This is a genomic window from Acetobacterium sp. K1/6 (assembly GCF_034438075.1).
In the GTDB taxonomy this organism is placed as follows: Bacteria; Bacillota; Clostridia; order Eubacteriales; family Eubacteriaceae; genus Acetobacterium; species Acetobacterium carbinolicum.
The window spans coordinates 1-57,671 of the sequence record NZ_JAXQGA010000017.1; the positions used below are offsets into that span (position 1 = coordinate 1).

The 57,671-nt window shown below is 41.4% G+C and carries 57 protein-coding genes (1 of these 57 running past the window's edge); 21 read left to right on the plus strand and 36 right to left on the minus strand.

Annotated elements, in window-relative coordinates; translation table 11 throughout:
* Nucleotides 1-43: 43 nt before the first annotated feature.
* The 8 genes from U2P91_RS13620 to U2P91_RS13655 all read right to left on the minus strand — a co-directional run bounded on the left by U2P91_RS13620 (nt 44) and on the right by U2P91_RS13655 (nt 6,573).
* Complete coding sequence (locus tag U2P91_RS13620) at nt 44-259, minus strand: hypothetical protein (protein ID WP_204355406.1); 216 nt, start codon at nt 257-259, stop codon at nt 44-46.
* Nucleotides 243-458 (minus strand): helix-turn-helix transcriptional regulator, encoded by a 216-nt coding sequence (locus U2P91_RS13625; RefSeq protein ID WP_111888696.1) that lies wholly within the window; start codon nt 456-458, stop codon nt 243-245. Before U2P91_RS13625 ends, U2P91_RS13620 begins: the two co-directional genes overlap by 17 nt.
* Nucleotides 459-758: 300 nt before the next feature.
* Nucleotides 759-953 carry a helix-turn-helix transcriptional regulator gene (locus U2P91_RS13630; RefSeq protein WP_014357582.1) on the minus strand — a complete coding sequence of 65 codons (195 nt, stop codon included), beginning with the start codon at nt 951-953 and terminating at the stop codon, nt 759-761.
* A gap of 4 nt (nt 954-957) precedes the next feature.
* Nucleotides 958-1,278 carry a hypothetical protein gene (locus U2P91_RS13635; protein WP_111888695.1) on the minus strand — a complete coding sequence of 107 codons (321 nt, stop codon included), beginning with the start codon at nt 1,276-1,278 and terminating at the stop codon, nt 958-960.
* A 174-nt stretch (nt 1,279-1,452) separates the two neighbouring features.
* Complete coding sequence (locus U2P91_RS13640; RefSeq protein ID WP_111888694.1) at nt 1,453-2,436, minus strand: DUF3089 domain-containing protein; 984 nt, start codon at nt 2,434-2,436, stop codon at nt 1,453-1,455.
* A 213-nt stretch (nt 2,437-2,649) separates the two neighbouring features.
* Nucleotides 2,650-4,455, minus strand: a complete 1,806-nt coding sequence (locus U2P91_RS13645; RefSeq protein WP_111888693.1) for a sensor histidine kinase — start codon at nt 4,453-4,455, stop codon at nt 2,650-2,652.
* Nucleotides 4,455-5,144, minus strand: coding sequence for a response regulator transcription factor (locus U2P91_RS13650; RefSeq protein ID WP_111888692.1), 690 nt, complete (start codon nt 5,142-5,144; stop codon nt 4,455-4,457). The genes U2P91_RS13645 and U2P91_RS13650 overlap by 1 nt, the downstream gene beginning before the upstream one ends.
* Nucleotides 5,145-5,262: 118 nt before the next feature.
* Nucleotides 5,263-6,573: a hypothetical protein gene (locus U2P91_RS13655; protein WP_111888691.1), complete on the minus strand. Its 1,311-nt coding sequence runs from the start codon at nt 6,571-6,573 to the stop codon at nt 5,263-5,265.
* A 153-nt stretch (nt 6,574-6,726) separates the two neighbouring features.
* On the opposite strand from U2P91_RS13655, the gene U2P91_RS13660 reads away from it, so the two are divergent.
* On the plus strand, nt 6,727-7,446 hold the full coding sequence (locus U2P91_RS13660; protein WP_111888690.1) for a MerR family transcriptional regulator: 720 nt from the start codon (nt 6,727-6,729) through the stop codon (nt 7,444-7,446).
* A gap of 94 nt (nt 7,447-7,540) precedes the next feature.
* On the opposite strand, the gene U2P91_RS13665 is transcribed toward U2P91_RS13660, so the two are convergent.
* The 12 genes from U2P91_RS13665 to U2P91_RS13720 form a co-directional block, all read right to left on the minus strand.
* On the minus strand, nt 7,541-8,407 hold the full coding sequence (locus U2P91_RS13665) for an AraC family transcriptional regulator (RefSeq protein WP_242988509.1): 867 nt from the start codon (nt 8,405-8,407) through the stop codon (nt 7,541-7,543).
* 280 nt (nt 8,408-8,687) lie between these two features.
* A complete protein-coding gene (locus U2P91_RS13670; protein WP_162624517.1) occupies nt 8,688-8,933 on the minus strand; it encodes a hypothetical protein in 246 nt (81 codons plus the stop codon).
* Nucleotides 8,893-9,324, minus strand: coding sequence for a hypothetical protein (locus U2P91_RS13675; RefSeq protein WP_111888688.1), 432 nt, complete (start codon nt 9,322-9,324; stop codon nt 8,893-8,895). The genes U2P91_RS13670 and U2P91_RS13675 overlap by 41 nt, the downstream gene beginning before the upstream one ends.
* Entirely contained in the window at nt 9,308-9,523 is a 216-nt protein-coding gene (locus U2P91_RS13680; protein ID WP_111888687.1) for a helix-turn-helix transcriptional regulator, read from the minus strand. Before U2P91_RS13680 ends, U2P91_RS13675 begins: the two co-directional genes overlap by 17 nt.
* A gap of 423 nt (nt 9,524-9,946) precedes the next feature.
* Nucleotides 9,947-10,690: an ABC transporter ATP-binding protein gene (locus U2P91_RS13685; protein WP_111888686.1), complete on the minus strand. Its 744-nt coding sequence runs from the start codon at nt 10,688-10,690 to the stop codon at nt 9,947-9,949.
* Between the two features lie 11 nt (nt 10,691-10,701).
* Nucleotides 10,702-13,032 carry an ABC transporter permease gene (locus U2P91_RS13690; RefSeq protein WP_111888685.1) on the minus strand — a complete coding sequence of 777 codons (2,331 nt, stop codon included), beginning with the start codon at nt 13,030-13,032 and terminating at the stop codon, nt 10,702-10,704.
* On the minus strand, nt 12,995-14,347 hold the full coding sequence (locus tag U2P91_RS13695; protein ID WP_111888684.1) for an MFS transporter: 1,353 nt from the start codon (nt 14,345-14,347) through the stop codon (nt 12,995-12,997). Before U2P91_RS13695 ends, U2P91_RS13690 begins: the two co-directional genes overlap by 38 nt.
* An 83-nt stretch (nt 14,348-14,430) precedes the next feature.
* The gene (locus tag U2P91_RS13700) at nt 14,431-15,054 is read right to left on the minus strand and encodes a TetR/AcrR family transcriptional regulator (protein WP_111888683.1); all 624 of its coding nucleotides are present in this window, start codon (nt 15,052-15,054) and stop codon (nt 14,431-14,433) included.
* Between the two features lie 203 nt (nt 15,055-15,257).
* Entirely contained in the window at nt 15,258-15,740 is a 483-nt protein-coding gene (locus tag U2P91_RS13705; protein WP_322519806.1) for a flavodoxin, read from the minus strand.
* Between the two features lie 141 nt (nt 15,741-15,881).
* On the minus strand, nt 15,882-16,430 hold the full coding sequence (locus tag U2P91_RS13710; protein WP_322519807.1) for a DUF6144 family protein: 549 nt from the start codon (nt 16,428-16,430) through the stop codon (nt 15,882-15,884).
* Between the two features lie 193 nt (nt 16,431-16,623).
* Nucleotides 16,624-17,457 carry an AraC family transcriptional regulator gene (locus U2P91_RS13715; protein WP_322519808.1) on the minus strand — a complete coding sequence of 278 codons (834 nt, stop codon included), beginning with the start codon at nt 17,455-17,457 and terminating at the stop codon, nt 16,624-16,626.
* A 90-nt stretch (nt 17,458-17,547) separates the two neighbouring features.
* A complete protein-coding gene (locus U2P91_RS13720; RefSeq protein ID WP_322519809.1) occupies nt 17,548-18,000 on the minus strand; it encodes a DUF3795 domain-containing protein in 453 nt (150 codons plus the stop codon).
* Nucleotides 18,001-18,231: 231 nt separating this feature from the next.
* Between U2P91_RS13720 and U2P91_RS13725 the strand changes: the two genes are divergently transcribed.
* Together U2P91_RS13725 and U2P91_RS13730 are read left to right on the plus strand one after the other, a co-directional pair.
* Nucleotides 18,232-18,813, plus strand: coding sequence for a TetR/AcrR family transcriptional regulator (locus tag U2P91_RS13725; protein ID WP_322519810.1), 582 nt, complete (start codon nt 18,232-18,234; stop codon nt 18,811-18,813).
* Nucleotides 18,814-18,836: 23 nt separating this feature from the next.
* Nucleotides 18,837-19,595, plus strand: coding sequence for an alpha/beta hydrolase (locus tag U2P91_RS13730; RefSeq protein WP_322519811.1), 759 nt, complete (start codon nt 18,837-18,839; stop codon nt 19,593-19,595).
* Nucleotides 19,596-19,663: 68 nt separating this feature from the next.
* Here the strand turns inward: U2P91_RS13730 and U2P91_RS13735 are convergent, their stop codons facing one another.
* The 5 genes from U2P91_RS13735 to U2P91_RS13755 all read right to left on the minus strand — a co-directional run bounded on the left by U2P91_RS13735 (nt 19,664) and on the right by U2P91_RS13755 (nt 26,235).
* Nucleotides 19,664-21,037, minus strand: coding sequence for an aldehyde dehydrogenase (locus tag U2P91_RS13735; RefSeq protein ID WP_322519812.1), 1,374 nt, complete (start codon nt 21,035-21,037; stop codon nt 19,664-19,666).
* Between the two features lie 8 nt (nt 21,038-21,045).
* A complete protein-coding gene (locus U2P91_RS13740) occupies nt 21,046-22,782 on the minus strand; it encodes a GGDEF domain-containing protein (protein WP_322519813.1) in 1,737 nt (578 codons plus the stop codon).
* 166 nt (nt 22,783-22,948) lie between these two features.
* Nucleotides 22,949-24,889: an ATP-binding protein gene (locus U2P91_RS13745; protein WP_322519814.1), complete on the minus strand. Its 1,941-nt coding sequence runs from the start codon at nt 24,887-24,889 to the stop codon at nt 22,949-22,951.
* 34 nt (nt 24,890-24,923) lie between these two features.
* A complete protein-coding gene (locus tag U2P91_RS13750; protein WP_111888673.1) occupies nt 24,924-25,283 on the minus strand; it encodes a response regulator in 360 nt (119 codons plus the stop codon).
* A 43-nt stretch (nt 25,284-25,326) separates the two neighbouring features.
* Nucleotides 25,327-26,235, minus strand: a complete 909-nt coding sequence (locus U2P91_RS13755) for a hypothetical protein (RefSeq protein ID WP_111888672.1) — start codon at nt 26,233-26,235, stop codon at nt 25,327-25,329.
* Between the two features lie 434 nt (nt 26,236-26,669).
* On the opposite strand from U2P91_RS13755, the gene U2P91_RS13760 reads away from it, so the two are divergent.
* The 5 genes from U2P91_RS13760 to U2P91_RS13780 all read left to right on the plus strand — a co-directional run bounded on the left by U2P91_RS13760 (nt 26,670) and on the right by U2P91_RS13780 (nt 31,366).
* Nucleotides 26,670-27,773: an ABC transporter substrate-binding protein gene (locus U2P91_RS13760; RefSeq protein WP_371414172.1), complete on the plus strand. Its 1,104-nt coding sequence runs from the start codon at nt 26,670-26,672 to the stop codon at nt 27,771-27,773.
* Between the two features lie 125 nt (nt 27,774-27,898).
* The gene (locus U2P91_RS13765; protein WP_111888671.1) at nt 27,899-28,726 is read left to right on the plus strand and encodes an alkaline phosphatase family protein; all 828 of its coding nucleotides are present in this window, start codon (nt 27,899-27,901) and stop codon (nt 28,724-28,726) included.
* Nucleotides 28,707-29,564, plus strand: a complete 858-nt coding sequence (locus U2P91_RS13770; RefSeq protein ID WP_242988507.1) for an ABC transporter permease — start codon at nt 28,707-28,709, stop codon at nt 29,562-29,564. Before U2P91_RS13765 ends, U2P91_RS13770 begins: the two co-directional genes overlap by 20 nt.
* Nucleotides 29,561-30,352, plus strand: a complete 792-nt coding sequence (locus tag U2P91_RS13775) for an ABC transporter permease (RefSeq protein WP_322519815.1) — start codon at nt 29,561-29,563, stop codon at nt 30,350-30,352. The genes U2P91_RS13770 and U2P91_RS13775 overlap by 4 nt, the downstream gene beginning before the upstream one ends.
* Nucleotides 30,353-31,366 (plus strand): ABC transporter ATP-binding protein, encoded by a 1,014-nt coding sequence (locus U2P91_RS13780; protein WP_111888669.1) that lies wholly within the window; start codon nt 30,353-30,355, stop codon nt 31,364-31,366.
* 190 nt (nt 31,367-31,556) lie between these two features.
* On the opposite strand, the gene U2P91_RS13785 is transcribed toward U2P91_RS13780, so the two are convergent.
* Nucleotides 31,557-32,165: a TetR/AcrR family transcriptional regulator gene (locus U2P91_RS13785; RefSeq protein ID WP_111888668.1), complete on the minus strand. Its 609-nt coding sequence runs from the start codon at nt 32,163-32,165 to the stop codon at nt 31,557-31,559.
* A 181-nt stretch (nt 32,166-32,346) separates the two neighbouring features.
* Here U2P91_RS13785 and U2P91_RS13790 point away from each other — a divergent pair, with 181 nt between their 5' ends.
* Complete coding sequence (locus tag U2P91_RS13790) at nt 32,347-33,612, plus strand: MFS transporter (protein ID WP_111888667.1); 1,266 nt, start codon at nt 32,347-32,349, stop codon at nt 33,610-33,612.
* A gap of 109 nt (nt 33,613-33,721) precedes the next feature.
* On the opposite strand, the gene U2P91_RS13795 is transcribed toward U2P91_RS13790, so the two are convergent.
* A complete protein-coding gene (locus U2P91_RS13795) occupies nt 33,722-34,252 on the minus strand; it encodes a hypothetical protein (RefSeq protein WP_111888666.1) in 531 nt (176 codons plus the stop codon).
* 105 nt (nt 34,253-34,357) lie between these two features.
* Entirely contained in the window at nt 34,358-36,031 is a 1,674-nt protein-coding gene (locus tag U2P91_RS13800; RefSeq protein WP_111888665.1) for a MutS-related protein, read from the minus strand.
* A gap of 304 nt (nt 36,032-36,335) precedes the next feature.
* On the opposite strand from U2P91_RS13800, the gene U2P91_RS13805 reads away from it, so the two are divergent.
* Nucleotides 36,336-37,565 carry a multidrug effflux MFS transporter gene (locus U2P91_RS13805; protein ID WP_111888664.1) on the plus strand — a complete coding sequence of 410 codons (1,230 nt, stop codon included), beginning with the start codon at nt 36,336-36,338 and terminating at the stop codon, nt 37,563-37,565.
* A gap of 71 nt (nt 37,566-37,636) precedes the next feature.
* Here U2P91_RS13805 and U2P91_RS13810 read toward each other — a convergent pair whose 3' ends face one another.
* From U2P91_RS13810 to U2P91_RS13825, 4 genes are all read right to left on the minus strand, one after another.
* A complete protein-coding gene (locus tag U2P91_RS13810; protein ID WP_111888663.1) occupies nt 37,637-40,579 on the minus strand; it encodes a bifunctional diguanylate cyclase/phosphodiesterase in 2,943 nt (980 codons plus the stop codon).
* Between the two features lie 31 nt (nt 40,580-40,610).
* On the minus strand, nt 40,611-42,071 hold the full coding sequence (locus tag U2P91_RS13815) for an extracellular solute-binding protein (RefSeq protein ID WP_111888662.1): 1,461 nt from the start codon (nt 42,069-42,071) through the stop codon (nt 40,611-40,613).
* A 355-nt stretch (nt 42,072-42,426) separates the two neighbouring features.
* Nucleotides 42,427-42,876 carry a chemotaxis protein CheX gene (locus U2P91_RS13820; protein ID WP_111888661.1) on the minus strand — a complete coding sequence of 150 codons (450 nt, stop codon included), beginning with the start codon at nt 42,874-42,876 and terminating at the stop codon, nt 42,427-42,429.
* Nucleotides 42,876-43,295, minus strand: coding sequence for a bacteriohemerythrin (locus U2P91_RS13825; protein WP_111888660.1), 420 nt, complete (start codon nt 43,293-43,295; stop codon nt 42,876-42,878). The genes U2P91_RS13820 and U2P91_RS13825 overlap by 1 nt, the downstream gene beginning before the upstream one ends.
* A gap of 170 nt (nt 43,296-43,465) precedes the next feature.
* Here U2P91_RS13825 and U2P91_RS13830 point away from each other — a divergent pair, with 170 nt between their 5' ends.
* From U2P91_RS13830 to U2P91_RS13840, 3 genes are read left to right on the plus strand one after another with little or no spacing between them, the layout of a single operon-like run.
* Nucleotides 43,466-44,185, plus strand: coding sequence for an ABC transporter ATP-binding protein (locus tag U2P91_RS13830; RefSeq protein ID WP_111888659.1), 720 nt, complete (start codon nt 43,466-43,468; stop codon nt 44,183-44,185).
* Entirely contained in the window at nt 44,185-44,925 is a 741-nt protein-coding gene (locus U2P91_RS13835; RefSeq protein WP_111888658.1) for an ABC transporter permease, read from the plus strand. The genes U2P91_RS13830 and U2P91_RS13835 overlap by 1 nt, the downstream gene beginning before the upstream one ends.
* 13 nt (nt 44,926-44,938) lie before the next feature.
* Nucleotides 44,939-45,787 carry a MerR family transcriptional regulator gene (locus tag U2P91_RS13840; RefSeq protein ID WP_111888657.1) on the plus strand — a complete coding sequence of 283 codons (849 nt, stop codon included), beginning with the start codon at nt 44,939-44,941 and terminating at the stop codon, nt 45,785-45,787.
* 95 nt (nt 45,788-45,882) lie between these two features.
* On the opposite strand, the gene U2P91_RS13845 is transcribed toward U2P91_RS13840, so the two are convergent.
* Nucleotides 45,883-46,824, minus strand: a complete 942-nt coding sequence (locus tag U2P91_RS13845; RefSeq protein WP_242988506.1) for an alpha/beta hydrolase — start codon at nt 46,822-46,824, stop codon at nt 45,883-45,885.
* A gap of 364 nt (nt 46,825-47,188) precedes the next feature.
* On the opposite strand from U2P91_RS13845, the gene U2P91_RS13850 reads away from it, so the two are divergent.
* From U2P91_RS13850 to U2P91_RS13885, 8 genes are all read left to right on the plus strand, one after another.
* A complete protein-coding gene (locus U2P91_RS13850) occupies nt 47,189-47,863 on the plus strand; it encodes a response regulator transcription factor (protein ID WP_111888655.1) in 675 nt (224 codons plus the stop codon).
* A complete protein-coding gene (locus tag U2P91_RS13855) occupies nt 47,851-49,029 on the plus strand; it encodes a HAMP domain-containing sensor histidine kinase (protein ID WP_111888654.1) in 1,179 nt (392 codons plus the stop codon). Before U2P91_RS13850 ends, U2P91_RS13855 begins: the two co-directional genes overlap by 13 nt.
* An 85-nt stretch (nt 49,030-49,114) precedes the next feature.
* The gene (locus U2P91_RS13860; protein ID WP_111888653.1) at nt 49,115-49,990 is read left to right on the plus strand and encodes an ABC transporter ATP-binding protein; all 876 of its coding nucleotides are present in this window, start codon (nt 49,115-49,117) and stop codon (nt 49,988-49,990) included.
* Nucleotides 49,987-51,063, plus strand: a complete 1,077-nt coding sequence (locus U2P91_RS13865) for an ABC transporter permease (protein ID WP_111888652.1) — start codon at nt 49,987-49,989, stop codon at nt 51,061-51,063. The genes U2P91_RS13860 and U2P91_RS13865 overlap by 4 nt, the downstream gene beginning before the upstream one ends.
* 142 nt (nt 51,064-51,205) lie before the next feature.
* Nucleotides 51,206-51,901 carry a VanR-ABDEGLN family response regulator transcription factor gene (vanR, locus tag U2P91_RS13870; protein WP_111888651.1) on the plus strand — a complete coding sequence of 232 codons (696 nt, stop codon included), beginning with the start codon at nt 51,206-51,208 and terminating at the stop codon, nt 51,899-51,901.
* Nucleotides 51,902-51,935: 34 nt separating this feature from the next.
* Complete coding sequence (locus tag U2P91_RS13875; RefSeq protein WP_111888650.1) at nt 51,936-52,997, plus strand: sensor histidine kinase; 1,062 nt, start codon at nt 51,936-51,938, stop codon at nt 52,995-52,997.
* Nucleotides 52,998-53,133: 136 nt separating this feature from the next.
* Nucleotides 53,134-54,021 (plus strand): ABC transporter ATP-binding protein, encoded by an 888-nt coding sequence (locus U2P91_RS13880; protein ID WP_111888649.1) that lies wholly within the window; start codon nt 53,134-53,136, stop codon nt 54,019-54,021.
* Nucleotides 54,022-55,266, plus strand: coding sequence for an ABC transporter permease (locus U2P91_RS13885; RefSeq protein WP_371414171.1), 1,245 nt, complete (start codon nt 54,022-54,024; stop codon nt 55,264-55,266).
* A 236-nt stretch (nt 55,267-55,502) separates the two neighbouring features.
* Here the strand turns inward: U2P91_RS13885 and U2P91_RS13890 are convergent, their stop codons facing one another.
* From U2P91_RS13890 to U2P91_RS13900, 3 genes are all read right to left on the minus strand, one after another.
* A complete protein-coding gene (locus U2P91_RS13890; RefSeq protein WP_111888648.1) occupies nt 55,503-56,390 on the minus strand; it encodes a fructose bisphosphate aldolase in 888 nt (295 codons plus the stop codon).
* Nucleotides 56,391-56,510: 120 nt separating this feature from the next.
* Nucleotides 56,511-57,275: a class I SAM-dependent methyltransferase gene (locus U2P91_RS13895; RefSeq protein WP_111888647.1), complete on the minus strand. Its 765-nt coding sequence runs from the start codon at nt 57,273-57,275 to the stop codon at nt 56,511-56,513.
* Nucleotides 57,276-57,437: 162 nt separating this feature from the next.
* Nucleotides 57,438-57,671 carry the 3' end of a manganese efflux pump MntP family protein gene (locus U2P91_RS13900; RefSeq protein ID WP_111888646.1) on the minus strand. Its footprint extends 399 nt past the window's final position, so 234 of the gene's 633 nt are visible here — the last part of the coding sequence; its start codon lies beyond the right edge, outside the window; its stop codon occupies nt 57,438-57,440.

The window sequence follows — 57,671 nt, forward strand, 5'->3', positions numbered from 1 at the left end:
GGCTGCCTAATCAAAACGCGAAAGGAGATTTATCTAAAAATTTCTAATTTCGTGTCTTGACAAGCGTGTACATTATATTCTGACTAATTAACTCTCCCATACCATGTCCAAAAATACCACACCCAAGACCAATACAAACATAAGGTAATGCCAACAGCAACCCATGGGGATCAGACAACAGTTTAACCAGGGCCAGACCTGAAATAAGTAACATTAAACCGATTATGACAAAACCCACATTTCTAAACTGACGCTTCATTTTTCTCCTCCTCATAGATAAAAATATCTTCAATACTCATTTCAAAATACCGGGCAATTTTAAAAGCTAAAATAATGGATGGATTATATCTGCCATTTTCCAGTGAACCAATGGTTTGCCTTGATACTTCAAGGGCCAAAGCTAATTCTTCTTGTTTAATAACATTTAATTTCCGGATTTCTTCCAGTCGATTCTTCATGATCATCTCCCTTACACGGAAAGCTTGCTTTCCATATGTTCATCATAACAGATTGTTCTGCTAATGTAAAGCTTGCTTTCCATAAATAACGATCCTTTATAGCTGAGCTTTTAAATCAAAAAAACCACCAAGCCTAAGACTGATGGTCACGTAATTGCTATACAAAAGATATCTTTTATAATCACACTTAATTTAATTGTTCTGCTCGTATCTGTGTTTATAATTAATACGACCAATTTTTATTTAATGTCTGGCTAAATCGCCAAACATCATTCAAACGTCATCACCCATCAATCAATCTCACTCTTCCAAGCTAAAAAGCTCTTCCACTGTAGATTCTAACAGCCTGGCCAGTTTCATGGCAAGTTCCAGGGTTGGATTATACTTGTTATTTTCGATTGCATTAATCGTTTGTCTGGTGACATTTAATTGTTTAGCCAAGTCCTCTTGTCTCATTTTTCGGGCTTTTCTTAACTCTTTAATTTTGTTTTTCATATTATCATTTTAAACCTAATAAAAATAACGGGATAAACAATCCAGCCGCAAGAATTATCACAAAAGCAATAACAAATCTACTGATATCTTTTTTCCATCCTTCATCATCTACCTGCTTACGATAAAGTTGTCTTGCAAAAAAACAAACGATATTCTGACCACATATAATGTAAAATGGTAATTGCCAGGCTCCTCCGGTAATATTTGCAGCTATCATCCATATTCCTAACACTAATAACGTAAATGCATAACCCCATCGCATACTTTTTAATGCAATATCTTTTTCCATTTCATCCATATCACCAGTTCTTCTAATCTTAAACATAATCAACCTCCTAAAATGTCAAATTCTTTTTACATTCTAAGCCTAACACTTTTTTTAGGAAATGTCAAATGTTTTTTACATTTACAATCATTTCTTTCTGCCGCATGAGCATAAATTATTGTTCCTCAACACTTTCTTCATTATCTACTAAAGGTAAAGCGATCTTAACCATTCTCAGTTAAAATAAGCATTAATTCTAACGGCAATATTTTCTTTAATATTCTCATAAAAAAGGGAATAATCATCCGGATGATAGATACCTTCTATCGGATAAGATGAAAGGATAGATAGATCGGCCGGTTCACAAACAAGACCGTGATCCTTAATCTGAGCTGACGTAAAATTTTTATACAAAGTAGGCGAATACCCCTCCTCGGAAAAAAATACCGATCCTTTATTTTCGGATGCCGGAACAACTATCCCATCTTCCCGGCTACTTTCCCAAGATAACGGATTTGTTACAATGGCGCCTTCCAATATTTGTACCGACTCACTTTGCAGTCCGTCTTTCAGGGAATTATAAGAAATAAAGCAACCGATATCCGTCGGATTTTCACACATCCTGATCTTCGGATTCGCTTCAATATCGGATTCAGTCACACTAAAACCAATAATATAGGTAGCAATCATCCGATCTTCAGCACCTGTCGTTCCCCATATTTTAGTCAACAGACTGATCAACGTGCTCGATCCCTGGCTATGACCGGCAATGATAAATGGCTTCCCATTGTTGTAATTCTCCAGGTAATATAAAAACGCATCTTTGACATCTTCTTCAGCCACTTGTAAAAAACTGTCAAGGTTTTCCGTGTTATTAAAACCATCCTTACCGACCTGCCGATACATCGGCGCATAAATATTTGCCGAATCCGCAAATACACTCGCCTGGGTTCGGAGCGGTACTTGTGATGCTTCCACCTGCTCTGGATCGCTGATATCCTGTAATCCGTCACCTTGATAAATCGTCGGATAAACATAAAAAACATCAACATCATGAGCATTCGCATCTTCTGGGAGCGCCAGCCAATTACTTTCTTTGGCATAATCAACTTGATTCATCTCATTTTGACTAACTTTTTCACCACACCCAACAAGTGATAACATCACCAGCGGAATACTTAATAACACGATATACATTTTCTTTTTTAACAATTTCATCCCTCACTTTACCTTTCACATTTTAGTTGATTGCGAAAATTTTGCGAACTTTAAGATCTCTTTCGCAATTTCCTATTTTTAATTTAAACGCTTACCTTTTCACTATGAATTGCAGTTGCCTGAAAGACCATTTTACTTTATTATAATCGTTTAACTATAATAAAAATGAAATCTTACCATTTGGTAAGATTTCATTCTAGTTTTTGCAGAGCTTTACACCCGCGGTAAAATAATTTTTATTATTGTACCTCTATTAATCTCACTTTCTACCTGTAATTTCCCGTTTAAACTATCAACAATTACTTTAACAACACAAAGACCAAGTCCGGTTCCCTCTTTTCTTTTACTGACATCGATTCTGAAAAATGGCTCGAAAATTCTCTTAATAAATTCAGAATCCATTCCGATCCCATTATCTTCGACGCTTAAAGTAATTTCTTTGTCCGCTTTATAGCGAACCCATACCGTCCCCCTAGCTTTATTATACTTAAATGCATTATCCACCAAATTATAAAGCATCCGATCAAAGTGAAGAGGTTTGATTGGCAAAAAACAATCTTCTCCGGAAATCTCGACAACAAAATTTATGCTGTGCATTTTACCATAATTTTCATATTGCCTTTTCATCATGATTAATCGATTTTTAACACTGGTCTGATAATCCGTATCTACTAATATTTCTGTATTTAAATAACAATTAATATTATCCGTCATTTTTTCCAGTTCCAATGTTGCTTCCAGACTTGTTTTTGCATATTCTTTTTTTTCGGCTTCGGTTATTTCATATTTTTCGATCATTTGATTATTTAACTTAATGATTGACAACGGTAATTTTAGATCATGGCTGATCCCTCTGATAAGCGCGATTTTTTCATCGGTAATTTCTTGTTTTCGATACGCCTCAAGCTTATTGATATAGGTCATCAGGACAACAAATAAAAAGCTTGAAAGATAAATTAAATTCCCAATTTGCGGACTGAATACCATCTCGGAAATATATCCACGACTATAATAGCCCACAGTGATTAATATTCGATACAAAACCGTTCCCGAAAAAATACTATATGTCGTGATAAGCAACAGACTGTAAGGGTTACCTTTGATATACGCTTGCGCACCCATAATCACGATCAGCAAACTTCCAATAAAATGCATCATTACCAATAACGCCAAATACTGCGTAACAATATATCCCAATTCAAACGTAACAAAGATCCCGAGATATAAGATCGCCGTAACTTTTTTGACTTTAAACTGAAACAAATCCCAAAACAGCACTTGGCATAAAAAGAAACTCACGATCCCGGTAACACTATCATAATAAAAATAATTTCCTGACGTTATGCCTAACAGATCCCTGAACAATGGCAATTCACCAATGATCATACTTTTAATCACCGCCACAATACTGAGCAGTAAAAGGATCCGCATGTAACTGACTCGATCTTTATAATAAGCAATGGCACTAACAACTAAGATCATTCCAAAAAAAATGAACATCACCGTATTATACATTGTCCTTAATCCTAAACTGTCTCTGACTTCATCTTTTGATCCAATAATAAAAGCTACCTCATTATTTGGTTTGGCGATTGGGGCACTTTTGACCAGTTCGATTTCAGCAATGCCGATGCCATCATTCTCTTGATAATCGTTTTTTTCAATCTCAAACACATCATAAGCAATCTCTTTTCTCGCTGTTTGATTGTGATTTTGGCCTTTTAATTGCCCATTAACATAAAGATCGTATTCAGTATAAGCATCTTCATAAATGATTGATAAAACCAGACGCTCGGTTGACTGAATAACAAGTTTAAAGCGATTATCCGAACGATCTTGAAGCAACACCGTTTTCACCTCATCACTTGCGATGTTTTCAGCAATCATCACACCTTCACTTGATTCAACCGCATCGGTAAACTGCAAATTAATTAAATTAAGTCCACTAAAAACAATCAAATTGATAAGTACACTGAGAACGACTACTAATCCCGTTTTTTTGATATCGCCCGATTCCATTATTCTGACCTCTGGCCGATTAAAACAAGACGATATCCTTTTCCGTAAACAGTTTCAATAATAACACACTCGCTACCAATATCCGCTAAATTTTTCCTGAGACGTGCGACCATCGTTTGCAAACGAAAACTCTCATCAACCCCAGGATTCAACCATTCGATGGCTTCTTTTTTGTCAAGATAAGTATTTTCCTGATATTTTTGATACAACGCTTTAAAAAACTTTGCTTGACTGGGCTGAATCGAAAACGTTTGACCATTGCATGTCAGTTGATTTGATTCCATATCAAAAATAACATCGCCCGCCTGGCAAACTTTTTGCTGCGCTTTGATTCTTCGTTTTATCGCTCTTAATTTGTATATCAATTCATAAAGATCAAATGGTTTAGTGATATAATCATCGGCACCATTTTCATAAGCATTGGCTTTGCTTTGTTTATCATCTAAAGCGGTAAGCATTAAAATGAAGTTATCCGGGTTCATTTTGAAAAAAGGAATTAACTCATATCCGCTACTATCTTTTAACATAATATCAAGCAGAATGATTTGTGGGGCTTCTTTTAAAAAAATGTCTTTTGCCTCTTCAACTTCAGTTGCACCAAAAGCCGCATACCCTTCTTTTTTTAACAGGTTTATTACACTTTTGTTTAAAGCCCTATTATCTTCGACGATTAATACTTTTATTTGCATGCCCTTCCCCCTTGTTTAAGGTATCGTTTGACACGGTCTTAATGAATCCCACCCCGTTTTAAATTTTAAACCGTCAGTTTTTCTAACCAGCTTTTTCTAACTTCTATTGTACCATTAATTATTCCGAGGTTTTAGTATTTTTCGCATCATTTCTTTCTGCCGCATGCGTTGAAATATAACCGATCAGTTCTTCTTCTATTAAAGCAAAGAATTTTGAAATCGTCTCACGATCGCTTTGACTTCCATAAAGATTGACGCAAAAAGTCATTTTATCTGAAAAAGTACTTGCGGACATTTGAAAATGGGGATGATATTTAATTGAGCCGCACACGATCGCATTGGAAACCGGAGATTTCTCAAAATAAAGCTGTTTTGAATCCACTATTCCAAGATTAGTCATACATATTTTAGGATTATTCAACGAATTTTTTAAAAGTTGATCACTCCTTTTAGGAAAAAATTTGAATAACAAATCCAGTTTGAGAAACGTATTTAATCCTAAATTCCCTGATTTTTTTGCTGCCATTTCAGTATTTATTTTATTTAAGGTCTGACTGAAGGTTTCTCCCGGCACAACTGCAATTCGGATCGCAACTGTTGATGAAAGATTTGTCACCGCCTGAAATCCTTTGTCTGCTAAATATCTGCGCATATCAATCATAATTGGAATATTAAAGGGTTTCCCATTCATATCCAGCAATCCCGAAAGCGCCCGAAAGTAGGCGGTCAAGATCACATCATTGATTGTGACCTTATCGTTTTTAGAAATATTTCGAAGCTCCCGATAAAGAGACGCATCAATTTCATGGGTGGCAATAAAAGGCACTGCATCCTCTGATTTGATCAAAGGAAATTCACAGTCACTATTTTGGTTATTGTCTTTGCTTTCAAACAAAAGCGCCGCAATTCGAGAAAAAAAGTTAACTGACTGCGTGATTTTTTTGAAGCCACGCTCTCCATCAATAACGTAGTCCGGTAAATAATCCGGTTCTTTTATCAGATGCGAATAAATATCTGATAGCAGATACACACATTGTTTGAATCCCGCCCCATCACAAACCATATGGTTCATGACAATTGATACTGAATCCCTGTCGGCTTGCATCAAACATACCTTAATTTGCGGGCCAGCCTCTGCATCTGTTTTAGAAAAAGTGAATCGGTCAAAATCATCTTTTTCAAAAACAATCGTAAAAATATTATCCCAGTTTTCCGGTTCCATCTCTTCCCAATATGAATTTCCAGCCTCATTTTTATATGCTTTTGATAGCATTGGTATCGTTTTTACCAATAAGTTCACCGCTTTTTGCATTACTGTTGCATTCACTTTATTCTCGAATTGAATCACCCCGTGAAGTTGATGATCATTAAACCCCGTGATATCGTATAAATATTGAAGTTTATCAAATATTTCCGCTTTAACTTTCATGTTTTGCTCCTTATTTTAAATTATCATACTCGTTAAATTTCATTTTGAATAGTATTAAGTATTACTTCTCACATTCTATATCTGATCTAAGTTTCTGTCAATACCTTTGACAAGTATTAAGCAATAGTTTATACTTTATATGAGGTGATTGCTATGAAAAACAATACAAACGATTTCGAAAAAAAAATTCCCATGCGTGAGCTGGAAAAATTAACGTCGATGAACCGATCCACCATTAATTATTATATTAAAGAAGGCATTTTACCGTTACCCCAAAAATCTGCCAAAAACATGGCTTATTATGATGAAACCTTCGTCGAAAAATTAAAACTAATCGAAATCATGAAAAAAGAGCACTATTCTCTTGCCCAGATTAAAAAACTTATTAACAGTGAATCTGGTACGATCAATGATTTTTGTTTTCAAATTCTAGAATCTGTCAATAAACTTCTCCCCTACGGAGTCGATGAAAATCTGGTAACAAAAAAACAACTTTGCGACATTGGATTAGACGAAACGCTCATTAACGAACTGATTGAGATGAACATTATTATTCCCGACAATACCGATAACACCCTATTTCCGGCCTACAGTTTAACCGTATGTCAATTCATAAAATATTTTACCGATGTTGGCATACCGCTTCCTATTGTAGAAGAAATTATCAATAAATTGAAAGAGCTAGCTTATCTCGAAAAAGATACATTTATTGATTATATCCGCAATCCGATGATCGATAACCATCTATCTCCGGAAAAGCAAAAAACTGAAATCGATCAATGTATTCTGAACATCAACGCCTTGTTACCAATTTTGCATTTGCAATTTTTAATACTCCCCACCAGAAATTTGCTAAAATCCACCCCCGATTAATTCCGACCACAAACAAAAAGACCACATATTCTGATGAACATATGGTCTTCTTGCTGATTCGTAATTTTTCTCATTGGAAATATGACCGAAATTATTATTTGATCTTTTTCACTGCGATCCAATTTTCACATCGCACTTTTGAACGATCCGACAAGTCACCAATAAAACAGATTTCCGGCGCATCAACCAATTCATAGTCCGAGGAAGGTAGCCACTCAGCAAAAATCTGACCCCAGGTCTTCTGCATTACCTTCGGAAACTCACCTTCTGATATAAAAATAGCCCACTTCAACGGCGGCACGTCCACCACATCAAAACCTTCAAATGAATCCTCCAGCGTGCTAATTACCCCAATCATATGATCAAGATTGCCCTGTTCATTCATTCGCCCTTCATCAAAATTAAACGAAGCGCTCATCGGTTCACCAGGTTCAATGTTTGCATAGGAATGCATGGTTTTCCGCTGGATCGGGGTGATTCCTTGTGCTAATTCAATAATTTCTTTGTTCTCTCCATTAAACACAATGGGCACCCTCTTTTTAAACCCGACCATTTTAAACGCTTCTTTTTCCTCAATTTGATAATCCATATCAACACCTCCATAAATAGCTAATTGAAAGGTCAGTTTTGGAAATGCTCGGAACTGTGTTGTCTTACTGATCTCCGATGGACTGATATTACACCACTCTTTGAATGCCCGCGAAAAACCATCCACTGAGTTATAACCATATTTAAAAGCCATTTCGGTGACCGAAATCTCTTTATTCTGAAGCTCAAAGGCCGCATTTGAGAGCCTTCGATAACGAATGTACTCATTTAGCGGCATTCCCGACACAAATGAAAAGATTCTTCGAAAATGATATTCTGTAACACCAGCAATTTTTTCAATTTCATCAAATTCAATGGTTTCATCCAGATTATCTTCGATATAGTTTAGCACTTCATTCAGACATTTTAGCATCTCCTCATCTCCTTTCATGATCTATTGTACTTGAGAATTTCGATAAGTGCCCGATATGGACGGGACGGCTTTAGTCGGATCATCACAAAAATGCAACCTTTTTTTATTTCCAAGACTTTTAGAAAATTGCATCACTTTCCAGTCTTCTCAAGAATATGATCAAAAATCAGTAAAATCATTCTTTCCATCAATCGCATGAAAAAATACACTATACATGATTGTGCCATGCTGATTACTTCCATATCTTAACTGATCCTAACTCCGAAGATCTAAACGCTCTTCAGCCAGCCTTCCAGCACTTGCGCCCGATTCGAACCCATCGGAAGTTCTTTCCCGCCGGCGGCCTCGCCAGCCCGGATATAAATGACTTTTTTGCTCGGACTGCCACCCGGGGATCATGGGTAACCGTCATGATGGTCATCCCTTTGTCATTCAAAGCTTCCAGAATGTCCAGAACCTGGTCGGTGGCTAATGTAAAAGCGCGGCTACATTTCCCGATCGTACTTGAAGCGATAATATATCCCATAAAAAACAATAAATAAATACGCACTAACCGATAACAAAACAATGATCAAATCCACTCCCATTAAAGCAAATGTCAGCAGCAAAGCACCAAACACTGGGATCATGATATCATATGCTTTTGCCTTTGCACGTCTGGCAATCGTGATATTTCGCTCATCCTTCTGATCAATTTCAATTTGTTTTTCAATATCCGGATGATTTTTTATCACTTTCTGACTGATGACCGCTCCTATACCTTGTCCAAAAACACCACATCCAAGACCAATGCAAACATAAGGCAATGCCAACAATAACCCCTGGGGATTAGATAGTAGTTTGACTAGGGCAAGTCCTGAAGCAACTAATATTAAACCGATTATGACAAAACCCACATTTCTAAACTGACGCTTCATTTTTCTCCTCCTCATATATAAATATATCTTCAATACTCATTTCAAAATACCGGGCAATTTTAAACGCTAATATAATTGAAGGATTATATCTGCCATTCTCAAGCGAACCAATTGTCTGTCTTGACACTTCAAGAGCCAAAGCTAATTCTTCTTGCTTAATCCCATTTAATTTTCTAACTTCTTCCAGTCGATTCTTCACGTTCATGCTCCTTCAAACGGAAAGTCTGCTTTCCATACATCCATCATAACATCTTGGTCTCCAAATGTAAAGCGTCCTTTCCATAAATTGATTATACTTGTTTTTTCTACTTCATTAATTATTTGTCTGATCGCGTTTATTTGATCGATCAAACCCGCTTATTTCATTTTCAGAACTTTTCTTAACTTTATGAATCCGTTTGATCCGATGTTGATGACGGCATGAAAAAACTCGACTTTTACCAATTAGATTGCTTCCTTACTGGCGCGCAAAAGAGCACCATATTGACTGATCTGTCAATATGGTGCTCAAAATCATCTCTGCTATTCAGGTATTATTTTTCTTTTTGATAAACCCCATGGTGTTCATCAAAAATATAACCATTGGCTAACAAGGCTTTTCTGTAGCCCCGTCAGGCTAATATTAAACACGCTTCAACCAGTCCTCCAGCTCCTGCTCCCGATTTGCCCCGGCCTGGAGTTCTTTCTCGCCGGCGATCTCGCCGTCGCGGATATAAATGACTTTTTTTGCTCGAACAGCCACCCGGGGATCATGGGTAACCGTCATAATCGTCATCCCTTCGTCATTCAATGCTTCCAGAATATCCAGAACCTGGTCGGTGGCTGCGGAGTTCAGGGCGCCGGTGGGTTCGTCCAGAAATAGCACCTCCGGGTTATTGATCATCGCCCGGCAGATGGATGCCCGCTGCAATTGCCCCCCGGAAACTTCCCGTATATCCCGGCCGCCAAGCCCGTCAATATCCATCCGCTTCATCAAATCCCGGGCCCGGTTTCTGATGACTTGCGATTTTTCTTTTTTAGCCACCAGCCCCGGGAGAATCAGGTTATCGAATAACGACAGATTTTTTAGCATCTGGGCATTCTGAAAAACAAAACCCATTTTGTTCAGCCGCAACCCGGCCAGGCTTTCCTCATTCATTTCGGTCAGGTTGATCCCATCAAAGACGATCCGCCCCGCGGTTACCTGATCCATTCCGCTGACACTATAAAGCAGGGTGGATTTACCTGAGCCGGAAGGGCCCATCACAGCCACAAAATCACCTCTGCCAATGTTAAAGGAGATCTCTTTTAAAATGCTTGTTGCAATCGCCGAATCTACCGGGGCCTTGACTCTAAAGGATTTACTGATCTGTTCTACTTTTATCATGACGGTCCTCTCTATTCCATAATTTGTTCTTTGATATGATACTGTTTGACTGCCCGAGTTACACCGATGACTGCAACGACAACCATCAGCAGCTGTACCGCTGGACAAATCAGATAAGCTTTCAGCGGTTGGATTAATAATGTCATTCGTGTTGCCCCCATCGATGACAGCATCAGGCTAAAGATCGCTTCACCCAGGGTATTGGCCAGCACCGTCCCAATCAAAATGCCAAGGCCTTGAATCACCAGAATCCGGATCGCCAGTTGGATGCGGATATCCCGGGTAGTGAAACCGATCGCTTTTTTTACCGCAATAGCACTATGTTCACGAGCCATGACCAGTTTTAAAAACATGACTGTGATTAGTGCGCTTATCATTAAGGCAATCACCATCGCCGCCGCTTCCACCTGACTCAGGTTATCGACAATCCCACCCAGGGTCTGGGCAATAAAGCTGGGCACCGGGGTGACCTTGATATCCGGCAGCCCCCCGCGCAGTTCATTGGTTTTGAGAGCCAAATCGACACCTTCGGCCAGACTCAGATACAGGATATAGGCCTCAACATCCTCATTGTTAAAGTCAATGGCGGCCTTGGCCGTTTTTCCGCCGTAGGTAATATCCTGATAAATCCCGACGACGTTAAAGTTCATGGTTTCATCACCATAAACCACTGCGAGCGCATCGTCAACTTTTTTCCCCAGTTCCGCGGCATTCATTGACGACAAAGCGATCTCATTTTTGCCAACCGGTGCCTGTCCCGCCAGATAGACAAGCGGGAAAACCGATTCATCGCCGCTTTCCACCCGGATGTTCACCCCTTCACCCTGGTCGTTTTCGGCCTGAACATAGCCATTTTTATAAATGGCATATTTCTCAATATCAGGATCATTCTCCAGTATCGCCAAAACCCGCTGCTGCTGCTGAGTGAGCTGCGGTGAATACTTAATATCGATCCGAATATCTGATTCACCCACCCCCATATAGGTAATAAACGACGGATCCTGAATGGTCTGTTTCATATTCATTGGCAACAGCATCAAAAATGCCGAGAAAATAAAAACCAGCAAGATCACCCCATATTCCCGCCATTTACAGGCAAGTTCCCCCAGGGCGATAGTTAGATTGGGGTGTTTGAGGCCGGAGGACGGCAGCGTATAGTGCCCCTCCCGACGCCGTCCCCCGGCGCCCCGAAGCAGTTCTACCACGGTGCTGCGCAGATTTTTTTTGACAACCCGATGGCATCCCCAAGCCACCATGCCACTTAGGAGCAGCAGGCCGATAAACGGCAGCCCCCATTTTAGCCCTGGGCTACTCCCCATTCCGCAATAACGCACCACCGATACCGAAAAGAAATTACCAAATGGGATAGCACCCAGATAACCGATGATCCCGGCTACCCCCATCAAAATCTGATACTTCAACTGGTACAGGGTCGCGATGGCTTTTCCCGGAAAACCGATGGCCTTCATCTCACCAATGGATACCTGCTCATCGGCCATGGTTGCCCGGATAATAAAAGACAGGCAGAGCAGCGCCATAAAAATCAACAGCAGACTAATCGCGATGATAATCATAGCCACCAGGCCATAAGAAAACACATTAAAAAGATTAAGCAGACTACCGGTGATAGCTACCCCATTGGCGGGCAGCTCGGCCGCCCGATAGGCTTGCTCCAAAACCCCGGTATCCACCCCTTCTTTTAACAAAAATTCAAAGCTAACCTCCCATTCTCCCATGTGCTGACTGAGCGCTTCCTGATCGACCGGACTAATCAGAAACCGCTTCGAAGAGGTCATCGCCACATTCATCTGGGCATCCCGGATAATGGTGGCAACCTTTAACGCTTTGACAAAACCTTCCTTTTTGAGGGTAATTACATCGCCCGGAGCAATCCCCAGGGTTTCGGCATAATAAACCGGCACCCCGATTTCTCCATCCTTAACCGTGGCGATCTGGTTATCCATATCCAGCAAATAATCAAATCCCTCATTCTGAACCACAAAGCTGTTATCCATCAGTACCTTTTCAAGAGTTTCACCATGATAGATAATGTTAGCGTTATTAATCGTCAGCATCCTGACGGTAAGAAAATCTGCAATGCCGTCCTGGCTCGCCGCAAAACGATCCATAGCGGCGACTTCATATTCGCCCTTATGAATCTGCAGGTAATCCGGAGGCAGTGCCTTTTGGCCTAACCCATCATAAGAGGAAATCATCGTTCCCGCCACCCGCAGTCCACCGGCCATCAACAGCGCCGCCAGAATCAGAAAAACCGCCAGTGCCATGGTAATGGCGGGATTTTTTTTAAAGTCCTTTTGAATAAGACTTAGTAAAAGTTTCATGAGTAGTCTCCTTCTTTTCCAGGGTTCTGACACTTTTTAACCGGGCCGTCACTATTCCGGCCACGAGCAGTCCGATTCCGGTGATGATGATCAACAGAGCATTACCCCGTCCCACACCATAGCCGATGATTTCACCAATTTGAATGGCCAGTTTGCTGCTCCCCAGCATAAAAGGTTCAAAGATTAGATCTGATAAAATTCCCGCGGCGATAAAGGCCAGTATATAACCCATCTGGGTAATCAGACCAATCAGACCAAAAGCCCGGCCCTGAACGGTATTGTCCAGATTGGTTCGAATCAACACCTCCGCCCCAATTTGGATGGCTGGCATAAAGGCAAACATCATAAATCCAAACCCGGCTATCAGAACCAGGTTTTCACTGATGCCAATCAATGCAAAAAAGACTCCACAACCCAACAATCCCAACGATAGCATCTGCACATAAGATTTTGGATGTTTGATTATACTGATAATAAGGCTTCCTGCCATCATTCCCATGGCAATCACCGTGGTTAGAATCCCCAGCTCCCTTTCGCCGGCAATGGCTAGCACCAGCGGCTTACTTAACATCTGTACAAACCCCAGACAGAAGGTGGTAATCGTCATGATGGCAATCATCGTCATAATGCCCTTTTTGCTCCGGATAGCGGTGATGCCATCGCTCATTTCACTTATGAAATCCAAATTCGCTACTGCTCTTTTTCTGCTAACCAAACCTTTTCTCACAAAGGCGATGATCAAAACTGTGGTAAAAAACGTCAGCATATCCAATATGATCAAACTGCTCACTGGCGTTACCTGCAAAAGCAAACCAGCCACAGCCGGAGCAATCAGCAGCTTGGCACTGCTCGCCAACTGAACCATACCGCCAGCCCGGGCAAAATCCGCAGCGGATAAGAGATCAGTGATGGTGGCCTTAAAAGCCGGTTCTGTCAGAGCCGAAAAGACCGAGCTAATACCCGCGCCAACACAGATCGCCACCAGCGACGGGTAAGAACTCATCACCGCTACCAGACAGATCAGTAGTGCCAGTCCGGAAAACAGCTCACCCAGAATCATCATCAGTCGCCTGTCATAACGATCGGCCAACACCCCGCCCACCGGCGCCAGCAGTATCGCTGGCAGAAAGGCGCAAACGGCAAAGACTCCGGTAGCACTCACCGACCCGGTTCGATTTAAAATATAGATCGCCAATCCAAAATCGGTTAAGCCGCTGCCAATGCTGGAGATAAAAACACCTGCTAGCAGGACCTTGAATTTTTTCATTGCGGCGTTCTGATTTGGAAATCCTGCTATTATCTTTTGTTGCTTCATTTCTGTTTCTCCTTATTACATTCATTGACCGACCATCGGTCGATAGCTGGCTAAAAAATTTACAAATGCCGCCAACTTTTAAGTTAGACAAACATTTGTAAAAAGTCCTTCAGTTCTCCTTCTTTTGTCCCCAACATTCTTTCCATATTGGCCAGATAGCTCTGGATTTTTTCCGGATAGTCTTCTACTTCCCAATCCATAATATTGCAGTCAAAGAGCATATGACCAAGCAGTAAAATAGATTCAATCGTTTCCCGGGGATAATTTAAATGAAACAGATCGGCTTCAACCCCTTCGGCAACCGCATCTTCTAGTAGCGGGGTCATCCGTTTGAGCATGGCTTTGGTGTAAAACTGTTCCAGTTTGGCATTTTCTACCTTGTGCATTTCGTCCCTGATCGCCTCCGATCCTTCAAACTCCGGGGACTGGGCCATAATCGCCATCATCATCCGACTAATCAGCGGCACGGATTTGTCCTTAAGAATTTGTTCTGCCCGTTTGGCACCTTCTTCAACAATATTCAGAATAATCGCGGCCAGCACTTCTTCCTTGGATTTAAAATAATAATAGAAGGTGCCTTTGGCGATACCCACGATTTTTAAAATATCATTCACCGATGTCTGTTCGTAGCCCTTTGTTACAAATAACTCGCGGGCTACCATGAGGATTTCCTGTTTTCGGACTTCTCCTTCTTTGACTGTCTTCATTGAGTGCCTCCTGTTTTATCGACCGTCGGTCGATAACTAAATAATAAAATAAATCATGCGATCTGTCAAGATTTATTTTTAGCAAGGTATTGGGTTATTTTACTAATCCTCACGAGCAGAGAGGCAATACTGATCAGTAAGAACATGAAATAGAATTAAAGAAAACTTCCTTATCCGCAATACTTTGGATAAGGAAGTTTTTCTTAATTTTCAATCAGGGTTCTAATTTCTTCTATTTTTTCATCGATATTTGCATCCATCTGCTGGAGCGGTTCCTTAAATTGAAACGTGCCGACAATCGTATTTCCATTAAGACTTGCTTTCATTTTTTCAAAGCATTTGTCGGCTCCGCCGCCTTGGTGAGTTGCGGTCAGAATAATCTTTTTCCCGATAATGCTGTAATCGTGAAGAAAGGTATTCAGTGGGGGTGTCCATGTTCCGGCCCAAATCGGTGTGCCAATGACCAGAACCTCATAGTGATTCAAATCGATGATCGGATTTGTTAGTTTAGGCCGTTCTCCAAAGGTCACGCTTTTACCGCCCCATAAATATTTGCTGATTTTTCCAGTCGGGTATTTCTTTTGGGGAATCAGCCTGAATAGATCAACGGCCTCATTTTCGCCAATTTTCCGGGCAACTAAATCCATATTTCCTTGTAGTGAATAATAAATAACCGCAGTGTTCATTTTTCTATTGACCCCTTTCCGATTCACCCTTTAATTGTTTTACAAACTAGCTTATACCCATGAACCGCCAAGCCAAATCATTTTTGCACGCCAAAATTTCGGTTATGATCTTCTGTATTTCTTCTGATGATGTCTTAATCTTTATTTCCAGATATTTTTTTGCGGAATAATCTTCATCAGACATTTATCATCACCCATTTTGATGCTTTTCAGGAGCTCCACCTCAACTTGACACTGAAATGCTTTTTCAAAAAGCACCTGGCTGTAACCAGTGGTACATTGACACCAGGTATCGGTTTCCAGACGATCAACTCCTTCCAGCATGGGACAGGGACAAAAAGGAAATTGCAGATAAAGTTCACCATTATCACTATAAAGCCCCGCCGCATTGGCCCGATCCTGATTCCCGAATTCTTCCAAACTCGCTGATGCTGCAACCAGCTCTTTTACCAGCGCCAATTTCTCATCCATGCCGTAGCCGCACTGACAGTTTCTCCGGATCTGTAAAACGCCACCCTGATCGAATTGATTTTCCAGCCGTTCCATCGTCACTTTTACCCATGTCGGGTTATCCTCGGTTTTTACCTGTTTATCCGAGCCAAAAACGATTGCTTTAGCGACATCCTCATTGCTTTTATCTTTGACCGCCTGATAAATAACCTGTTCCTGCATTTTTCTGATATCAAACATATTAAACTCCTCCATTTTTGTTTTATTGATGGACTGATCGGCTTAATTGATTGCTGTATCTTTTCTATATTATAAGGTTTTCACATTAAAGATTTTCAAAAAATTAAAAACAGACCTCTTTTAAACCGACCGCTGTCCCTTGACAATTATCATTATAAAAGAAAGTCTGCGTCATTACTTCTGAATTCTTGCGTTATTTAATGGGAATACACAAATCCATGATCACATGACTGTTTTCTCGATCAATCTTGCGATAAATATCAAGTCCATAGCGCTCATCCATTTTATAACCACTGTTTGGCAACCAGATATTAAAAATGTCCTGAAGACTCTCATAAATATCCTTGATCAACCCATCAAAGCGGTAAACGGCAAATTTTCCGCCCTCAATGCTGGTCGTATTCTCAAGCCTTAAGTTCGCATCAACGGTCATACAAAGATCATACAAACATTGGCTAACCTTGGTAATGGAAGGATCATCGTAAAAACGTTCAATAAGAAGGGCATCGCAATTGACATACGCTTGATACTTCGCAACAAAGGTCAACCACTGCTCTCCCAGGTCAAGATAATTTCCCAGATACCGCTCATAGATCACCCAAAAATCCGCTAGCTCTCTGATTTCAATCTTCTGGTCGTATTCTTCAAAGGATTGAAATTTTGCCAGATGATCGGAAATATACGGATGCGGGGCACAGATGGCATTCACGGTTTTGCGAAATTCCGCCGGGGAAAGGTGATGGTGCTTCTTAAAGGCGGTACTGTAATTTGATGAACTGTAGCCATAGGTCATCCCGATATCGGTAATCGATTTATTCTTGCCAAGCTTCATTTCAATGGCACTTTGTTCCATTTTCAGGCGCTTGATAAAGGCATAGACACCTTCACCTGTTTCGGCTTTAAAAATTCTGCAAAAATAATATTTGGACAAATGACAATAATTCGCCACATCTTCGATTGTGATTTCCTCATTCAGGTTTTCAACAATATACAAAATCGCTTTGCTGACCAATTCATTTGTAACCATACCGCCCTTTTCCTATTCTCTAACTTACACATTTCGATTCATGTCCTCTGTCTTGCCATGTTTCCGGTGTTTTTTTAATACTCTGGCTAGTCAGGCGTCTTCTTCATTCCAGCGGTATCGCCGATTTTCTCGCAAAATCTCGAGATCACAATGCAGACAGAGACCGTTATGGCAACAAATTGGTTCGCCACATTTGGGACACGCCCACTGTTTTTTTTCGCTCTCTAGAAAAGCTACCATCCCATTTTTCTGAAGTGCTTGCAGGTTTTTAATCATACTCATATGATATTTAGTCCGATAACGCTTATCCAAACCCTTTAATCGTTTACAAGGAAACTCACTGCATTCATAACAAAAACGAACTCGCCCATTTTTGAGTAACTCACACCGATCGCCCATGTGGGTGCAGTTTTCACCTCTGGGAATACAGCCGGGACAGTATTTTCGATTAAATCCCTGCTTTTTTAAATCTCCTTTTTTCATTTGATAGGCGACACACAAGCTGCAATTCATGCCACAGGGTGCGATCAGGTTATCTTCCATAAAAATTACCTCCCATTTATTTAAAATCTACTGATTTAACCGCTTATGACTCACGTTCTCTTATTTCTTTAGGTGAGTAACTCGCTTTATCAAATACTATAATTTAATTGGATCGCTGTCAATACTTAAAATTTTATCAGAATAACCGATGCGTTGACAAAAAAATAATTCTGGTCTATACTAATAATATGAATATATTTTATCTATATTCATATTATTGAGAGGTGAAGCGTGCCAAAAATATATTCAAACGAAAAACGACAAGAAATCAGAAATCAGCTTATGACCGTTGGCTTGGAGCTCATCAAACAACATGGTCTTAAAAAAATGAGTATTCACGCACTAACAAAAAGAGTAGGTATTGCTCAAGGGACCTTTTATAATTTTTTTAGCTCAAAAGAAATGTTGGTTTATGAACTTGCTAATGCTTACCAGCAAAGCATAAATCATAAGCTTGACGAAATTATTAAAGCAAAGGGGCACCTTGAACGCAATGATTTGCGCGAACTATACGATTGCATGTTTTTAAGCGATGAGAATAATGTCTATCGTTTTCTGACAAGGGAAGATCTTCAGCTTTTATTCACCAGACTTCCCGGCGACTGTTTTCATAAAATGACCGATATAAAAGCAGAAATGGAAAGAAATTTACGCCATGCGAGCGAAAAAAAAGAGCAATATGATCTCGATGCAGTCATTAACTGGATTCAGCTCATGAATCTCACCCTCCAAAATAAAGATATATTGGTAAAAGCCGGGATTGAGAAAATGATCCTCCAGCTGATCGAAAACATGTTAGATGAATTATTTTAGCAGACAACGAAAGGAATACAATGATGAAGTTCTATGAATACGGAGATAAAAACTTACCATCGATCATGCTCATTCACGGTGCCGGTTGGTCCTATTGGCTTTATTTACAGGAAGCCCGATTATTGCAGCATAAATACCATGTGATCTTACCGGTAATCGACGGACACGGCGAAGAAGCTGAAGTTCCTTATACCTCTACTGAAGAAATTGCCAGTCAATTACTTGATTACATTGATCACAACAATGATGGCAAACTTTTCGCCCTTAGCGGGGTTTCGCTGGGCGGACAGATCGCCATTGAACTCTTATCAAGAAGAGCAGACCTTGCCGAAAAAGCAATTATCGAAAGTGGCCTGTGTATTCCCCAACCAGCTCTTTTGAAATACAGTCTCTTTGTCTATAAACATTTTGGAAAATGGATGTTTTCAAAAAAATTTAATCAGTGGGCACTAACGATGCTTCCCAAACAAATGCATTTACCTGATGATATTGCCAAGTTATATTTGCGAGATATCCCGGCTGTTAAAGTAGCAACAATGAATCGGGTTTTTTACACCTATTACAAATATGAACTGAAAGACAGCTTAAAAAATAGCCAGAGCGATATCATTTACTGGTATGGCAGTAAGGAAATGAAGTGTATTAAAGCGTCCGGAGCGCTATTCCAAGCCACTGTTAAGAACTGTCAATTAATTGAATTGCCGGGTTATCGGCATTCCGAAATCAGTGCTTATCATCCCGATGAATGGGTGGAGAGAGCTGAGGCATTTTTTAATCGTTAAAACGTGAGCTAACATTTGCAAAATCCACCTCATTCCAGCGGCAGCACGTATTCTTTTGCTAACCAGCCCTATTTCATTATTTTTTTTACTCGTTTGAGATGAGCATCATTAAATGGTGGATACCTTAAGCAGATGTCAAGCTTGTTACTCTTTTTTAGTACACCTTTACAATGCGAAAGGGTTCTAAAACTTGCTTCACCATGATAGCTTCCCATACCACTTTCTCCTACACCGCCAAAGGCCATATAGGAGCTTGCCACCTGTACAACTGTATCATTAATACAGCCGCCGCCAAATGAAAGCCCATCAATGATGATTTTCTCGTTTTGTTTTGATGTTGTAAATAAATACAGTGCCAATGGTTTTGGTCGCTGGCTTACTTTTTTTACAACTTCACTGAGTTCGCGAAAGACAATAATTGGCAAAACGGGTCCAAAGATTTCTTCCTGCATAATGACATCTTCCCATCCGACAGGATCTAAAACAGTGGGTTCGATTTGATTCGAGAGCAAATTGGACTTGCCGCCAATGATGACATTTTGTTCATTAATTAAACCGGTTAATCGGTCAAAATGTTTTTTGTTTATTATTTTAGGGTAATCATTATTATTAAGCGGATTCTTTCCATACATCTTGATGATGTTTTTTTGCAACGCCTTAATGAATTCGTCCTTGATGCTTTCGTGAATCACCAAATAATCCGGTGCCACGCAGGTTTGGCCGGCGTTTAAATACTTTCCCCAGGCGATGCGTCTGGCAGCCAGATTGATATTGGCGGTTTTGTCGACAATACAGGGACTTTTCCCACCCAATTCTAAGGTTACCGGGGTTAAATGCGCGGCTGCTTTTGCCATAATCGTTTTTCCCACCGCAACACTGCCAGTAAAAAATATATAATCAAATTTTTGCTCTAACAATGACTCATTTGCCTCTCGGCCGCCTTCTGTAAAGCTTATGTAGCCGGAATCAAAATGCGAACTGATGATCTCGCCAATCAGCTTTGAGGTATGGGGTGAATAATTTGAGGGCTTTATCATTGCACAATTGCCGGTTGCGATGGCTGCGACTAGTGGAACTAAGCTCAGTTGAAATGGATAGTTCCATGGTGACATAATTAGCACCACACCATAGGGCTCTTGATAAACGCGGCTACTTGACAGGAACTGCGTAATCGGCGTCTTGACACGCTTTGATTTTGCTAAACGCTCTATATTTTTAAGCATAAATCCGATTTCTTCTAAAACAATGCCAATCTCGGTTGCATACGCTTCAAACGCCGATTTGTTTAAGTCCTCTTTCAGTGCCGCCATGATTGCCAGTTCATTCTTTTGAATGGCCTTTTTTAAAATATTAAGTTGTTTTTTTCTGAAATCGATACTTTTTGTTTCACCACTTAAAAAATATGCTCGTTGGTCATCGACTACTTTTTTTATTGAATCCATTTGATTACCTACCTCTTCAAGACCGGCGAAGGAACCGACCCGATTGTTTTATTTGCCTTCGACGCAAGCGTTGCTTTTCGTATTTGCTTTATTTCAAGTTTATCCGCATACATTTTCTGATCCACATGATGATAAAACCGGGTTATATTTTCCCAGGCCTCAGCCTCGTAAACATCCGTACCGATTGCCACTTCAAGGGGATACTCAAAATGGCTGGCGGCCCGTTTAAGCTGTTTTCTCAGCTGGAGAGAACTGAGCTTAACAACCGTTTCGGTGGTATTTTCGATCAAGATGGCAAATTCATCGCCACCAATTCGATAGCACACCCCTTCCGGCCTAAACGCCTCATCCATCATTGTAAAAAGGGTCTTAATGGCGACATCCCCAGCGGTATGGCCATAGTGATCATTGATGTATTTCAGTTCATTTAAATCCAGCAGTACCAGTCTAAAAGGTTCTTCTTTATTTCTGAATTTTTCAAAATCGCGTTCAAATGCCGCCCGATTGTTCCCACCGGTTAAAACGTCTTTGTAGGCAAGGGTTTCATAAAGATCCCGCTCCTTCTGACTCTGAAGACTCCTTTTAAAATACAGATAGGAATCCAGCAGCAGCAAGCCAAAAAAGATAAGACTGCCAATTCTTAAAAAAATCGAGGTGTAGTCAAATTGGTTGGTAAAAAAGGCGATCCCTTCAAGCATAACGCTAAGAAACAATACACTCATATATTTAAAAAATTGTATTGCATTCTGATTTTTTTCTTTAACAATCTCGGACACCATCAGCAGCACAAACACGATGACATTAAAAAAAATGACGAAATACATGAGGTTCATGATCTCAATAAATTCACTGAGCCCCCATCCCTGTAAGAGCATTTCGGTAATTAATAGACCCAGGTACAGCCCCGCCGTTACCTGCATCACTCGTTTGTCCCGTTGTTTCACAAAAATTGTTTCTTTCACATACAAAGAAAAAAAGCATCCCATCAACGGCACCATCAGGTAGCTGATCCCTCCGATAATGTATCGATTTCCTGTGAATAGTTGCAAAATTCTGGCCTCCGATAAAATCAGGACACTGGTTGATACAACTAGTAAACCTAAATAGAAAAAGCGATTGTCGGCGAGACTCTTTGAGAAAAAAGAAAAAACAATCGAAATCATCCCCATGATGAACAACACCAGAAAAACGACAAAACCGCTGAACCCCTGCTTAAACACATAATAAACCAGACTCGAATCTTCTCCCAGGATGACCTTATTAATATGACCTGAAAAAGCAGTTACCCCGCTTTTTAACACCAGTTTTAAGGTTTTTCCCTGAAAACCGGAAGGAAGCTTGAACATCACCCAGGTACTCGCCGCCGGAACTGCTATTCCCCGGGCAACAGGTTTTTCCACGCGATGGATTTCTTCGCCATCCAAATAAACAATCATATCCTGCATTGATGATCGAAGCAGCAGATAATTCATCTGATTGGCAACCTTTGGAAGTATTACTGAGGCCTCATACGTAGCACCCGGTTCAACCTCAAGATCGACCGGCAGACTGACGCCCGACTCCTTCACTTCGTTATAACCGACTGTCCAGTTTTTAGAAAGGATTATCACATTTTCTTCAATAACACTAAGATCCTCATTACTGTGTACGCTCGCTAAAAAGAGCACCGTCACAACAAAGATCAATACAACCGATATGACGACGCTCTTATTTCTTTTTTCTGTCTTTCTGAGTTCGCTTTCCATTCTATTCTCCTACTGAAATAACTAAATGACAGTGCATCTAACTTAATACTATAAATTAGTTGGCTGCATCTGTCAATATTGACTGCCCTAACTATTGCAGGAGTGCCTAGAATCTCGTTTTAATTCTTGATTATGGCTCTAAAAATCTTTCTACTGCGTCCGAAATTTACTGCTTCTCATATGGCACAACAAAGGTGAAACGGGTATACTTACCGAGCTCCGAGTCGATTGCTATTTCGCCACCGATCGCGCTGATTTCGGCATTGACTGCGGCCAGACCCACACCTCTGCCGGAATACAAATCGACGGTATTTTTGGTTGAAAAGTCGTCCAGAAAAATCGTTGCCAGTCTTTGTTCCCGGGTGAGTGTTGCAAACTCTTCAGCTGAATAAATTTGCTTTTCCAGTGCTTTTTTCTGGATAATCTCCAGATCAATGCCCTTGCCGTCATCCGCCAGGGAGATTAAAAAGTGGTCGCCTTCATTTTTAAGCTCACAGGTAATTTCTCCGCATTCCGGTTTTCCCGCGCCCTCGCGCTCATCCGGGTCTTCAATGCCATGGTCAGCCATATTACGAAACACATGAACCAGCGATTTCATAAAAGAAGCATAGCGATCTCTGTCAATAAACACATCATCCCCACTAATGATGATATCATCAATCTCTTTGCCAAAACGGTCTGCCAGCGTCTTTACATAATCATTATAATCCCTAATCAGGTCTTTTACATTAATGAAGAAAAGACTGTGAAATAGCTTAAGAATCTCAGTTTGCTCTTCTTTTAGGAACACCGTCGCAATTTTATTTTCGATTTCGGCAACCCGCTGCCGACTGACCGTCACGCGATCTTCATTTTCAAAATACTGGGCTCCCAGCGCCTCAGTAATAATTTCGCTATCTTTTTCTAACAGTTGATCACAGTCAATCTGCTCAATGAATTTCCGAATTTCATCGTTAGTAATGGTTTTTATCCGGTTTTGCATCTCACTTAAAGCGTCTTCCAACCGATGTAAACCTTGGGAGGTGTGAAAAAGGCCATTCAGAGCAAAATCACCCTTCATGGTATGAACAATCCGAAAGACATACTGCAAAATTAATTGGGGGCTCTGCTTGTTATCCAATAGCGGCAAGACATCTTTTTTTATAAAGCTCTGCAATTCCTCGATGGACTGAGTAATTTCGCTTTTACTGCTGATGGCCCGGACAATCAGCTTAATATTATTTTTTTCTTCTATCGTTTTTAGCTCCAGGGCTTTTTTTTGCGTCACATCCGTCAGAATCATCATAATTGATTTCCCCGTCTCGTGGGGAATAATTTTATACTCCGTGTGAATATACCGCTCATGAATTTTTAATTCCGGCGGTAGGATCGACAGGTAAACCTTATTTTGTGTTGCATCACCACTGAGAAAGACATTTTCAAAAACATTTTGCATCATCCTGATACCGTCGGTGTCAACATAACGTTTAAGCACTTCTAAAAAAGGTTGCCGACCGATTGAAACGCCAAAAATACTATCACATTCCCGGCTGTATTCTTCAGAAATAAGCAGGTCATTGCCAAAGAAAAGAAACCCTTGTCCGGCATGATCCAAAAGATTCTTGATGGCGGCATTTTTTTGCTCAATCTCAATGCGATGCCGTTTCTCGGTTTCATGGGTTTGCTTTAAGATCCGCTGCTGAGCACTTAAAAGTTTGATTTCCCGTTCCTTGGTTTTAGACATTTCAATTAGAAACTCTCTGATATTAACAACCCCGGCATAATTTTTATTATCGAGAATCACGATAAAATCATAAATACTGTCCTGGTTTCTGCTCATAGCAATAAAACCAAGCTTAGCCATATCACAGCTTTTATCCACACAGGTCAGATCTGATTTCATCAGTAGGGTCACATCGCGGTCCATATACAAGGCATAGCCAAATTGACTGCCTATTTTCTGGTAGAAATCGTTCCGCATCAAAATACCGATTGGTTGTTCGTCATTGACAATAACAACGCCTTCCGCTTCTTTGTTTTGTTCAAAGTAATGATGAATCGTGTTTCCCCTCTCCATCGCCGAAAAGGTTGGAACCGCCTGCGCCAGTTTAGCAATCGTTTCAATCATTAGATCTCTCGTCCTTCCAAAATCAAGCTAAAAATTAAGCTAATGCTTCTGCTATCGTCGTGATCACCTGATCATTGGCAAAAGGTTTGGTAATATAATTTTTAGCACCGGCATTAAGGGCCTCCAGAATCGTACTGCCTTTACCGAGGGCGGTAATCATCACGACTTTAGCCGCCGGATTAACTTTGATAATATTTTTTAAAACGGTAATGCCATCGACATCCGGCATGGTAATGTCCATCGTGACCAGATCAGGGGATAGGTCTTGATATTTTTTAAGACCCACCGCGCCATCACCGGCTTCCCCAATAATTTCGTGATTTGCTGTTTCCAATATTTTTCTGAGTTTTTTTCGGGATACTGCTGAGTCATCCACAATCAATATTTTAGCCATAAGAAACGCCTCCTCTTACTTATTTTAAAATCCTAGGGTGTTACTAACAGTTTTTTAGAACAAAATTTGGGCTGGTAGCCGCATACAGAAAATCGATTTTTCCAAAGCTTAAATAACAGGGAATCACGTACAGTGCTCCTGTTGGTTTTACCTCACCAGCTTTTTTTACTTCTGTGACCAGCAGATCCAGCTCAATCCCTCGATGGGCCAGTTGAGATAAGAATAACCCATTATGACAGTTCATAAATTCGCCCAACGCATCGATCGCCAGTTCGTTCATCCCACTAATCTCTTCTTCTGCATAAATACCAGCAAACTGTGCCAGCACTGTTTCCGAAGCTGCAAAACCGCTAAAGAAATTATACTCGCCTTCAGTTCCCTGAGTAACCAGATAATCATAGGCATAGGAATCCACGGTAACTGCGGCTTCCATCCGGATTTCATCATCGATAAAGCGGACAATATTTCTAAGGAAAAGTTCAAAATAGTCACGAAGTATTCGATCATCATCCCCTGATAAATTTTTTAGAAATATTTCTGCAATTTTCGTGATGTCATTGTTTTTAAGCACCTGGATCTCATCGCCAGTCAGCTTAGAATCTGCTTTGTATTGAAGCATCGCGTCTTCATATTGCCCCAGGGAAAAGATGCCCTTCTCAATAAGAAGCTGTCCCAATAAACTATTTGATTTTTTTTGGGCGTTTAGCAGTTCGACCACCTGATTTTCAATAAGGTACCCTTCCTCAATGGCTAATTCGCCAAATCTTTTATCCTTTGCTGCCTGAAGCTTATGGATTTTATCAACTTGCTCTGCATTCATATAACCAGCATCAATCGCCAGAACACCTAATTTCACCTTGACTGATTGCTGTTGTGCTAAAACCATTCTGAGTTCTTCTGGTTTGATTAAATTTTTCTCCAGAAGATAATTGCCAAAATACTGATTAAACATAAAAATTCCTTTCAATAACGATTTAAATAGTATCAACAGTCTGCGTACTAAAACAAAGAGTCGCTCATTAATAAGCAACTCTCCGACTGTGAATAAAGAATAACCCGCTTCTGACCATAATATTTCGATTGTACAGGGGGGCAATCAGAATATTATCAATCAGAGAGTGTTTATCGATCATTCTAAATTATTTATTCATCTTAGATTGTACCCGGATCATAACCCTCTTTAAAAGGCATTCCCGGTAATTTTTGAGTTAAGAATTGGTTAAATTTGTGTTAAGTGCCCTTTTCTCCAAATTTTAACCCTTTTTTAACCTTTTTAACAATTACCCAGGCTCATTGATGTGTTATGCTGTGTAACGATATGATCAAACCTTTAAAAATTAGAGCAGACCGCTCTTTAAATAGTTAAACCGATTAAAGGAGAAAGTGATGATGAAAAGACGAAGTATAAGTGTGGCCGTGGCTTTTATTTTAGGTGTTAGCTTATTATCCGGCTGTACCCAGAGTGCTGGTGCCGAGAAAGTGGATCTAAACAGCTTAAGTCTGGACGAAATTGTGACCGCTGCCAAGACCGAAGGCCGGGTCGATTCCGTCGGCATGCCCGATACCTGGGCCAACTGGGGTGAAACCTGGTCAGAGTTGAAAACGACTTACGGGCTGGAGCATTCCGATACGGATATGTCCTCGGCGGAAGAGCTGGCCGTTTTTGAATCCGAAAAAAATAATGCCACCAAAGATATCGGTGATGTTGGTCAATCCTTTGGTCCCGTTGCCGAAGAAAAAGGGCTCACGCAGGCCTATAAAACCAGCTATTGGGACAGTATTCCTGATTGGGCCAAGGATGATGACGGCGACTGGATTATTGGTTATTACGGCACCATTGCCTTTATTACCAATACCGCCCTGGTTCCAAACCCGCCGAAATCTTTTGCTGATCTTATGACTGGGGATTATGTTGTCGCCGTCGGGGACGTCACCAAAGCCTCCCAGGCCCAAAACGCCGTGCTGGCCGCAGCGATTGCCAATGGCGGATCTGAGAGCAATATTAAGCCCGGACTGGATTTCTTTAAAAAGCTGGCTGAACAGGGTCGACTGGACAAGGGCGAGTTGTCTTTATCCCGCCTCGAAAAAGGTGAGGTGGCCGTGGCTATTTTATGGGATTATAACGCCCTGGGTTACCGGGAGCAGTTTTTAACCAACAATCCCAATGCCGCCTTTGCGTTAAATGTCCCGGTTGACGGTTCGATTCAAAGTGGCTATGCTACCGTGATTAACGCCTATTCCAAGCGTCCTCATGCGGCGGCGTTGGCCAGAGAATATATTTTAAGCGACGAGGGCCAGATTAACCTGGCTAAAGGTTTTGCCAAACCGATCCGCAGCGACGTTGTTCTGCCGCAGGAAGTCGCCGCTAAAATGATTCCCGACGAACAGTATGTCAAGGCCAGAATGGTAAAAGACCGGGAAGCCTGGACTGCCACAACCGAAACCATTGGCACCCTCTGGCAGGAAGATGTCATGGCTTATGCCAAATAAAATAGCTTAAGCTTCCGAAATGGTATTGAATATCGTTTTAATATCATATTTAAAATTGTATTACAGCAAATTAAAATCGCCCTGAATACACGACCGTGTATTCAGGGCTTATAACGAGGGGAACGATGGGGAAAACAGTCTTTATCTTAGTGGATGGTTGCGGATTTGATCTGGCAACCGAAAATTTTGGATTTATGGAACATCTGGTGGAATCCGGGCGATGTGCCAAATATAAGGTCATGGGCGAGCTGCCCTCCAGCTCCCGGCCGATTTATGAGACCCTGTTTACCGGCCTTCCGGTTTGTGAACACGGGATTGTTAACAATCTGGTGGTACGCCACTCCCAAAAGGAGAACCTGTTTCGTTTGTGCCATCAAAATAACCTAGTAACCGCCGCTGCCGCCTATCATTGGATCAGTGAGCTTTATGTTAAAGCACCCTTTAACCCCTTAACCGATCGCCTGCAAATGGAAGGCGATGGCATTGACCATGGCATCTACTATTTTGATGACAGCTATCCCGATTCCCATGTTTTTTCAGATGGCGAGTTTCTAAGAACGCGCTTTGCGCCAGATTTTTTATTTGTTCACTCCATGAACATTGATGATGCCGGACATCATCGGGTTCTGGACCCGCAACGCTATCAACAAAAAGCCATGGAGATGAACGTGATCCTATCGAGCTTTATTTCAATCTGGATGGAAGCTGGCTATGCCATCGTTCTGAGTGCCGATCATGGTATGAATCGGTATGGTTTTCATGGCGGAAACACCATCGATCAGCGAACAGTCCCTTTATATATTTGTTCGCCCACTGTCAAAACAGGATTTTTTACCGATGAACCCATCTCACAACAGTTAATCGCGCCTTTACTGTGCAAACTGCTGATGATTAATGAAGGTCGCGAGATGCAGGATTTAAGGAGTCAGAAAATTGAATTTCTTGAGTCGTAAAAAAATCGACACCTACCTTTTAGCCTTGATTCCCTTTGTGCTGCTGACTCTGTTCTTTGAAATAATCCCCCTGGTCATGACGATTTTTCGTTCCTTTATGGTCGAAGGGGGCACAGGTATTACCCTGGATCACTACGTTGCCATTTTCACCAAGCCCCTTTATCAGCAGGCCATTGTCAACAGTCTGATCATCTCGATCGCTTCGGCTTGCGTGGGGATTGTGATTGGTTTCTTTGGAGCCAAGGCTGGAAACAGCACCGATTCCAAAACCAAAACCTGGTTTATGACGATTCTTAATATGACCTCAAATTTTGCCGGGGTGCCACTGGCTTTTTCCTACATGATTATGTTTGGCTCTACCGGCGTATTTGTCATCATCGGTTCAAAACTGGGGATTGATGCCCTGGCTCATTTTGATCTCTATACGGTAACGGGACTAGCTTTTATCTATATTTATTTTCAGATCCCGCTGGCGACCCTGTTACTGTTTCCGGCCTTTGAGGGAATCCGCAAGGAATGGATTGATTCGGTAAAACTGCTGGGTGGATCGATGTGGGAATTCTGGAAATCTGTGGGAATCCCGGTGCTGACACCAGCGATTCTGGGAACCATGAGTGTTCTTTTTGCCAATGCTCTGGCTGCCTATGCAACGGCTTATGCCCTGCTGCAGAATAATTTCTCGTTACTGCCAATCCGAATTACCGAGCAGTTTGTGGGCGATATTGTCCAACGACCGGCCTTCGGGTCAGCCCTTGCAGTCGTCATGATGCTCTTGATGGTACTCGCAGTGCTGCTCCAGAATTACATGGTAAAAAAACAGGGAGGCCGAAATCAATGACTGAAAAACCAAACAGTAAGCCGATTATCCTGTTGATTTGTTTTTATCTGATCTTACTAATTTTGATGACCTTTATCTATTCCATTTGTATGGAATGGCGGGATATTCTCCCCCATGGCCTGACCTTCCGGTATTATATTGAAATTTTTACCGATATGGAGTTTCTGATCGCCATTGTTCGCACCATTATTATTTCGGTGGTACCGGTAGTAATTTGTACGGTTACTGTACTCCTGGCGATGTATGTTATTTTACTTTATTTACCGGGGCTTGATAAATACATGCAGATTCTCACCATGATCCCTTATTCTATTCAGGGAGTCATCTTATCGATTGGGGTCTTGTCACTCTATGCCAATGCACCGATGCCGCTGTCTAATCGTTTTGTGATGCTGACCGGAACCTATTGTATTATCATTTTGCCTTATATTTATCGGGGTATCAAGAATTGCATGACAACTATCAATGCCAAGAATTTAATCGAGTCGGCCCAGATTCTTGGTGCCAGCAAAGCCTATGCCTTTATTTCGATTATCATCCCGAATATTTTATCCGGCATTAAGGTGTCGCTGATGTTATCCATGGCGATTATTTTTGGCGATTTTGTGGTGGTTAATATTATTGGCGGAAACTATTATCAGACGGTTCAAATCTATCTCTACCGCGCCCTATTCCGATCCGGTCAATTGAGTAGTGCCATCATCGTTGTCCTGTTTCTCATCACCATGGCCTTGTCAGCCGGTGTATATGCCTATAAAAAGCCACATCATGACCAGGAGGAAATTTAAATGGCAACCATTGAATTAAAAAACATCAATCACTTTTATGGCAAAAATCACGTTTTAAAAAATCTTGATCTGGTCATTGAAGCCGGGAGTTTTGTGACCCTGCTCGGACCTTCCGGGTGCGGCAAAAGCACCTTACTGCGGGTGCTTTCTGGTCTGGAAACCATTTCGGATGGCCAGATTATTTTAGGTGGCCAGGACATCACCCATAAAGACCCCAAGGATCGGGATATCGGGATGATTTTTCAGCAATACAGTCTGTTTCCCAATATGACTGTTCTGGAGAACATCCGTTATGGACTCAAGCTTAAAAAAATGAAGCCGGAAATCATTGATGAAAAAGCTCGCAATGCCATCCAGATGGTGGAACTTACAGGAAAGGAGCACCACTATCCGGCTCAGCTTTCCGGCGGCCAGCAACAACGGGTTGCCATTGCCCGGTCCATCGTAACCAAACCCAAGGTGCTGTTACTGGATGAACCCCTAAGCGCCATTGATGCCAAACTGAGGCGTTCACTACAAGCCCGGATTAGAGAAATTCATAACGAAATGAAGATCACCTCCGTTTTTGTGACCCATGACCAAAATGAAGCGATGATTATGTCGGATGTCATTCACCTGTTTAACAATGGCAAAATTGAGCAATCCGGAAAACCCTTTGACATCTATACGGCACCAAGCACCTATTTTGCAGCAGAGTTTATGGGTAATTACAATATTATTCCCGGCCAGGTCTTTTCAACTATTTCCGGCGAAGATTATCCTGATGGACAAAAAATCGCCATCCGTCCGGAAACAGTGGAAATCTCGTCCGAGCCCCATGCGTTTCGAAACGAAGCCTATCAGTTCACGGGCATCATTAAAGAGCACACCTTAAGGGGTAACATTTTAAGCTATACGATCAAGGCTAATGGGCTCACCCTAAAGGCGGATGTTTTGTTTCGCAGCTTTAAGTTATTTGATGATCACACGACGGTTAATCTACTGATTGAAAAGCGTAATTGTCTTAAGATTTGAGCGGATTTGAGATTATTAAATAAGCCCTATATGAACCCCAATAATAAAGTTGAGACCGCAAGAAAACCAGGTCCTGTATAGATTTCTCCAATAACAACACATACTACGGCCGCGAATGGCAATTCCGACCGCATTAATGTGAGAATACCTTTTTTTTAATTTATCATCCGGCCCCTCATATTTACGCGTTTTAGTTATCAAATAGATACCAATAGACAATTTGTGCCAATTGCTCCTCATATTCTCTTTTGTCGACATCTTCCGGTAGTTTAGCCATTAATTCGGAGGTGCCCTGAACCAGAAAATAAGCCATTTGAGACATCACCAGAGGATTGGCGGTGCGCTTTATGACATGGGGACTATCTTTACAGAAGTCATAAATTCCGGTTATTATTTTGTCATAGAACGCGCCGATAATTTTGTTTAATTCAGGATTTGCCAGGAGAATACTGTCAAAGTCCTGAAACATAACCTGATTTTCAAACGCATGATCCATGCCATTATGAACGTATTTTATAATCGCCGCTTTGGCATGATCCGGCTTCTCATTGAGATTTTGTGTCAGTTCGCATAAATCCGCAACATTTCTTTCCAGATGGATGATCATAATCTCCTGAAAAATGCTTAATTTATCCGGAAAATAATTATAAAAGCTGCCGGTTGCAACCCCGGCCTCCTTGGCAATTTCTTTGGTATTGGTATGATAATAACCCTTCACATTAAACAAGTGTTTTGCCGCTTTTAATATTTTTTGTCGATTTAAAATGGTTCGCTCCTGGATTTTCTTTTCTTTCTCCATTTTCCTACCCCTGCCTTCTCTATAAACATCCTCTAACTCTTCTTAAGGATAGTCTGAAAGTGATTATTTTGCAAGATCTTGTTAAAAATGAACTATCGTTCATTTTTTTTATTGACAATCGATTTATGATAACCTATACTGATTATAAAAGTGAACTATATTTCATTTTTAGGAGGTTGATATGAAAGCAGAAAAATTATTCAATAAAAATTTCGTTATTATTGGCATCGGACAATTCATCAGCATGTTTGGCAATGCCATGCAGCGCTTCGCCTTTTCACTTTACATTCTTGATCTTACCGGCTCGGCCGCGGTGTTTTCCCTGATTATTTCGCTATCCATTTTACCGGCCATTTTCCTGGCACCGATTGGCGGTGCGATTGCCGACCGGATGAGTAAAAAACGGATGATGGTCGTCCTCGATTTTTGTTGCACCATTATCATTGCTTTTTTTGCTGCTTTCATTTATGGCAATGACCAGCAAATCCTCTGGATCGGGATTCTCATCTTTGTTTTGTCGATTATTAACAGTGTTTATGAGCCCACTGTCCGGGCCAGCATCCCCAGCGTCATTGCCCCTGAACATTATAATGCTGGAAACAGTATGATCAGTCAGATCAGTGCTCTAACGATGTTACTCGGTCCCATCTCAGCGGGATTCTTGTATGGGATCTTGGGGCTTAAGGTTATTCTGATAATTAATATGATCAGTTTTTTTGTTTCTGGTGTAATGGAATTGTTCTTAACCATCCCTTTTAAAAAAAGCAAAATGAACGCCTCGCCACTTGTGACTTATGCCAAAGATATTAAAGCAACGCTTAAATTCTTATCTCAGGATAAACCCTTTGTTTTATACATCTTGTTTATGGCAGCCGGAATCAATCTTTTTATGACCCCACTTTATACGGTGGGTGTGCCCTATGTCGAAAAGATTATTCTGGGGGTATCCGATCAACTCTACGGCATCTCTGAAGGCCTACTGGGAATGGGGATGATTATCGGAGCTATCTTTTCGACAGTTGTTGCTAAATATAATCCTTTTGAAAAGCTGCATCGGCTCTTTATCCTTATGGGCATTGGTATTCTGGGGATGGGTTTGAGTTTAACCCCCTGGCTACTTGGTAGCACTCCACCGCATCTGACCGCTTATATCCTCTTTACCCTGTTCGGATTTATACTGATGTTTTTTGTTGCCAATGTCAACATCCAGGCGCTGACCTTTATTCAGCTGCAGGTCCCCCAAAATTTAATGGGTAAAACCATGGCCCTGACCACCGCTCTATCCACGGCTTTTATGCCCATTGGACAAATTATTTTTGGCCAGCTCTATGATAAATTGAGTTCTGGTTTAATTGGAATTTATCTGATCATCACCGCTTTGACCTTTGGTGTCGCAAAAATCCTCCAGTACATGAATGCCTGTCGCTTGGAGATCGAACACGCTTAAGCAATTTAATCGTGAATGTGCTTATACCTATAAAGACGCAAAAACGTAGTCTAAAGATATTAACGCCATACCGCCGATGCCAGTCTCATATTTACTCTGCTGCACGATATCACGCAACTTTTTTAGCGATATCAATGAGCACCCCCAGCACTCCTTTTTTTCTCACCAGAAAAATCATCGGCAGAATAATCATCAATGCTCCAAAGACGACAATCAGCGGGGAAAAACCAGTTTCTACCATAAATTTGGTAACGTCATCCCCTTGTGGTACTTCTGTAAATATACTGCAAATGGGCACCAGAATCCAAGCAAATACAGAAGCAATACTGATCAGCGAAAACATGAAATAGAATTGATGATAGAGCATTCCCTTCTGGGTTCGTCGATAAAAAAACAACAGCAAAAAACAAACGATAATCGGGAATAATGCTCCTGCCGCATGAAACAAGGCAAATTGAAAGCGGTTAAACACACCGCCTTCATAAGCCATACTAGCACTCAGAATGCTAAATTTTGTGATTTTTGCTCCACATGCCAATGCTACCAGACAATGTCCTGCTTCATGCAAAGTGATATAAGTTACGACTGCAATCACCGTGGCTAGTATTGTTGATAAGACATACTTTGTTTTGATATTCATTTCCAATTCTCCTGACTTTGACATTCAGTCTCAATACCCAAGTCAATTTTTTTGACCTGTGGGCATAATTATTTGAAATATAATCTGTTATTAATTTTGGGGGGATTACCATTTTAAGCAGTCTGGCCATTTTTCAGTTTCCACAAAGGTATCCACCAGTACATTCGCATTTTTAATGATCGTCTGGTCAAATTCCAGATAATTTAACAAGGCAATGGCATTTTTTGTTTGCGCCGGGCCAGCGTGTAGTTGATAATCAAAAAGAATGGTTTCATCGGTGATGGTCTCCTGAAAATGATAATTATTATAGGTTTTCGATAGAATATTGGTGAGTTCGATGTCATGGGTAGCAATCAGACACAGACAATTTTTCTGGTCAAGATAATTAAGGATTGCTGATGAGGCTGCAATCCGTTCAATGGTATTCGTGCCTTTTAGTATTTCATCAATAAAACAAAGGCAGGGATGATGGCTCACCTGATCAAGGGTCCGCTTCAGCGATTTGATTTCCGCCATAAAGTAACTGTCGCCAGTCAATATATCGTCTCGCACGGCCATGGACGTAATCGGCAGACAATGGCAAAGAGAAAAACTGCTAGCCGTACAGGTGTAAATGGTTTGAGCAAAGATACTGTTAATGGCCAAGGCCTTAACAAAGGTCGATTTTCCCGACGCGTTAGACCCGGTGATTAAACTGTTTTGACTAAGGTCAAAATCATTGGGGACCGGTGATTCTAACAGTGGATGATATAAATCAGTGGCGACAACGTTAAACGACTCTGAGAAGGATGGGGTCACAGTACCCGACAAACTTTTGCGAAAAGAAGCCAAAGCGATGGATATATCCAATTCGCCGATATTTTGATAAATGCGGTGAAAGGCTTCTTTATTTTTGGTCACCAATGCAATGGCTTTGTTATAAGTCCTGAAATCATAGAGTGTCATAATCTTAAAATATTCCAGCAATATATCAAGATCAGAACCCGCTCCCATCATGATTCCCGAGAGTTTGCCAGCGAGAAATTTGAAGGGTTCATTATCTTCCCGGATTTGTTCGAGAATCTCTTTTAGTCCATCGCTTGTTTGATACGCCAATAAGCGATTGCAACATCTGAGTATGGCCGATAAATACTGAATGACCAATAAGTTTTTTGCAATTTCCTTTTTAAAATAATAATAAACGCCACCGTTGGTTATGAGCGAAATAATTAGGCCTACCAGTCCAATCATTGGATTGATCAGACAAACCCCAGCGCAGAAAAATGGAATAACCGTTAGAATCGTATAAACTGACGGATTTTTTAATGCTTTTAGCTGACTTTCAAAAATCAATGCCGAAACGTCATTGTAGTTTGATCGGCCCAATTTAGAAAGAATGATTTGAATTTCCAGCCGTTCTTTGGGATTGTCCTCAAAAAAAGCAATTATCTTCTCTCTCGCCTTAAGCGGTTTATCATCCCATCTTGGCTCATGAAGCGTTGCATACAGCACCTCATCACCAACGGAGGACAAGCAGGTGTTCAACCGTTTAAAGACATCGTCCATGTCCAGATCACTCCAGGTTAATTCGTCAATGGCTACATCAATGGTTTCATATTTGCGCTTTCTATCCCAATAATTGGATACACTTCCCCAGATATCCGGATCAAAACTGCTTGGCGCCTTTCCAAAGGCATTTATTAAGTGTTTCCTTAAATTTTTTTCGGCTTTTCTTTTACTAATTAGACTAACAACGAAAATCGCTATGATGCCAATAGCGATAAAAAACAATATCTCCATTTCGACTCCTCACGTTCTGGCCTTTCTGTAATAATATCCGGTGACTGTCAGAAAAGCCTGCGTTTACTATAACGCTTCATTTATTCAATGTCAAATGCGTCTTTATTTTTCGACCAGACCGGAAGGCCGCTATTGCTTTATAAAGACAATTACTTATTTAGATGCAATTTTAAGTGCTTCATTTTTGCTTTTAGCAAAATAAAAGCATAACAAACCCCAAACTATCCTTGAAAAATAATATTTATTGGCTATAATATTAAATATGGTTAAAATATAATCCTAAATTTACAGAATGTGAGAAAAAATGAATAATCCGAAAAATGCTTCAAACGATAGCACCTCTAAACAAAAATATCTGGGTGATCGAGGCCTGCTGGTTTTCCTGGTTTTCTTGAGCGCTTTTGCGCCGCTGTCAACTGACCTTTATTTGCCAGCCCTACCCACCATGACCACCTATTTTAATGTGCCTGGCTACCTGACCAACCTGACCCTGATCCTATTTTTTATTTTCTTTAGTGTGGGGATGTTAATTTGGGGACCGCTCAGTGATAAGTTCGGCCGCCGACCGGTGTTACTGGTGGGCGTTACCGGCTATGCCATCGCTGGCCTACTCTGTGCCGTTTCAGGCAACATTTATCAGCTTATTTTTTTCCGGGTCTTACAAGCCATTGGCGGCAGTTCGGCCAGTGCGGTGGCCACAGCCATTGTTAAAGATGTCTACCTGGAAAGAAAACGGGAAAAAACACTGGCCATCGTTCAGTCGATGGTTATCATTGTTCCGGCTGTTGCTCCCGTGATCGGGGCGCTGCTATTGACCCTTACCTCCTGGCGGGGAATCTTTATCATTCAGGGCCTACTTGGTATCATCATTCTTCTGGGTTCAATCGCCTTTCAGGAAACCATTGAAAAACGGGGTTCTGGAAGCATTCTACGTACCCTGGGGCGACTGGGGGTGGTGCTTAAAAATCCGGCCTTTACGTCCCTGCTTTTTATCTTTTCCTTATCTAGCATTTCAGGGTTGGCCTTTATCTCATCGTCCTCCTACATTTATCAAAATGATTTTGGCGTTAGCAGCCAGATTTACAGTTACTTTTTTGCCTTTAACGCCCTGGCCATGATGTTAGGTCCACTAATTTATATCAAACTGTCCAACCACTTCAAACGCTTTTCGATTATTAATCTTTGTTTTGGTATCACCATTTTAAGCGGTCTGGCTATTCTTCTGTTTGGGCAAAGCAATCCCTTTATCTTTGCCCTGGCATTATTTCCGGCAACCCTGGCCAGCAGTTGCGCCCGGCCGCCCAGTGCCTATCTGATGCTCGATCAGCAAACCGAAGATGCCGGTTCAGCCTCTTCACTGATGGGGTCTTTTGCCACCATTATGGGAAGCCTGGGGATGATTATTATTTCCTTTAACATGGACAACCTGATCCTCATCATCGGATCACTTAACATCATCTTGGGGCTGCTTTCGGGCGGACTATGGCTGGTAGTCACAAAAACGCCGCTACTTAGCAAAATCAGAGAAGCCTGATTTATTTCTTTATCGCTTTTACGTCACCTGAAAAAACCCTTATCCGACACTATTGTGGATAAGGGTTTTTCCTATGCTTTTTTATGCGCATTCAAAATTTCTTGTTGTAATTCCGGATTGATTGCTGAAATCTCAAACTCCGGTTGGCCCAGATAAAAGCCCTGAGCGTAATCAACGCCCATTACAATGACAGTAGCCAGGTCCATTGCGTCTTCAATCCCTTCTGCAATCACCTTAACTCCTTTTTTACGACAAAAATCAACCAGATTAGCAACCAGATTTTGTTTGTCAACATTACAATGAATACCCTGAATCATCTCCATGTCGATTTTTATGATATCCGGTAAGAGCGATAAAATCCGAATTTCGTTAGAATAACCGCTACCAAAATCATCCAGTGCAATCTGCATGCCACTATTTTTGATATGAGCAACCTTTTTTAATAAACTTTCAGGACTGCGACCATCTTCTTCCGTCATTTCGATTACCACATTTTTAAAGTGGTGACTATAACGGGATGTGATTTTTTCATTCGCCTCGTTGCTCAGTACCTGACTGGGAATACTATTAATAAATATTTTACACGCTCCAAATTCCTGAGCATGAGCTTCAATTGTTTCAAATGCCATCACAATAAGCATCCGTTCCAGCTGTGCTGATTTTGACTGGGCGGCAGCAACGGCCAGAATTTCAGCAGGATTTTTAAAATTATCCAGCAATGGCCGCATTAAAAATTCATATCCTAAAATTTCGCCGGATTTCAAATCAATAATCGGCTGAAAGGCAAAGCGAATCAGTTGTTCATCCAATAGTCGATTGATCGCCTCGCGATTTTCCAGCAGATAGGACATCTTTTGATAATATTCCCGATTAAATTCAAACAAGCGCCCTTTTTCCTTGTGTTTTGCCTCATACATCGCAAAATCTGATAGTTTTAACAAATCCATCACGTCAGTTGCGTCCTGAGGATACCAGGCAACCCCCGCTGAAAAACGGATCTGGTTGTCACTGCCATCCGATGTGGTTAGACAGAATTGCTTGCCATAATTATAGAGATTTTTTAGAATCTTTCGAACTTCCTCCTGATTGCCGCAATTATGCAAATAAATGGCAAACTCATCTCCTGAAATCCGGGAAACAATGCCGTTATATTGTTCGAAATACCGGAAGATTTCACTGGCCCGAATAATCAACCGATCCCCTACATCATGACCAAAATTATCATTAATGTATTTAAGATTATCCAAATCGATGAAAATCATGGCCCCGATTTCATCTGGCTTTTCTTTGATTATTCGACTGGTCTCCCGTTTCAAAGCAGTATTACTAAACAAGCCCGTGAGCGCATCATAATCCAACTCATTGGTTAAACGCCGTTTTTCTTCGATATCTTCTGTCACATCCTGGATCACACCAACCACACCGTTGGGTGATTTAGCCTCTAAAATACGAAGCCAAAGCTGTTTCTTGGTGTAGTCATCATAATACGCATAAATGTTTTCCTGATCTTCCACCGGTTGCTGAGTCAGTTTCTGATAGTATTTACTCCAGTCGGCCTGGGAAATTTGACTGCCGGGGTCCACATGCAGCAGCCAGTATAAAAAGTCCGTGAAAATTACCTGGTTGTTACTATCTAGAACTTCGTAACCACCAATTGGCAATAAACTGAGTTCTAAGATTTTAGAGGTAGTTTTAGAAACATTCTTTAGTCTTTGATTTAGCAATTGAACGGCCGAGGTCAGATCATCCACTTCAAGCATTCCGGTTGGTTTGAAATAAATTTCGTCGTAAGGCGACAACTCCCGAACATATTTTGATAACCGTGAGATTTTGCGGGTGAAAAAGTAGACCAGTACAAAAACCGCCGTGAATGCCAGCAAGGTGGTGAGCAAAATACTATAAATCAACTTCTCCTGTACCGTTATTGAATTTTCTCGTAATACTTCGCTGGGCACAAAACAGGCTAAGCTCCAGTTTTGATCAGCAAAAGGAGAGTTGTCGCTATAAACCTTCAATTCCCGAATTGAACAAACCATCGGTCCCAACTCGTTTAACATAATTTCAAAGGTTCCTTCATTTTTTAGTGGCTTTAATTTCAGCTGCTCGCCACTTTTTAAATAAGTTTCTGCCAATACCCCGCCGGGAATAAACCAGTCAAGATTCAAGACTTTATCCTCTAATCCCGCGATAACATAGAAGCTGTTAGGATAAAGAAGGTCCGAATCCGGCAGATACTGTTGAGAAAAATAAGGCATATCAATTTCGATCCCAACCACCCCATAGCCGTTCCCATTTTCGTCTAAAATAGGAAGGGTATAACTAACCACTTGTTGACTGTCGTTTAGCAGATCCCGGGGCGTTGACCAATAGCCATAGCGTTCCATTTCAGCATTTTTAAACTGGCTACTGGCCCAGATTGGCTTTTCATAAAAATCAAATGCGCCATTATACTCATCTGATCGCATCTCCAGATCCCAACGGATGCTGGTTGCCATAGTATAGTGTTTGGAAACCGCAATCGGTCCAATTTCAAGCAAATAGTTTGACATCCTACCGCTATCCGGGGTGGGATTGCGAATATAAACCGCCGAATGAGCAGAAGGATCCTCTTTGTTTGAATTGGATCCGTTTAAAACAAAAAATGCACCCGTTACCCGATTCTCTTTTAAGATTGAAACCAATGTCTCGCTGGCCAGCATAGCCGCCTCATGATACGAATCATCATCAAGATACAAGCGCTCTGGTGAACGCTCCTGTTCTTGCGATAATAAAGTTAGTTCTGAACTCAATTGTTCGGTCTCGTCAGCCATATTTGCAATTGTCTGACCAACCGATGAATTAAATGTTTCCATCCGGGTTTTTGTCGTATTACTTAGCAAACGGACCGCTTCCGCATCCAGCATGGAAAACACCTGGGATACCCATAGGGCCAATAATAAGGCAACGCTTTGAAAGATCACAATCAAAGCCAGTAAAATATTCAACTGTCTACGGAGAGTCCAGGTTTTTTTCATATACTTTTCCTTATCAGATGATTTTTATGGCTTAAATTTCAGTATAGGATATCCCCAGTTCATCAAGTTGGCTACGAATAGTTGAAAGCCATTCTTCGAACTGGGCATTTAGATCCAATTGCGCTAATATTTCGTCCTCTGACAACCCCTGTGCCTTTAATGTAGCGGCATTCTGACGTCCGGATTCGCCCATGGCCTCCAGCGATTTTTCCAGAATGGTTCGCACCTCATAGCTTCCATTAAAAGGTAATGAGGCATAGGTATCCCTTTCCATAATCTGATTTAGGGCAATGTCATAAACTGCAGCAATATTTTTTTGGGCGGCCCCGCCTGCCCGCATATTTCCCAGCGATGCCTTAAAATCCGCATTTTCGTAAGCAGCCGTTTGTACCGGTAAGTAGCCAGTAGTCATGGCAAACTCAATATTCCGGGCTTCAGAGGTGAACCATTTCAGAAAAACAGCTGCGCCTTCCTGTTTTTCCGGCGTTGAATTTGCAATACTCATCCCTGCCCCCTGCTGTATCGCATCTGGATTTCCCCCTTCAAAGACCGGATAAGACAGGGCCAGAAAGTCAATTGGGGCCTGGGTATTATCTTTTTCGATCCAAGTTGGAAAATAAGCCGCGCCCGACGATGAACCCACGTAGGCTACCAGATCGCCGGCTTTAATGTCGTCTGAGCGAAATTTACCGACGGCGTTAAAATACCCTAAGCTCATTGCGCCATAATAAGTATCAAAGACTTTTTTCATCACTTCCCGATTCAAAACCATCTGCTGATTTTCTCCATCAATGACTTCTACCCCCAATTGCTTATTGCCGATAATTACATAATTAGCAACCGAATCAATGCCAACCATGCTTTTCCCATCCCAGATGGTTTCTGGCGTCAGGTTATCCGTCCATTTGTAATAGTCCCGGGATGCCTCATAAACCCCTTCCCAGGTATTTAGCTTATTTGCATCTCCTCCACCTTCCAAGACAAATTTGTTCCAGGCCGTTTCGTTGACATAAAGCAGCTCGGTACTTTTTACAATCGGAAGAACTAAGAGCTGATCGCCATCGAACAAGCCATCATTTAAAAATTCTTCCACGTACAGGGCCTTCTCCTCTTCTGATAAGTAAACGTTTAGATCGCATAGCTTTCCGAGTGCATTAATTTCTAACGCCTTGTCCGGATAACAAGAAAACAATTCCGGCATGGCTTCGGCATTAATAACCCCTTTCGCTGAATCAGTAACGGCTTTTTCCAGCTCAGCAATACTACCTTTAGCCACGGTATTAATTACCACCCCTTTTTCGGAGCCCACGCTTTTGTTAAAGGTGTCCGCAGCTGTTTCCAGGGCGATCTTATTATCTCCGACATAATAGTGCCATAGGGTAATGGATACCGGATTCTTGGGATCCAAGGCGGTTTTTGTTCCTGTTGAACAGGCCGTCAGTAGCATTAACAGCCCCATTGCCAGACAAACCAGTTTAATCATTCTTTTCATTTTCTCACTCCATTCCTTTAATCTAAACACATGCTTAATAATTATCAGCTGACGATTGATCGTTCAACTTGTTTTTTGATTGGATGATTCCTCTGTATTTTAACAGAGGTTCAGCTGAAAGAAAAGATAATAAAACAATACCTCCTTCCATCAATCGTATTTCTGCTTCATTCTTATTACTCATTAAGACCTAAAAGAAGCTCCGACAATATATCAGAGCTTCTTAGCTTTAAATCATATTTACGCTTAGAACATATCGCCGACTGACCGCTTTTCTTGCTGCCGGCAGGGCTTTATCCGTACCAAAATTGATAGTCCCAATGAAGAATACACCAGAAAATTATCGAAGGCCGCCTCAGCTGGCTGGATTCAAACGTATTTCGAGACCAACATCACCCACTGACGTGGTCATACAGCATATCTTCTGCAGGCTATAGTCGGCGTTTTCTTTACCCATTCCCTGAACCGGGGGGAGAATATCGCAGGTTAGATTTTTTTCCGAAAGAATCGTCAACACGTTGCCGCTGATTATGTTGGCAATCTCCGAAATTGCCGAAATCACAAACTCATCGACCGCATCAAATTCCATATTGCTCATGATTTTTACCATCCCCAGTGATGTCTCATGGGGAAACCGATAAATCACTTCTCCCTTTAAATCCCCAATCACACCGATGACAATATCCAGCTCGCCGTTACACTCGAAGCGTTCTACCAAAGCATCGGTAACGTCTGTAAGATCCATCATTAGTCCAAAAACATTGCTGGTAGCCTCCAGAAAAGAATTGTAAACCTGTGTCTGCATCACTGTTGTCCTCCCGTCTCCAAGACATAATTGGCAATTTTCTGATCTTCTGAAGCAACGTGATTGATCAGCCACGCCAAAAGTTTCCCGGCAAACTGCTGCATTAATTGTTCATCAAAGCCGCTTTTTTCATACTGAGCAGAAACCGCCAACACATAATTAACCATATCTGCATGAATCTGCTTATGTGCCTCATAGCCGGGATAGCCAATCTGTTGTTGATAGACTTCTTCATCGCGAAAGTGCTCCACCACATAAGCCTTCATAAATTCCAGGGTTTCATTGACCTGTTCGATCTTCGTGTCCCAGGACTCCGAAGAGCGGACCGTCTGCATAAAGCTTTCAACCCGATTAAATAACTCCCGATGCTGGGTGTCCACTACAGTCACACCCAACGCGTACTTATCTTTCCAAAGCATAAAATAAATCCTTTCTTAATTGCGTCTCATTCTGATTTATATAGTATAGCACTTTCGTTTTAAAATTTGCAAGTTTCTTTCAATATTGTCCTAAAAAGATTTTTCGCACTTGACTCTCCCCGTAGGGGAGGCCCTATACTTCAACGTGAAGTAAGAACTTGGAGGTATAAATGGAAACATGTATTGAAGTAAAAAACCTGACCAAACACTATCGTAACCGGGTAGCCGTCAACAACCTGAGCTTCTCGGTTAAAAAAGGCGAGGTCTTTGGTTTGCTCGGACCCAACGGTGCTGGTAAGTCGACTACCATCGATTGTATTCTGGGTCTTAAACCCTTTGACACCGGCTCGGTCGCGGTACTGGGATTAAACCCGGTTAAAGCCCGCAAACATCTTTTTGAGCGGGTGGGGGTTCAGCTCCAATCCTCCAGCTATCAGGGCAATATCCGGGTTGGTGAAATCTGTGAGGAAATGGCCGCACTTTATCAAAACCCTGCCAATTACAACAGTTTACTGACTCAGTTCAAGCTGGATCAGTATGCCCGCCAGCCGGTTGCCAAACTGTCGGGCGGTGAAAAACAAAAGCTCTCAATTCTGTTAGCGCTCATACCACAACCAGAGGTCATCTTTCTGGATGAGCTGACCACCGGACTGGACACTGAAGCCCGGCGGAGTGTCTGGCAGGTGCTTACTGATTTAAAGGAAAAAGGGCTCACCATCTTTCTCACCTCCCACTACATGGATGAGGTGGAAGCCCTATGCGACCGGGTCTGCATTATTAATCAGGGCCACGCGATCGTGACCGATACGGTTTCCCGGCTGATTCAGAATAGTCCCCATCAACGGCTGGAAGAAGCCTATCTGTGGGTCATGAAGGAAGGAGTCGCCTGATGAAAAAATTTCTTACCTTGTTTAAAATTGAGGGTAAACTGAACCTGCGAAGTATCGACGGGATCTTTTTTGGTGTCTGCATGCCGCTCGGCATTATGCTGCTAATCGGCTTGATTGCTGGCGACAATCCGGCGACGGATGGGGCCGGGTATACGCTGGTGGAAAGTTCCTTTGCCGCCCTGGTTGCCGTAGCCATCTGCGCCACTGCTTTTATGGGGATTCCGCTAACCATTGCCGATTACCGCGATAAAAAAATTCTCAAACATTTTTTTGTAACACCGGTCAGCCCAATGATGTTATTATGGACCCATGCAGTCATTTGCATGTTGCTTTCGATTGTCTCTGCCCTACTAATTTACGGCGTTGCCCGGCTCTTCTTCGGGTATCAACTGATTGGTTCACCGCTTTTCTTTGTGGGCTCTTACTTTCTGGTGATGGTGTCGATGTACAGTTTGGGTCTGCTGATTGCCAGTCTGTGCCGGACTGTTAAAATGGCCAACCTGGTTTGCAGCGTGGTTTATTTTCCGATGCTTTTTTTATCCGGGGCCACCATCCCCTTTGAAATCTTCCCCGAACCGCTTCAGTTCGTCGCTGGATTTCTGCCCCTGACCCAGGGGATCAAACTGCTAAAAGCTTCATCGCTGGGGCTTGAGGTGAATCTTTTAGTACCGCTACTGGTTTTATTTGGTGCTCTGATTCTGGGCATCCTGCTATCGATGCGATTCTTCCGTTGGGAATAAGAAAGGAAAAGCAATGAACGAAACCTATCAATGTGAACGAAAAGAAAATACGATCTATTATAAAATCGGGCTGTTTTCAAAAATGAACCGGGTCACCATCAAGGCGTTGCGTCATTATGACGAGATCGGGCTCTTAAAACCGGCTGCCATAGAAAAATTTACCGGTTACCGCTATTACACCTCTGAGCAGCTGCCGCTTCTCCATCAGATTCTGGCACTGCGGGAAATGGGTTTCACCCTGGACGAAATAAAAAAAGTCCAGGGCGGCACCCCGGAGAAAGATCTGCTGACGCAAAAACGACTGGAACTGCTTAAAAGAATCGCCCAGGATACTCTGCGGCTGTCTCAGGTAGAGTCTTATCTGGTTAAAAATGATGGTGAATCCGCAGGCTATCATGTTATTCTCAAAGAGCTGCCGCAAGTGATTGTAGCATCCTTACGCACCACCATTCCCAATTATGACGCCCTCTTTTCGGTGGTTCCGCCAATGGGGGCTGAAATGGAACGACTCGGCTGTGTCTGCGCGGTCCCTGAATATTGTTTTAATATTTATCATGATGGTGAATACCGCGAAACCGATGTCGATGTGGAAATTTGTGAAGCGGTCACCGCAGTAAAAGAAGATTCTGAGATGCTTAAATTCAAGGTCATTGATCGGGTCAAAAATGCGGCCTGCGTGCTTCACAAGGGCCCTTACGAAGGGTTCCCCAACGCCTACAACGCCATCCTTAAATGGCTGGAACGCAACGGCTATGAAATCATCGATCATCCCCGGGAATCCTACATTGACGGGGCCTGGAACAAAGATTCAGCCGCGGACTGGCTGACCGAAATCCAGTTTCCAGTAAAAAAAATTAATTGAACGAACATTCAGGCCCATAACTTTTAAGCCTTATTTTAGTCTCCCGCCGTCAAATTGTGTTCCCTATCTGCCATGATTGGAGAACACCCGGACAGTTAGCGGCCTTTTTCACTTATCCCAAACGCAGTTTTTAACGCCTTAACCCGCCGCATCAGACTTTGTTTGACAATCTCGCTGTCTTCGGCAATTTCAAATCCATGAATGGTACCGGTCGTCTGGTTGAGTTCAACGGGTACTTGATGTTTTTTAAGCGTTCTGGCAAAAAGAATACCTTCATCCCGGAGACAATCAAACTCTGCCACTTCGACATAAGCCGGCGGTAGGTTCAAGAACGAAGCCGCTTCCATGGGTGACGCATAAGCCCGATCCACCGAACACCCGTCGGCAAGATAAAGGTTCCACATTTTTTTATTCTGTCTGGCATTCCAAAGCGGCGTATCCAGATATTTTTTCATCGAATCGGTGTTTAGCCGGGCATCGGTAACCGGATAGATAAGCATCTGAAAGCAGAGTTTTTGCGCTTTTCGATCTCTGTCCATCAAGCAGAGTGCCGCTGCCAGGGCACCACCGGCACTGTCTCCACCAACTGCAATTTTATCGGGATCGACACCGATTTCGGTGGCATTCTGATAAATCCAACTAAGAGCTGCGTAGCAATCCTCAATACCAATCGGGAACGGATGCTTAGGCGCCAGTCGATAATCAACAAACACCACCTTACAAGGGGTTTGCTTTGCATACTCGCCCATCAGACGCTTATGAAAGGCGGCAGACTTCAGTACAAAGGCCCCGCCATGAAGATAAATAAGACAGGGCAACGGATCTTTTTCCGCTGCTGGTTCATAAATTATCAGCTCCAGCGGTTCGCTTTTAAAACCCGGGATCATTTTTCTTATTTCCCGGACACCCGGCTCTGGCAACCGTTTGTTAAAGCCCGTTTCAATGATCCCGTTCATCAGCGGTAATAGTGCTTTTGCTATCGGCGTCTGAATTTTTTCATATTTCTTAAAATCCGGATGGATTGGGTATTTCGACACTTTTTCTCCTGCCTTATTCTTTTTTAATCTCTGATTGTTCTGGTTTTCTAATTTTACCATGTTGTTGGAGCCATGACAAACTAAACCTTATGGAGTATGTCTAATCAGTTCACTTGAGTCAGTATCACAAAAGCTAACACCGCTAACCCGACGAAAAAAAATCAAAAAGTCCCACCCACCAAAACGAAGCTCACAAAGGCTTGTTCACTTAAAAAGAGCTATTGTTTAGCAAAGGACGGGGGTTGACATGGATGGTACCCTAATTATAGAAATGCCTGCTGACGAGTGGCAAAAAGAAATTTAAAAAGTTGATAAATAGTTGAATGTTTTTTGCTATATTCAAACAATTAAGGAGGCGTGAAAAATGAAAAACAAAATTTTACTTGTTGATGATGAGCCTGACATTGTAACCATGCTTAGTAGATTCTTTAAAAGCAGAGGCTATCAGGTTCTTACGGCTATAAACGGAGTTGATGGCTTAAAGCAAATTGAACATAATCCTGATATTATTTTACTCGACATCAATATGCCGGGATTAGACGGATTGGAAGTCTGCGAGCGTATCCGTAATCATGTATCATGCCCGATCCTCTTTCTAACTGCGAAAATTGAGGATGCCGATAAAGTAAAGGGCTTTGGTGTGGGTGGTGATGATTATATTGTCAAACCATTTTCGCTTGTCGAATTAGAGGCCAGAGTACAAGCTCATCTCCGTCGCGAAACTCGCCATAATCTCAAAACACAATTAAAGTTCTCAGGGGAACTCACAATCAACTTCTCGGCGCGTTGTTTATTCTGTAAAGGTGAGCAGGTTATGCTTGCAAAAAAAGAGTTTGATATTATCGAACTCCTATCGCAAAATCCGGGACAGGTTTTTGACAAAGAACGGATTTATGAACGCGTTTGGGGATATGACAGCGAGGGCGACAGTAGTGTAGTAGCCGAACATATTCACAGAATACGAACGAAAATTGCGTTATATACACAAAATACATATATTGAAACAGTGTGGGGGTGTGGCTATAAATGGATCAGATAAAACAAATTCTGCATCAGTTGTCTTTAAGAAAAAGCCTTGTACTTTATGTTTCTGTGTTCGCTGTCATTGCGCTTGTATTAAGCATAGGTACTTCTCTTTTATGTAATAATGCCACCTCAAATATTAAGAATTCATATCCTCCAACAGGAGAAAAATACTACCTGACTAACGAAAATGGGGAGCAGTTAGGTGAGGGGACTTATATCGGCGGCGAAACCTCTCCATTATCCATGCTGGATGAACGCTTAGTATCCATATATGAACTTGTTCCAATTATCGCAACGCCTCTTTATTCTGCATTATCAATCATCATAGCGGCTTTGCTCTTTTATAAGAACAAATTGAGAAAACCACTTCTAGCGTTAAGAGCGGCATCAGAAAAAATTACAACGAGTGATTTAAATTTTACGGTTGATTATAGCAGTGAAGACGAGTTGGGCCAACTCTGCGCTTCCTTTGAAATCATGCGGATCACCCTTGCCAATAATTTTTCCGAAATGTGGCGACAGGCTGAAGAACGCAAGCAACTTAACGCAGCATTCGCCCATGATCTGCGTACTCCGCTTACGGTACTAAAAGGCTACGACGAAATGTTACAAACCAGTAATGACGCGATAACAAAAGAAATTGCCATTACAATGGGTAAGCAAATATTCCGGTTAGAGCGCTACGTTGACAGTATGAGCCGCTTACAGCGATTGGAAGACGCACAGCCGGAATATCGTGAAATATCATTACCTGAATTTTTATATTCTCTGGCTGAAAATGTTGATATGCTTTGCTCACAAAACGGCAAGCAGCTTCTCCTTCAAAAAAACACCACCTCCATGTCCTTTATTGTTGATCGGTCATTTATTTCGCAAGTTAGCTATAATTTAATCTCAAATGCACTCCGCTACGCCGTTTCCACAATCACGCTGACGTTTGAAGAAAAGCACAACGGTCTGTTGCTGTCGGTGTCTGATGATGGCAAGGGCTTTGGTAAAAATACGATACAGCAAGCAACAAATCCATATTTTACTGAAGAAAAAAATCATTCCGAACATTTTGGACTTGGACTTTATCTCTGTAAAATGCTATGCGAACATCATGGCGGCTATCTTAAACTTGAAAATCTTTCGGTTGGTGCAAAGGTAATGGCTTTTTTCAAAACTCCACCTTTGTAGATAAAAAGTTGAACATTGTATTTTATACTCTCTATGTAAACACATGGAGAGTATTTTTTACTCCCAATAACGAAAGGAGTTTTTTATGGAACTTAGAACAATCGAGCTGACCAAACAATTCGGCTCAAAAACAGCCATTAACCATTTGAACATTACTTTATTAAACGGCGTTTACGGCTTACTTGGTGCAAACGGCGCAGGAAAAACCACCTTTATGCGTCTACTGTGCAACATTCAAGTGCCAACCTCCGGTAAAATCACTTTGGATGGCAAAGGTATATCGGACTTAGGTGAAAAATATCGAAACGTGTTGGGGTATCTTCCACAACACTTCGGATATTATCCTGACTTTACCGCGTTTGATTTTTTGATGTATGTTGCCACATTAAAGGGCTTGAGCGAAAAACAAGCAAAGCGAAAATCAAACGCGTTATTGGCGGCAGTTGATTTAACAAAAGAGTGCCGCCACAGAATTAAGACCTTTTCTGGTGGCATGAAACGGCGTTTAGGGATCGCACAAGCTATGCTGGGCAATCCGCGTATTTTGATATTAGACGAACCAACAGCAGGTCTTGATCCAAAAGAGCGTGTCCGTTTCCGTAATCTGATTAGTGCATTTTCCAAAGATAGGATTGTAATTTTGTCTACGCATATTGTTTCTGATGTTGAGTTTATCGCTGAAGAAATTATAATGATGAGATCCGGCCAGATTCTTCACGTTGGGAAGCCGAATGAGATAACCACAGAAATTGATGGACAAGTGTGGGAATGTACAGTGCCGACTAATTGTACGGAGCCGTACACCGAAACGCTTAATGTTAGCAACCTGAGAAACACGGAAAATAATTGTACGGTGCTGCGCGTGATAGCAGATCATCAACCTCTGGCCAATGCGGTACCGGTACCGCCTACATTGGAAGATTTGTACCTTTACTATTTTAAAGGAGCAAATGAATCATGAAAAATTTAATCAAGTTTGAGCTGCGAAAAATACTGACAAATCGGCTTACGGTGATTTCTATTATCCTGGTACTATTGCTGTCTGTTATCCTTTCCTTTTCTACATTGCAGAATATGTATTCATTTGATGGTAAAAATAATGAAGGAAGCGGTCATGCTGCTGTCGAAATTGATAAAACCATTGCAGCGAACTACGCGGGCATTCTAACTGATGAAAAAGTACAGCAAATGATGGCTGACTTCAAGCTTACCCATGATTTGCATGGAATGAATGCGAAATATCTTTATCAAAATGCTATGCAGTCTGCAGCTTTTGCTCGGTTTTCAGATATGAGCGGAAATTGGAACGGATTGAGCGTTTTGGATGTTTTAGGCGATGAAGAAATAAAAATAGGCTATGTAAGCGGTTGGCTCAATACAAGTCAAAACATGGCGAAAATTATCCTTGTCCTTTCTTTCGTTATCATTTTAATGGTCGCACCCGTTTTTTCCGGCGAATACGGTGGCGTCGATAATATCATTTTGACAAGCAGATATGGAAAAACGAAATGCGCCACAGCAAAAATTATAGCAAGTCTGCTTGCTGCTTTGCTTATAACCGTTTTGATTGTCACTTTTAATGCCGGTTTTGCTCGTGTTGTTTATGGTGCAGAAGGATTAGATTGCAGTATCCTGTTTGCGCCTCAAGAATTTGTGGAGGGATATATTCCGTTTAACATTACCTGTAGTGCGGTGCTTAAATATCAAGTTTTGTTGGCATTTACCAGTGCAATCAGTGTTACAGGTATTACCCTAATGATATCATCTGTTTGTAAAAATCAAATGATTGCGTTAGTAGCGTCCGTAGCTATTTATGTATTGCCGATTATGTTGCCGATATCCGAAACGAGTTCGCTGTTTAGGCTTATTGTTCTGATGCCACTTTATCATACGCAGTACACTTCCATAATGTCTGTTGAACAAATGAACAACGGTATGCTTTATGCCATATGGGCGATACCCGTAGCAATTATCCTTATTGTGGTTAGCTATTTTGTATCTCATACCATTTTTGCTAAGCATCAAGTTTCATAACACTTCACACAAAATCTAGACGGGTTGGCATTTTTAAAATCTTATGAAAATCTTAGTAACTTCTGATGCTAAAATTCATAATTAGTGAAACTTGCTATGATACAATAAACTAATCCCTGACATACCAGAAAGGAGCATCTCTATGAATGATCACATTCTTGTCGTCGATGACGAACACGATATCGCTGATTTAATCGAAGTTTATTTGCAAAATGAGAACTATACTGTATTTAAGTACTATTCTGCAAAGGAAGCTTTGGCTTGCACCGAAACTACCAAACTTGATCTGGCTATTTTAGATATCATGATGCCGGAAATAAACGGGTTTTCACTGTGCCAGAAAATTCGGGAGCAGTTTACTTTCCCGATTATTATGTTGACTGCCAAGGACGAAGAAACCGACAAAATCACGGGTTTAACACTCGGCGCTGACGATTATATTACGAAACCATTTCGTCCCCTTGAATTGGTTGCCAGGGTAAAAGCCCAAATCCGCCGATATAAAAAATACAATTCGGCGAAAGCCCTTGAAGAAACACGTTTTGTTCTTAGCTACTCCGGGTTGGAATTGAATACCAAAACGCATGAATGCCTGTTGAATGAGAGAACCGTTGGTTTAACGCCTACAGAGTTTTCGATTCTCCGAATTTTAATGGAACGCAAAGGCACCGTGGTAAGTGCCGAGGAATTGTTCCATGAAATTTGGCAGGATGAATATTATAGCAAAAGCAATAATACCATTACGGTTCATATCCGTCATTTGCGTGAAAAGATAGGCGATACCATTGATCAATCAAAATATATTAAAACGATCTGGGGAGTGGGGTATAAAATCTGACTAAGAAAGGATCGTGAAAACGAAGGTGATCGTGATGAAGAATCATTCAATAGAAAAAACTTTATGTCTTAAGCTGTACATTACTCTGACACTTTATACTTTGACCGGCTATGCCTTAACCTTAGTCGCTGACTATGTTTTTAGTCAGCAGCTTTCAAATGCATTTTTTTTATGGTTCTACTTACGAATTGATGTTATCTACTTTTTATATCTGGTTATCGGTTTTTTGGCCATTTTCCATCATTATTGGAAAAAGCCATGGGGGTATTTGCAGGAAACCATCGATGCTACTAAAACTGTTTATCAGCAAGATGATCGGACAATTGAATTGTCCGAACCACTTAAAGATATCGAAACACAAATGAATCAAATAAAAATGTCGATCTTGTTAAATCAGCAGACGATAAAAGAAGCTGAGAATAAAAAAAACGAATTGGTGATGTATCTGGCGCATGATATCAGAACACCGCTAACCTCAGTTATCGGCTATTTAAGTTTGCTTGATGAAGCGCCTGATATGCCACTTGAACAAAAGCAAAAATATCTGGGCATTGCACTGAAAAGAGCCGAGCGACTTAAAAAACTTATCAATGAGTTTTTTGAGATTACGCGATACAACACGCAACAAATCAAAATAAGTAAAGAGCATACTGACCTATACTATCTGCTGATACAGTTAATTGATGAATTCTATCCCGCCTTGTCTGCCAAGGGAAATTCAGCAATCCTCTGTGCAAATGAGAATCTAAGTGTTTATGCCGACCCTGAAAAATTAGCCCGAGTATTTAACAACCTTCTTAAAAATGCTGTCGCATACAGTTATCCCAATACGGAAATTCTTATCTCCGCAATGGAAGAGAAGGAAAACATCGTTGTTACATTTAAAAATAACGGTAAAACCATTCCCTCCGATAAGTTGTCAACTGTTTTTGAACTATTCAATCGTTTAGATGATGCTCGCAAATCTGACACTGGCGGCGCAGGCCTGGGACTGTCAATCGCAGCGGAAATCGTTCATTTACACGGTGGTGAGATCACTGGCCAAAGCGAAGATGATACAACGACCTTGACCGTGTCACTGCCGCTCTTATCTTAAGCAGATATCAATAAAAGATTAGGATTTTCTTAGGTATTTATCCGGTTCATCTTAACGTCTTAAACGTCCTTGTTCAGTACAATAGATACTGAACAAGGACGTTTGTCGTTGTAATTTTTAAAAAGGAGAAACCGGTATGGAACTGAACATTACAAACCTTAGTAAGCAGTTTAAGAATAAAACTGCAGTCGATGATGTCTCTTTAAACCTCACCCCAGGCGTATGGGGTCTGCTTGGTGCCAATGGCGCTGGAAAAACGACGCTTATGCGGATGATTGCGGGGATCATGGAACCAACCCATGGGAAGATTTTTTTTGAGGGAAAAAATATTTGTGATCTCGGCGAAAAATACAGAAGCCAATTTGGCTTTTTACCGCAAGACTTTGGCTTCTTTCAAGATTTTACGGTGAAAGACTATTTGGAGTATATCGCCGCACTTAAGGCTGTTCCGGTAAAAGAAACGAGTAAAAAGATTACCAGTCTGCTGGACACCCTCACCCTTTCTGATGTAAAAAACAAAAAAATTATTAAACTATCCGGCGGGATGAAGCGACGCGTAGGAATTGCACAGGCAATGCTCAATGACCCTAAAATTCTGATCATGGATGAGCCGACCGCCGGTCTTGATCCTGGTGAGCGGGTTCGCTTCCGAAATTTTATTTCGGAATTTTCGCATGATCGCATTGTCCTTATTTCAACGCATATCGTTTCCGATATTGAGTATATCGCCACTAAAAACGCCATTATGAAAGCTGGGAAAATTCTTAATATCGGCACAACCGATGAATTAGTAAAACAAGTCGCGAAAAAAGTTTGGACTTGTACGGTGCCCGCTGACAAAATGCCCATCTATGAAATGCAGTTACGCATTATCAATCAACGCAGTGAAGATGATAATCAGGTATCCATCCGCTATCTGGCCGATGAAGCGAAAATACGTGATTCTGTACTGGCTCCGCCCCGTTTGGAGGATTTATATCTATGGTTATTTCCACAACAGGAAACAAGTAAGGAGGTAAAATAATTGCTGCGTATTTATTGTCTTGAAGTAAAGCGCGTGCTTAAGTCACGCCGTGTCATCATTTTATTGCTTATTGTGTTAGCAATGTCTGTGCTAATGGCTTGGCTTCCAGTTATGTATGAATCGATCAATCAACCAGACGAGAACGGTAAATTGGTAACGTTAGATGGCCGAGAAGCGATTGCCTATAAAAAAACGCTTCGCTCTATTCATAACGGAGAAGTTACTCCCGAAAAACTCAAAAATGCTTTAAACCTCTACCAAAACGCTGTTTCCCCATATGGAGAGGAAAGCATTTATAGCGGAGAGTTTCCGGTCGTCCTTTATCTGGAAACGGTATTTCCGGTTGAAGCGCTTTTAGGAAGGCTACCGGAAGCATTTTCCGACCCCAAAACCGGTCAGGGAACAAATTTGATGGCTATTTCCCCGGATAAATTAGACGGATTTTATGAACAAACCGAACAACACCTAAAAGACATTATGCAAATGGAGCAAAAGAAGTATCCCACTGCACAGGAACAGGCTTTGCAAAAATACGCACAAGTAAAAACGCCCTTTCAGCTTTACGCCGGATATTCAAGGGACGCTTTTGATCACCTGGTGCTTTTTATTTTTATCCTTGTCATTCTTTGCACCGCCGCTGCCGCACCGACGTTTTCTAATGACTACCAAACCGGTTCGGACAGTATCTTGCGCTGCACAAAATATGGGCATTCACGATTAGCAATCGTAAAAATACTCGCCGCTCTAACCATTTTTTGTGCTGCATTTATCCTATGCATTTCTTTGCATTTACTGATTTCAGACCTTGCGTTTGGGCTGGAGTGTATGGAAACGTCGATGCAAATGTTGTATTCTGTTATCAGTCTGCCGGCGCTTAATTTAGGACAGCTTCAAGCCGTTTTAGCAATCGGAGGATTGCTTTCTTTGCTGGCAACCATTAGTTTTACATTGTTTATATCTGCCAAACTTAAAGATTCGCTTTCTGTCATCTTAATTGCCATTGGGCTATGTTTGTTACCGATATTCACGTATTCCGCTGGCGCTAATTGGCTTAGTTTTATTTTACCATCTGCGGGAATCGGTATGCAAAACAGCTTGCTTTATCAACTCACGAGCTTTAATTACCTGCATATTGGTTCAATAAGCCTTTGGACCCCTTATGTCATAATCGCGGCCGCGGTAATTGAAATTCCTGTTTTCCTTTTCCTTTCCATCCGCACCTATTGCAAGCATCAGGTGGTTTAATAACGGATCTTCACAACATCTAATCATTGTATCGCATGGTATATATTTTCGTTGTCTAAACCACTTGTGGGCTTATCTAAAATCAGCACCTCTTTATTCTACGACACAGCACCGCAAAACAAACCATTTCTGGCTGCTAGATAAGGAAATGAACAGATTAGCTATCCACAGACAAAAGACGGCAACAAATCTATCATTTAAAGATTTGTTGCCGTCTTTTTTATTTATCTGTATTTTTATTTAATCGAGGCTTCATAAATCGATTGAATCGATTGATCTAATACCGCGTTAAATTCTTCGTCACTTTGGTTTACCTTGAGCCCTTCGGTTAGTGCCCTGGAAAAACTTGCAATCAATTTTGGATTTCTAGCTAATTTTTCATTGGCTGCTTCTCTGGAATAGCCACCGGAAAGAGCAACAACGCGGATAACATTTGGATTTTGAATAACCGCTTCATAAAAATTATCAACATCGGGAATCGTGAGTTTAAACATAAACTGACTAGACGTGTCCAACGTTTTCAGGTGTTCAAGGATTTCTTGTTTGAGTAAAACTTCGGCTTCAGCTTTATTGGGTGTATGAATATCAACCTCTGGCTCTAAAATCGGAATCAACCCTGCCGCCGCAATGGCTTTACCCAATTCAAATTGTTGATCGACAATGGCTTTGACCCCTGCCGGATTGGCTTCTTTAATGACAGAACGCATTTTCGTTCCGAATATATGTCGATCTTTCGCGCGAATGAGTAAGGCATCAAGATCAGTAATGGGTTTCATTAATTGAACACCATTCTCTAAATCCAACAGCCCCTTATCAACCTTCAAAATTGGTAAGATTCCCTTAACATCCCAAAGATAATCGGCGCTATATTTTCCATCTACTTTTTGATCCATCGTTTTTTCAAACAAGATTGCCGCCAGAATTCTTTCTTTGGTAAACGCCGGACTCTTCATAATCCTCGTTCGCATTTCATGAACCATTTGAAACATCTCAGTTTCATCCGCATAAGCTTCTTTTGGAATGCCATAAATTGCCAGTGCTTTTGGTGTGCTGCCTCCGCTTTGATCCAGTGCTGCAATAAAACCACTATCATTTTTCATTCGTTCCAACTGTGCCAAATTCATAAATACACCTCCACTTATTATATGATCTCATAATATTATACACCTATTCAACACTTTTCGCATCACTATAAACCATATTTTAACAAAGTATTTTTACTGGGGTATTTTTGATCCCGATAATTATGATGATTTTTTCACTAACATCGTAACCCCAACTATTTCATTTTCCAGCTCATCACACTCAGACTGCTGGCTTTTAATATAATTATCAAATAAGAATGCTTTAGCCGGATGGCTTTCTTTTAGTTCATTTGCTCGCTTTACGATGAACGACTGTTGCTCATCGTTCGTGCTTACTATTGCCTCTTCTTTGGCAATTCTTTCATCAATAATCTTTAGCTGTGCATTTTTAAAGAACAACTGCCATTGTTCTCTGGTCGGGTATCGACCATCGGAATCATTATTTCCATACGCATCATCAATGAAAATATAGCCGCTATTTTTCACTGTCTGTTTTAGCTTTTGTATTGTTTGCTCGGGGTTCCCCAGTACATCTCCGACTGCCCCCAGAATAACGATATCATACTCTTTTTGAGTCTTTACAGCTTCATTTATATCTCCGCGCTTAAATTCACACAAGCTCTCAACCCCATATTCCTGAGCTTTTTTAATTGCATCATCAATAAACTCCGGAATGATATCAATCCCCGTTACTCTGCAGCCCAAGGCCTTCGCTAACTGAACACTCACGGCGCCTTTACCGCAAGCTAAATCGAGCACTCGCATTTTTTCTGATACCGGGACATGCTTCAAGGTCATATCAATGATATCATTTGGCGATGCACCCAGTTCCCATAAGTCCTGTAATAGATATGGCAGGTATGGAATCAACTCGATGGACTCTGCCGTTAGTGATTTTGCCAGCTTTTCTTCGACGTTTAACATTGATCTTATTCCTTTCTCTTTGACCAACTCACCCGAAGGATTATCCTTCTGATATACGCTACAATCTTTTTCTTATCCTATCATAAAATACTTTTTAGCAGAAACAAAATCCTCTGTTTTTTTGATACCCGCAACCTGAAAATCGTTAAAAAGAGCTTGCCTTCAGATGACTAGTATTCCTAAATGTTCTACTAATATTTTTACACCAATTACTAACAGGATTACTCCTCCCAGTAGCTCTGCTTTTCCCTTAAATCGCGATCCGAAGATACTGCCAATTTTTACTCCCATCACCGAGAGAAACAGTGTAATACTTCCAATAGATAAAATTGTGGGAAGAATATGAACCTGAAGAAAGGCAAACGACACCCCGATCGCCAGAGCATCGATACTTGT

Excerpts from the sequence above, each read along its gene's own strand:
- U2P91_RS13620 (WP_204355406.1), bottom strand. The coding sequence starts at position 259 with ATGAAGCGTCAGTTTAGAAATGTGGGTTTTGTCATAATCGGTTTAATG.
- U2P91_RS13625 (WP_111888696.1), bottom strand. The coding sequence starts at position 458 with ATGAAGAATCGACTGGAAGAAATCCGGAAATTAAATGTTATTAAACAA.
- U2P91_RS13630 (WP_014357582.1), bottom strand. The coding sequence starts at position 953 with ATGAAAAACAAAATTAAAGAGTTAAGAAAAGCCCGAAAAATGAGACAA.
- U2P91_RS13635 (WP_111888695.1), bottom strand. The coding sequence starts at position 1,278 with ATGTTTAAGATTAGAAGAACTGGTGATATGGATGAAATGGAAAAAGAT.
- U2P91_RS13640 (WP_111888694.1), bottom strand. The coding sequence starts at position 2,436 with ATGAAATTGTTAAAAAAGAAAATGTATATCGTGTTATTAAGTATTCCG.
- U2P91_RS13645 (WP_111888693.1), bottom strand. The coding sequence starts at position 4,455 with ATGGAATCGGGCGATATCAAAAAAACGGGATTAGTAGTCGTTCTCAGT.
- U2P91_RS13650 (WP_111888692.1), bottom strand. The coding sequence starts at position 5,144 with ATGCAAATAAAAGTATTAATCGTCGAAGATAATAGGGCTTTAAACAAA.
- U2P91_RS13655 (WP_111888691.1), bottom strand. The coding sequence starts at position 6,573 with ATGAAAGTTAAAGCGGAAATATTTGATAAACTTCAATATTTATACGAT.
- U2P91_RS13660 (WP_111888690.1), top strand. The coding sequence starts at position 6,727 with ATGAAAAACAATACAAACGATTTCGAAAAAAAAATTCCCATGCGTGAG.
- U2P91_RS13665 (WP_242988509.1), bottom strand. The coding sequence starts at position 8,407 with ATGCTAAAATGTCTGAATGAAGTGCTAAACTATATCGAAGATAATCTG.
- U2P91_RS13670 (WP_162624517.1), bottom strand. The coding sequence starts at position 8,933 with ATGGGATATATTATCGCTTCAAGTACGATCGGGAAATGTAGCCGCGCT.
- U2P91_RS13675 (WP_111888688.1), bottom strand. The coding sequence starts at position 9,324 with ATGAAGCGTCAGTTTAGAAATGTGGGTTTTGTCATAATCGGTTTAATA.
- U2P91_RS13685 (WP_111888686.1), bottom strand. The coding sequence starts at position 10,690 with ATGATAAAAGTAGAACAGATCAGTAAATCCTTTAGAGTCAAGGCCCCG.
- U2P91_RS13690 (WP_111888685.1), bottom strand. The coding sequence starts at position 13,032 with ATGAAACTTTTACTAAGTCTTATTCAAAAGGACTTTAAAAAAAATCCC.
- U2P91_RS13695 (WP_111888684.1), bottom strand. The coding sequence starts at position 14,347 with ATGAAGCAACAAAAGATAATAGCAGGATTTCCAAATCAGAACGCCGCA.
- U2P91_RS13700 (WP_111888683.1), bottom strand. The coding sequence starts at position 15,054 with ATGAAGACAGTCAAAGAAGGAGAAGTCCGAAAACAGGAAATCCTCATG.
- U2P91_RS13705 (WP_322519806.1), bottom strand. The coding sequence starts at position 15,740 with ATGAACACTGCGGTTATTTATTATTCACTACAAGGAAATATGGATTTA.
- U2P91_RS13710 (WP_322519807.1), bottom strand. The coding sequence starts at position 16,430 with ATGTTTGATATCAGAAAAATGCAGGAACAGGTTATTTATCAGGCGGTC.
- U2P91_RS13715 (WP_322519808.1), bottom strand. The coding sequence starts at position 17,457 with ATGGTTACAAATGAATTGGTCAGCAAAGCGATTTTGTATATTGTTGAA.
- U2P91_RS13720 (WP_322519809.1), bottom strand. The coding sequence starts at position 18,000 with ATGGAAGATAACCTGATCGCACCCTGTGGCATGAATTGCAGCTTGTGT.
- U2P91_RS13730 (WP_322519811.1), top strand. The coding sequence starts at position 18,837 with ATGAAGTTCTATGAATACGGAGATAAAAACTTACCATCGATCATGCTC.
- U2P91_RS13735 (WP_322519812.1), bottom strand. The coding sequence starts at position 21,037 with ATGGATTCAATAAAAAAAGTAGTCGATGACCAACGAGCATATTTTTTA.
- U2P91_RS13740 (WP_322519813.1), bottom strand. The coding sequence starts at position 22,782 with ATGGAAAGCGAACTCAGAAAGACAGAAAAAAGAAATAAGAGCGTCGTC.
- U2P91_RS13745 (WP_322519814.1), bottom strand. The coding sequence starts at position 24,889 with ATGATTGAAACGATTGCTAAACTGGCGCAGGCGGTTCCAACCTTTTCG.
- U2P91_RS13750 (WP_111888673.1), bottom strand. The coding sequence starts at position 25,283 with ATGGCTAAAATATTGATTGTGGATGACTCAGCAGTATCCCGAAAAAAA.
- U2P91_RS13755 (WP_111888672.1), bottom strand. The coding sequence starts at position 26,235 with ATGTTTAATCAGTATTTTGGCAATTATCTTCTGGAGAAAAATTTAATC.
- U2P91_RS13760 (WP_371414172.1), top strand. The coding sequence starts at position 26,670 with ATGATGAAAAGACGAAGTATAAGTGTGGCCGTGGCTTTTATTTTAGGT.
- U2P91_RS13765 (WP_111888671.1), top strand. The coding sequence starts at position 27,899 with ATGGGGAAAACAGTCTTTATCTTAGTGGATGGTTGCGGATTTGATCTG.
- U2P91_RS13775 (WP_322519815.1), top strand. The coding sequence starts at position 29,561 with ATGACTGAAAAACCAAACAGTAAGCCGATTATCCTGTTGATTTGTTTT.
- U2P91_RS13780 (WP_111888669.1), top strand. The coding sequence starts at position 30,353 with ATGGCAACCATTGAATTAAAAAACATCAATCACTTTTATGGCAAAAAT.
- U2P91_RS13785 (WP_111888668.1), bottom strand. The coding sequence starts at position 32,165 with ATGGAGAAAGAAAAGAAAATCCAGGAGCGAACCATTTTAAATCGACAA.
- U2P91_RS13790 (WP_111888667.1), top strand. The coding sequence starts at position 32,347 with ATGAAAGCAGAAAAATTATTCAATAAAAATTTCGTTATTATTGGCATC.
- U2P91_RS13795 (WP_111888666.1), bottom strand. The coding sequence starts at position 34,252 with ATGAATATCAAAACAAAGTATGTCTTATCAACAATACTAGCCACGGTG.
- U2P91_RS13800 (WP_111888665.1), bottom strand. The coding sequence starts at position 36,031 with ATGGAGATATTGTTTTTTATCGCTATTGGCATCATAGCGATTTTCGTT.
- U2P91_RS13805 (WP_111888664.1), top strand. The coding sequence starts at position 36,336 with ATGAATAATCCGAAAAATGCTTCAAACGATAGCACCTCTAAACAAAAA.
- U2P91_RS13810 (WP_111888663.1), bottom strand. The coding sequence starts at position 40,579 with ATGAAAAAAACCTGGACTCTCCGTAGACAGTTGAATATTTTACTGGCT.
- U2P91_RS13815 (WP_111888662.1), bottom strand. The coding sequence starts at position 42,071 with ATGAAAAGAATGATTAAACTGGTTTGTCTGGCAATGGGGCTGTTAATG.
- U2P91_RS13820 (WP_111888661.1), bottom strand. The coding sequence starts at position 42,876 with ATGCAGACACAGGTTTACAATTCTTTTCTGGAGGCTACCAGCAATGTT.
- U2P91_RS13825 (WP_111888660.1), bottom strand. The coding sequence starts at position 43,295 with ATGCTTTGGAAAGATAAGTACGCGTTGGGTGTGACTGTAGTGGACACC.
- U2P91_RS13830 (WP_111888659.1), top strand. The coding sequence starts at position 43,466 with ATGGAAACATGTATTGAAGTAAAAAACCTGACCAAACACTATCGTAAC.
- U2P91_RS13835 (WP_111888658.1), top strand. The coding sequence starts at position 44,185 with ATGAAAAAATTTCTTACCTTGTTTAAAATTGAGGGTAAACTGAACCTG.
- U2P91_RS13840 (WP_111888657.1), top strand. The coding sequence starts at position 44,939 with ATGAACGAAACCTATCAATGTGAACGAAAAGAAAATACGATCTATTAT.
- U2P91_RS13850 (WP_111888655.1), top strand. The coding sequence starts at position 47,189 with ATGAAAAACAAAATTTTACTTGTTGATGATGAGCCTGACATTGTAACC.
- U2P91_RS13855 (WP_111888654.1), top strand. The coding sequence starts at position 47,851 with ATGGATCAGATAAAACAAATTCTGCATCAGTTGTCTTTAAGAAAAAGC.
- U2P91_RS13860 (WP_111888653.1), top strand. The coding sequence starts at position 49,115 with ATGGAACTTAGAACAATCGAGCTGACCAAACAATTCGGCTCAAAAACA.
- U2P91_RS13865 (WP_111888652.1), top strand. The coding sequence starts at position 49,987 with ATGAAAAATTTAATCAAGTTTGAGCTGCGAAAAATACTGACAAATCGG.
- vanR (WP_111888651.1), top strand. The coding sequence starts at position 51,206 with ATGAATGATCACATTCTTGTCGTCGATGACGAACACGATATCGCTGAT.
- U2P91_RS13875 (WP_111888650.1), top strand. The coding sequence starts at position 51,936 with ATGAAGAATCATTCAATAGAAAAAACTTTATGTCTTAAGCTGTACATT.
- U2P91_RS13880 (WP_111888649.1), top strand. The coding sequence starts at position 53,134 with ATGGAACTGAACATTACAAACCTTAGTAAGCAGTTTAAGAATAAAACT.
- U2P91_RS13890 (WP_111888648.1), bottom strand. The coding sequence starts at position 56,390 with ATGAATTTGGCACAGTTGGAACGAATGAAAAATGATAGTGGTTTTATT.
- U2P91_RS13895 (WP_111888647.1), bottom strand. The coding sequence starts at position 57,275 with ATGTTAAACGTCGAAGAAAAGCTGGCAAAATCACTAACGGCAGAGTCC.